Source organism: Caproiciproducens galactitolivorans (assembly GCF_026672255.1).
Taxonomy (GTDB): domain Bacteria; phylum Bacillota; class Clostridia; order Oscillospirales; family Acutalibacteraceae; genus Caproiciproducens; species Caproiciproducens galactitolivorans_A.
Map to the genome: position 1 here is coordinate 1 of NZ_JAPOHA010000015.1, position 53,952 is coordinate 53,952.

The 53,952-nt window shown below is 53.5% G+C and carries 55 protein-coding genes and 1 tRNA gene; 48 read left to right on the forward strand and 8 right to left on the reverse strand.

Features of this window, described 5'->3' with window-relative positions; genetic code table 11:
• From OUY18_RS12470 to lysS, 12 genes are all read left to right on the forward strand, one after another.
• On the forward strand, nucleotides 1–269 hold a 269-nt coding region (locus OUY18_RS12470), incomplete at its 5' end, for a hypothetical protein (protein ID WP_268059098.1).
• 64 nt (nucleotides 270–333) lie between these two features.
• Nucleotides 334–2,406 (forward strand): elongation factor G, encoded by a 2,073-nt coding sequence (locus OUY18_RS12475; RefSeq protein WP_268059099.1) that lies wholly within the window; start codon nucleotides 334–336, stop codon nucleotides 2,404–2,406.
• A 90-nt stretch (nucleotides 2,407–2,496) separates the two neighbouring features.
• Complete coding sequence (locus OUY18_RS12480) at nucleotides 2,497–3,084, forward strand: DUF4830 domain-containing protein (protein ID WP_268059100.1); 588 nt, start codon at nucleotides 2,497–2,499, stop codon at nucleotides 3,082–3,084.
• Nucleotides 3,085–3,400: 316 nt separating this feature from the next.
• On the forward strand, nucleotides 3,401–4,117 hold the full coding sequence (locus OUY18_RS12485; protein WP_268059101.1) for a pseudouridine synthase: 717 nt from the start codon (nucleotides 3,401–3,403) through the stop codon (nucleotides 4,115–4,117).
• A 562-nt stretch (nucleotides 4,118–4,679) separates the two neighbouring features.
• Entirely contained in the window at nucleotides 4,680–5,792 is a 1,113-nt protein-coding gene (locus tag OUY18_RS12490) for an ABC transporter ATP-binding protein (RefSeq protein ID WP_268059102.1), read from the forward strand.
• A 316-nt stretch (nucleotides 5,793–6,108) separates the two neighbouring features.
• On the forward strand, nucleotides 6,109–7,194 hold the full coding sequence (locus OUY18_RS12495) for a PucR family transcriptional regulator (RefSeq protein ID WP_268059103.1): 1,086 nt from the start codon (nucleotides 6,109–6,111) through the stop codon (nucleotides 7,192–7,194).
• Nucleotides 7,195–7,508: 314 nt separating this feature from the next.
• Complete coding sequence (gene ftsE / locus OUY18_RS12500) at nucleotides 7,509–8,204, forward strand: cell division ATP-binding protein FtsE (RefSeq protein ID WP_268059104.1); 696 nt, start codon at nucleotides 7,509–7,511, stop codon at nucleotides 8,202–8,204.
• A complete protein-coding gene (gene ftsX, locus OUY18_RS12505) occupies nucleotides 8,194–9,108 on the forward strand; it encodes a permease-like cell division protein FtsX (protein WP_268059105.1) in 915 nt (304 codons plus the stop codon). The genes ftsE and ftsX overlap by 11 nt, the downstream gene beginning before the upstream one ends.
• Nucleotides 9,098–10,306: a murein hydrolase activator EnvC family protein gene (locus OUY18_RS12510; RefSeq protein ID WP_268059106.1), complete on the forward strand. Its 1,209-nt coding sequence runs from the start codon at nucleotides 9,098–9,100 to the stop codon at nucleotides 10,304–10,306. The genes ftsX and OUY18_RS12510 overlap by 11 nt, the downstream gene beginning before the upstream one ends.
• Before the next feature lie 32 nt (nucleotides 10,307–10,338).
• A complete protein-coding gene (locus OUY18_RS12515; RefSeq protein WP_268059107.1) occupies nucleotides 10,339–11,637 on the forward strand; it encodes a S41 family peptidase in 1,299 nt (432 codons plus the stop codon).
• A 242-nt stretch (nucleotides 11,638–11,879) separates the two neighbouring features.
• Nucleotides 11,880–12,365 carry a transcription elongation factor GreA gene (gene greA, locus OUY18_RS12520; RefSeq protein ID WP_268059108.1) on the forward strand — a complete coding sequence of 162 codons (486 nt, stop codon included), beginning with the start codon at nucleotides 11,880–11,882 and terminating at the stop codon, nucleotides 12,363–12,365.
• Between the two features lie 168 nt (nucleotides 12,366–12,533).
• The gene (gene lysS, locus OUY18_RS12525; RefSeq protein WP_268059109.1) at nucleotides 12,534–14,042 is read left to right on the forward strand and encodes a lysine--tRNA ligase; all 1,509 of its coding nucleotides are present in this window, start codon (nucleotides 12,534–12,536) and stop codon (nucleotides 14,040–14,042) included.
• A gap of 1 nt (nucleotide 14,043) precedes the next feature.
• Here lysS and OUY18_RS12530 read toward each other — a convergent pair whose 3' ends face one another.
• Complete coding sequence (locus OUY18_RS12530; protein ID WP_268059110.1) at nucleotides 14,044–14,661, reverse strand: Crp/Fnr family transcriptional regulator; 618 nt, start codon at nucleotides 14,659–14,661, stop codon at nucleotides 14,044–14,046.
• 170 nt (nucleotides 14,662–14,831) lie between these two features.
• Between OUY18_RS12530 and leuC the strand changes: the two genes are divergently transcribed.
• The 5 genes from leuC to OUY18_RS12555 all read left to right on the forward strand — a co-directional run bounded on the left by leuC (nucleotide 14,832) and on the right by OUY18_RS12555 (nucleotide 21,537).
• Nucleotides 14,832–16,109, forward strand: a complete 1,278-nt coding sequence (gene leuC / locus OUY18_RS12535; protein WP_268059111.1) for a 3-isopropylmalate dehydratase large subunit — start codon at nucleotides 14,832–14,834, stop codon at nucleotides 16,107–16,109.
• Nucleotides 16,106–16,588 carry a 3-isopropylmalate dehydratase small subunit gene (gene leuD / locus OUY18_RS12540; protein WP_268059112.1) on the forward strand — a complete coding sequence of 161 codons (483 nt, stop codon included), beginning with the start codon at nucleotides 16,106–16,108 and terminating at the stop codon, nucleotides 16,586–16,588. Before leuC ends, leuD begins: the two co-directional genes overlap by 4 nt.
• Nucleotides 16,589–17,596: 1,008 nt before the next feature.
• Nucleotides 17,597–18,286 carry a response regulator transcription factor gene (locus tag OUY18_RS12545; RefSeq protein WP_268059113.1) on the forward strand — a complete coding sequence of 230 codons (690 nt, stop codon included), beginning with the start codon at nucleotides 17,597–17,599 and terminating at the stop codon, nucleotides 18,284–18,286.
• Between the two features lie 3 nt (nucleotides 18,287–18,289).
• Nucleotides 18,290–19,780, forward strand: coding sequence for a sensor histidine kinase (locus OUY18_RS12550; protein WP_268059114.1), 1,491 nt, complete (start codon nucleotides 18,290–18,292; stop codon nucleotides 19,778–19,780).
• Between the two features lie 23 nt (nucleotides 19,781–19,803).
• Nucleotides 19,804–21,537 (forward strand): S1C family serine protease, encoded by a 1,734-nt coding sequence (locus tag OUY18_RS12555; protein WP_268059115.1) that lies wholly within the window; start codon nucleotides 19,804–19,806, stop codon nucleotides 21,535–21,537.
• 31 nt (nucleotides 21,538–21,568) lie between these two features.
• Here OUY18_RS12555 and OUY18_RS12560 read toward each other — a convergent pair whose 3' ends face one another.
• From OUY18_RS12560 to OUY18_RS12575, 4 genes are all read right to left on the reverse strand, one after another.
• Nucleotides 21,569–22,441 (reverse strand): DegV family protein, encoded by an 873-nt coding sequence (locus OUY18_RS12560; RefSeq protein ID WP_268059116.1) that lies wholly within the window; start codon nucleotides 22,439–22,441, stop codon nucleotides 21,569–21,571.
• 270 nt (nucleotides 22,442–22,711) lie between these two features.
• Nucleotides 22,712–23,335 (reverse strand): ABC-2 transporter permease, encoded by a 624-nt coding sequence (locus tag OUY18_RS12565; RefSeq protein ID WP_268059117.1) that lies wholly within the window; start codon nucleotides 23,333–23,335, stop codon nucleotides 22,712–22,714.
• Nucleotides 23,332–24,192: an ABC transporter ATP-binding protein gene (locus OUY18_RS12570; RefSeq protein WP_268059118.1), complete on the reverse strand. Its 861-nt coding sequence runs from the start codon at nucleotides 24,190–24,192 to the stop codon at nucleotides 23,332–23,334. The genes OUY18_RS12565 and OUY18_RS12570 overlap by 4 nt, the downstream gene beginning before the upstream one ends.
• A gap of 23 nt (nucleotides 24,193–24,215) precedes the next feature.
• Nucleotides 24,216–24,590 carry a GntR family transcriptional regulator gene (locus OUY18_RS12575; protein WP_268059119.1) on the reverse strand — a complete coding sequence of 125 codons (375 nt, stop codon included), beginning with the start codon at nucleotides 24,588–24,590 and terminating at the stop codon, nucleotides 24,216–24,218.
• A 166-nt stretch (nucleotides 24,591–24,756) separates the two neighbouring features.
• Here OUY18_RS12575 and OUY18_RS12580 point away from each other — a divergent pair, with 166 nt between their 5' ends.
• From OUY18_RS12580 to hflX, 16 genes are all read left to right on the forward strand, one after another.
• The gene (locus tag OUY18_RS12580; protein ID WP_268059120.1) at nucleotides 24,757–25,083 is read left to right on the forward strand and encodes a hypothetical protein; all 327 of its coding nucleotides are present in this window, start codon (nucleotides 24,757–24,759) and stop codon (nucleotides 25,081–25,083) included.
• Nucleotides 25,073–26,329, forward strand: coding sequence for a PBSX family phage terminase large subunit (locus OUY18_RS12585; RefSeq protein ID WP_268059121.1), 1,257 nt, complete (start codon nucleotides 25,073–25,075; stop codon nucleotides 26,327–26,329). Before OUY18_RS12580 ends, OUY18_RS12585 begins: the two co-directional genes overlap by 11 nt.
• Nucleotides 26,326–27,465: a serine/threonine protein phosphatase gene (locus OUY18_RS12590; protein WP_268059122.1), complete on the forward strand. Its 1,140-nt coding sequence runs from the start codon at nucleotides 26,326–26,328 to the stop codon at nucleotides 27,463–27,465. Before OUY18_RS12585 ends, OUY18_RS12590 begins: the two co-directional genes overlap by 4 nt.
• A 1-nt stretch (nucleotide 27,466) precedes the next feature.
• A complete protein-coding gene (locus OUY18_RS12595) occupies nucleotides 27,467–28,429 on the forward strand; it encodes a hypothetical protein (RefSeq protein ID WP_268059123.1) in 963 nt (320 codons plus the stop codon).
• A 20-nt stretch (nucleotides 28,430–28,449) separates the two neighbouring features.
• Nucleotides 28,450–28,791 (forward strand): hypothetical protein, encoded by a 342-nt coding sequence (locus tag OUY18_RS12600; RefSeq protein WP_268059124.1) that lies wholly within the window; start codon nucleotides 28,450–28,452, stop codon nucleotides 28,789–28,791.
• 19 nt (nucleotides 28,792–28,810) lie between these two features.
• Nucleotides 28,811–29,824, forward strand: coding sequence for a phage major capsid protein (locus OUY18_RS12605; RefSeq protein WP_268059125.1), 1,014 nt, complete (start codon nucleotides 28,811–28,813; stop codon nucleotides 29,822–29,824).
• Nucleotides 29,825–29,836: 12 nt separating this feature from the next.
• Nucleotides 29,837–30,193, forward strand: a complete 357-nt coding sequence (locus tag OUY18_RS12610; RefSeq protein ID WP_268059126.1) for a hypothetical protein — start codon at nucleotides 29,837–29,839, stop codon at nucleotides 30,191–30,193.
• A complete protein-coding gene (locus OUY18_RS12615) occupies nucleotides 30,190–30,864 on the forward strand; it encodes a hypothetical protein (RefSeq protein WP_268059127.1) in 675 nt (224 codons plus the stop codon). The genes OUY18_RS12610 and OUY18_RS12615 overlap by 4 nt, the downstream gene beginning before the upstream one ends.
• Nucleotides 30,865–30,942: 78 nt before the next feature.
• A complete protein-coding gene (locus OUY18_RS12620; protein WP_268059128.1) occupies nucleotides 30,943–31,470 on the forward strand; it encodes a LysM peptidoglycan-binding domain-containing protein in 528 nt (175 codons plus the stop codon).
• Nucleotides 31,467–32,369, forward strand: a complete 903-nt coding sequence (locus tag OUY18_RS12625) for a hypothetical protein (protein ID WP_268059129.1) — start codon at nucleotides 31,467–31,469, stop codon at nucleotides 32,367–32,369. Before OUY18_RS12620 ends, OUY18_RS12625 begins: the two co-directional genes overlap by 4 nt.
• Nucleotides 32,370–32,373: 4 nt before the next feature.
• Nucleotides 32,374–32,712 (forward strand): hypothetical protein, encoded by a 339-nt coding sequence (locus tag OUY18_RS12630; RefSeq protein WP_268059130.1) that lies wholly within the window; start codon nucleotides 32,374–32,376, stop codon nucleotides 32,710–32,712.
• Nucleotide 32,713: 1 nt separating this feature from the next.
• Nucleotides 32,714–33,052: a histidine kinase gene (locus OUY18_RS12635; protein ID WP_268059131.1), complete on the forward strand. Its 339-nt coding sequence runs from the start codon at nucleotides 32,714–32,716 to the stop codon at nucleotides 33,050–33,052.
• Entirely contained in the window at nucleotides 33,052–34,125 is a 1,074-nt protein-coding gene (locus OUY18_RS12640) for a baseplate J/gp47 family protein (protein ID WP_268059132.1), read from the forward strand. Before OUY18_RS12635 ends, OUY18_RS12640 begins: the two co-directional genes overlap by 1 nt.
• A complete protein-coding gene (locus OUY18_RS12645) occupies nucleotides 34,125–34,706 on the forward strand; it encodes a hypothetical protein (RefSeq protein ID WP_268059133.1) in 582 nt (193 codons plus the stop codon). Before OUY18_RS12640 ends, OUY18_RS12645 begins: the two co-directional genes overlap by 1 nt.
• A 12-nt stretch (nucleotides 34,707–34,718) precedes the next feature.
• Nucleotides 34,719–35,189, forward strand: coding sequence for a hypothetical protein (locus OUY18_RS12650; RefSeq protein WP_268059134.1), 471 nt, complete (start codon nucleotides 34,719–34,721; stop codon nucleotides 35,187–35,189).
• Nucleotides 35,190–35,271: 82 nt separating this feature from the next.
• On the forward strand, nucleotides 35,272–36,516 hold the full coding sequence (gene hflX / locus OUY18_RS12655; RefSeq protein WP_268059135.1) for a GTPase HflX: 1,245 nt from the start codon (nucleotides 35,272–35,274) through the stop codon (nucleotides 36,514–36,516).
• A 60-nt stretch (nucleotides 36,517–36,576) separates the two neighbouring features.
• On the opposite strand, the gene OUY18_RS12660 is transcribed toward hflX, so the two are convergent.
• Both OUY18_RS12660 and OUY18_RS12665 read right to left on the reverse strand, forming a co-directional pair.
• A complete protein-coding gene (locus tag OUY18_RS12660; RefSeq protein ID WP_268059136.1) occupies nucleotides 36,577–36,834 on the reverse strand; it encodes a hypothetical protein in 258 nt (85 codons plus the stop codon).
• 19 nt (nucleotides 36,835–36,853) lie between these two features.
• Nucleotides 36,854–37,357 (reverse strand): flavin reductase family protein, encoded by a 504-nt coding sequence (locus OUY18_RS12665; RefSeq protein ID WP_268059137.1) that lies wholly within the window; start codon nucleotides 37,355–37,357, stop codon nucleotides 36,854–36,856.
• Nucleotides 37,358–37,550: 193 nt separating this feature from the next.
• On the opposite strand from OUY18_RS12665, the gene OUY18_RS12670 reads away from it, so the two are divergent.
• From OUY18_RS12670 to argF, 7 genes are all read left to right on the forward strand, one after another.
• Complete coding sequence (locus tag OUY18_RS12670) at nucleotides 37,551–38,771, forward strand: argininosuccinate synthase (RefSeq protein ID WP_268059138.1); 1,221 nt, start codon at nucleotides 37,551–37,553, stop codon at nucleotides 38,769–38,771.
• A gap of 66 nt (nucleotides 38,772–38,837) precedes the next feature.
• Nucleotides 38,838–40,217, forward strand: coding sequence for an argininosuccinate lyase (gene argH / locus OUY18_RS12675; protein ID WP_268059139.1), 1,380 nt, complete (start codon nucleotides 38,838–38,840; stop codon nucleotides 40,215–40,217).
• On the forward strand, nucleotides 40,214–41,248 hold the full coding sequence (argC, locus tag OUY18_RS12680; RefSeq protein WP_268059140.1) for an N-acetyl-gamma-glutamyl-phosphate reductase: 1,035 nt from the start codon (nucleotides 40,214–40,216) through the stop codon (nucleotides 41,246–41,248). Before argH ends, argC begins: the two co-directional genes overlap by 4 nt.
• 12 nt (nucleotides 41,249–41,260) lie before the next feature.
• The gene (gene argJ / locus OUY18_RS12685; RefSeq protein WP_268059141.1) at nucleotides 41,261–42,475 is read left to right on the forward strand and encodes a bifunctional glutamate N-acetyltransferase/amino-acid acetyltransferase ArgJ; all 1,215 of its coding nucleotides are present in this window, start codon (nucleotides 41,261–41,263) and stop codon (nucleotides 42,473–42,475) included.
• Between the two features lie 21 nt (nucleotides 42,476–42,496).
• Nucleotides 42,497–43,354: an acetylglutamate kinase gene (argB, locus tag OUY18_RS12690; protein WP_268059142.1), complete on the forward strand. Its 858-nt coding sequence runs from the start codon at nucleotides 42,497–42,499 to the stop codon at nucleotides 43,352–43,354.
• Nucleotides 43,355–43,376: 22 nt separating this feature from the next.
• Entirely contained in the window at nucleotides 43,377–44,546 is a 1,170-nt protein-coding gene (locus tag OUY18_RS12695) for an aspartate aminotransferase family protein (RefSeq protein ID WP_268059143.1), read from the forward strand.
• 131 nt (nucleotides 44,547–44,677) lie between these two features.
• Nucleotides 44,678–45,586, forward strand: coding sequence for an ornithine carbamoyltransferase (argF, locus tag OUY18_RS12700; protein WP_268059144.1), 909 nt, complete (start codon nucleotides 44,678–44,680; stop codon nucleotides 45,584–45,586).
• Between the two features lie 130 nt (nucleotides 45,587–45,716).
• Here the strand turns inward: argF and ypeB are convergent, their stop codons facing one another.
• Nucleotides 45,717–46,991, reverse strand: coding sequence for a germination protein YpeB (gene ypeB / locus OUY18_RS12705; RefSeq protein WP_268059145.1), 1,275 nt, complete (start codon nucleotides 46,989–46,991; stop codon nucleotides 45,717–45,719).
• 191 nt (nucleotides 46,992–47,182) lie between these two features.
• On the opposite strand from ypeB, the gene OUY18_RS12710 reads away from it, so the two are divergent.
• The 8 genes from OUY18_RS12710 to OUY18_RS12745 all read left to right on the forward strand — a co-directional run bounded on the left by OUY18_RS12710 (nucleotide 47,183) and on the right by OUY18_RS12745 (nucleotide 53,925).
• Nucleotides 47,183–47,893: a gamma-glutamyl-gamma-aminobutyrate hydrolase family protein gene (locus OUY18_RS12710; RefSeq protein ID WP_268059146.1), complete on the forward strand. Its 711-nt coding sequence runs from the start codon at nucleotides 47,183–47,185 to the stop codon at nucleotides 47,891–47,893.
• 144 nt (nucleotides 47,894–48,037) lie between these two features.
• A complete protein-coding gene (gene murD / locus OUY18_RS12715) occupies nucleotides 48,038–49,423 on the forward strand; it encodes a UDP-N-acetylmuramoyl-L-alanine--D-glutamate ligase (protein WP_268059147.1) in 1,386 nt (461 codons plus the stop codon).
• A 114-nt stretch (nucleotides 49,424–49,537) separates the two neighbouring features.
• Nucleotides 49,538–50,554 (forward strand): M20/M25/M40 family metallo-hydrolase, encoded by a 1,017-nt coding sequence (locus OUY18_RS12720; RefSeq protein ID WP_268059148.1) that lies wholly within the window; start codon nucleotides 49,538–49,540, stop codon nucleotides 50,552–50,554.
• Nucleotides 50,554–51,588, forward strand: coding sequence for a M42 family metallopeptidase (locus OUY18_RS12725; protein WP_268059149.1), 1,035 nt, complete (start codon nucleotides 50,554–50,556; stop codon nucleotides 51,586–51,588). Before OUY18_RS12720 ends, OUY18_RS12725 begins: the two co-directional genes overlap by 1 nt.
• On the forward strand, nucleotides 51,581–52,315 hold the full coding sequence (locus tag OUY18_RS12730) for a GNAT family N-acetyltransferase (protein ID WP_268059150.1): 735 nt from the start codon (nucleotides 51,581–51,583) through the stop codon (nucleotides 52,313–52,315). The genes OUY18_RS12725 and OUY18_RS12730 overlap by 8 nt, the downstream gene beginning before the upstream one ends.
• Nucleotides 52,316–52,328: 13 nt before the next feature.
• Entirely contained in the window at nucleotides 52,329–52,511 is a 183-nt protein-coding gene (locus tag OUY18_RS12735; RefSeq protein WP_268059151.1) for a DUF6440 family protein, read from the forward strand.
• A gap of 12 nt (nucleotides 52,512–52,523) precedes the next feature.
• On the forward strand, nucleotides 52,524–53,795 hold the full coding sequence (locus OUY18_RS12740) for an aminotransferase class I/II-fold pyridoxal phosphate-dependent enzyme (protein ID WP_268059152.1): 1,272 nt from the start codon (nucleotides 52,524–52,526) through the stop codon (nucleotides 53,793–53,795).
• A gap of 46 nt (nucleotides 53,796–53,841) precedes the next feature.
• Nucleotides 53,842–53,925 (forward strand) — tRNA-Leu (locus OUY18_RS12745).
• The last annotated feature ends 27 nt before the right edge of the window (nucleotides 53,926–53,952 follow it).

Consider the following 53,952-nt stretch of genomic DNA (forward strand, 5'->3'; position numbering starts at 1 on the left):
GGTTGCGCATAAAATCACGACTGTTCTCGGTTGCGCGGGAAAAGCTTAAAGATAGTTCGTTTCCATGCAAAAAGGTCCGCCCAAACGGGGCGGGCCTTTTTGCGTTGTCGGAATTTCGGAAAAAACAGGAGGGGGAACAATCCTTCTCCTGTTTTTCTGCCTTTTCTTCCGGTGTTCGCGTGAGAATTGGCGGGATAAATTTTTATCTTATAGAAATAAAATTGTTTTTTATATTTAAGCATTGTATTCATTGTAAATATACGCTATAATTATCGTAAATTTGGTTGAGCAATTGTATGTTGTGACAATCAATTCCTGAAAGGAGTATCGATAATGAAACAGTATCAGGCAAAAAATATCCTTAATATTGCAATTGCGGGACACAGCGGTTCAGGCAAGACCAGCATTGCAGAAGCGATGCTGTACCTGTCCGGCGCAACCGACCGTTTTGGGAAGGTTGGGGAAGGAAGCACCATCTGTGACTTCGATCCGGAAGAGATCAAGAGAAAAATTACCGTGGCAACCGCAGTGGCTCCTTTGGAATGGAAGAACCATAAAATCAATCTGATCGACGCTCCGGGCCTTTTCGATTTTGAAGGCGCCCTTTGCGAAGCCGTTCGCGCGGCGGATTCCGTGCTGATCGCGGTTTCCGGCAAGAGCGGGGTCGCCGTCGGCACGGAAAAGGCGGTGGAAGCGGCGAATAAGCGCGGGCTGGCGAAAATTTTCTTTGTAAACGGCCTTTGCGACGAGAGCGCGCGCTTTTACAGGGTGTTTGAGGATTTGAAGGCGAGCTTCGGCCCCTCCATCTGCCCGGTTGTCGTTCCGTATATTGAGGACGGCAAGGCGAACATATATATTAACATGCTGGAATATAAAGCATACGACTACCAAAACGGAAAACCCGTGGAGGTAAAGATGCCGGATATGGGAACAAGGCTCGAGGGCCTTCGCACCGCGATTTACGAGGCGGTTGCCGAAACGAGCGACGAGATGTTTGAAAAATACTTCTCGGGCGAGCAGTTTACGCCGGAGGAAGTGATTGTCGGCGTAAGCAAGGGCGTAAAATCCGGCGCGATCTGCCCGGTGTTCTGCGGCGACGCGCTGCTGATGCGCGGCATGGAACAGTTCCTAGACGGCCTTGTCTGGCTGGCGCCTTCCGCTGAGGAAAAGAGCGCGGAGATGGGCTCCGACACCGACGGCAATCCGGTTGAGCTCTCCGTTAACGAAAGCGGCGCGACGGCAGCCATTGTCTTCAAGACCGTTGCAGACCCGTTTATCGGCAAGCTGTCCTATCTGAAGGTGATTTCCGGCAAGGTTACAACCGATACGCAGCTTGTCAATATGCGCACGGGCAATCTGGAGCGCATCGGCAAGACAGTGATTATGCACGGCAAGAAGCAGGAGGACGCCCCGTCGATCGTTGCGGGCGACATCGGCGCGATACTGAAATTACAGGGAACCAGCACGGGCGACACGCTCTGCGCGCCGGCCCGGAAGGTAACGCTGGAGGGCATTGAATACCCGAACCCGACCCTCTCTATGGCGGTGACGCCGAAGAACAAGGGCGAGGAAGACAAGGTTGCGCAGGGAATCCTGCGTCTGGTGGACGAAGATCCCACCATCCGGTTTACAACCAACACCGAGACGCACCAGATGGTGCTTTCCGGTTTGGGCGAACAGCATCTGGATATTATCGTCTCGAAGTTGAAGAGCAAATTCGGCGTGGATGTTACGCTGCAGAAACCGCGCGTACCGTACCGCGAGACCATCCGCAAAAAGGTGCAGGTGCAGGGCCGCTACAAAAAGCAGACCGGCGGGCACGGCCAGTTCGGCGATATCTGGGTGGAGTTTGAGCCCTGCGACAGCGACGGGCTGGAATTTGCCGAGCGCGTTGTCGGCGGCGCGGTGCCGAAGAACTTTTTCCCGGCGGTCGAAAAAGGGCTGCGCGAATGCATTGCGAAAGGCCCGCTCGCGGGATACCCCGTCGTGGGACTGCGCGCGACGCTGTACGACGGTTCGTACCACCCGGTGGACTCTTCCGAAATGTCCTTTAAAATGGCGGCGAACTTAGCCTATAAGGCGGGCATGCCGATTGCAAACCCCGTGCTGCTTGAGCCGATCGGCACGCTGCGGTGCCTGGTGCCCGACGCGAACATGGGCGATATTCTGGGCGAAGTCAACAAGCGCCGCGGCCGCGTTCTGGGGATGGACCCGGCGGAAGACGGGAAGCAGATTGTAGAAGCCGAGGTGCCGATGGCGGAAATGCATGATTTCTGCACGTTCGTCCGTCAGGTTACGCAGGGCAGAGGTTCCTTTACCTTTGATTTCTGCCGTTATGAAGAAGCGCCGCAGCAGGTTGCCCAGAAGGTAATCGAGGAGGCGAAGGTTTCGGCGGCGGAAGAATAAGAATATTGAGCAACCTCCGGAAACGGGGGTTGCTTTTTTGCATTTTTTCTCCCCTTCACGCATATTTATCATTACAAGGGGGGCGTTAAAATGTTTGTATTATCAGTCAAGGCGGGCAGAAAAAAGGTTTTGATCGGTCTTGCGGCGGTATTAATTGTCGTAACCGGCGTGATTGTGACCTCCAAGGTGCATTCTTCGAGCCCCGTCGCGACGGCTTCAGGAAAACAATATTGTCTTACCGCGGCAACCAACGAGGACCGCATTTCCTTTTTAAAACAGTTTGGATGGAATGTAAACGCGGAACCGATCGAAATGAAGGATGTGACAATCCCCGAAAAGTTTAATGATGTGTACACGCAATACAACAACATACAGAAGGAGCAGGGGCTCGACCTTATGCCCTATGCGGGAAAAACCTGCAAACAGTGGGTGTACGCGGTGACAAACTATCCGCAGGCTTCCAATGTGCGCGCAACCATGCTTGTCTACAACAACGCGGTGATCGGTGGGGATTTAAGCACCGCCGAGCTGGACGGCTTTATGACTGGATTTAACGGAGCGCAGGAAAGCGCCGATTACAGTATGCAGGGATTACTGTCGGCTTGCGAAAATCAGGCGTCCTCCGCCGCACCCGCGGTATCCTCCGAGATTCCCGCGAACGCATGGCCTACGGACTGAAGCGAATGGAAGTTGACCGTTTTTCCCTTATCGTTTACAATAGAACCACAGAATGGATCGTCGGCCCGGTCTATCCCCCAGCACCGGTTGGAGGATAGACCGTAAGTTTTGCTGAAAATCGGGAAGATTATCGTTGGAAAATCGGGAGATCAGCCTGCTTCGGCTGAACTTGCATTTACACAAAAGAAACGGAGAGTCTTTCTCCGTCTCGGCTTGTCGAAAAAGTGTAACTTTACGAAAACCGCGCGAATGAAAAGTTTGCGGGGTCGGGGCCGAAACAAGGCCCGAAGATCCGAAAGATAGAGGAAGTGGAAAAATGAGCAGGGAACGGCTGGATAAAATTCTTGCCCTGCAGGTGACGGACAGCCGCAGGGACGCCGGGGTCATGATCCGGCGCGGCGCGGTCACGGTAAACGGGAACATTGTAAAGAAAGCGGATTTCAAGGTGGACACGCAGTCCGACACGGTAACGGTGAACGGGGAACCGCTGTCCGTAAAAAAGTTCGTCTATCTGATGATGAACAAGCCTGCGGGGGTGCTTTCCGCCGCGCGGGACACGCGCGCGAAAACCGTGGTGGACCTTTTGCCGCCGGAGCTGAAACGCCGCGGGCTTTTTCCGGCGGGACGCCTCGACCGGGATACCGAAGGGCTGCTCATTATTACGGACGACGGGGCTTACGCCCATCGGATGCTCGCGCCCAAAAGCAATGTGTATAAATATTATGAGGCGGTGCTTGCCCGTCCGGTTGCCGAAGACGACGCCGCGGCGTTTGAGAACGGCGTGGTGTTAAAGGACCGGACCTGCCTGCCTGCAAAACTGGAGGTTTTGGAGGAGGGGGCGCATCCGCTGGTCAGGGTGAAAATCCACGAAGGAAAATTCCATCAGGTAAAGCGCATGTTTCTGGCAAGGGGCAATGAAGTGCTGAAATTAAAACGGGTGCAGATCGGTGCGCTGACCCTTGACGCTGCGCTCGCACCCGGTGAAACACGCGAAATGAGCGCGGAAGAAACCGCTTCGGTTTTTGCAGATTGATGAATCTGTATAAATTTTGGCCCCTATTTTTGTAATTTATCAAATTTAGATAAACCGGGAGGAAAAAGTTTGGGCAAAAGCGGGAAGAAAGGCGCGTATGGAGCGGCATGCGGCCTTTTCTGATGCGCCGGAAGCCGGTAAAATGCCCGAAACAGAAAAATAGTTCGGTTTTTACAAGTTCATGAATATGTATAAATTTTGGTCCCGATTTTTGTAATTTATCAGATTTACATAAATCGGGAGAAAGAAGTTTGGGCAAAAGCGGAAAGGAAGGCGCGTACAGGGCCGGCGCGCGGTCTGTGCCGATGCGCAGAAATCCGGAAAACACACGGAATAAGCGGGGAAAAGCCGCTCCAGCCTTTGTAAATGCATAAATGTGTATAAATTTCGTCCTTCGTTTTTGTGTTTTATCAGATTTACATAAAGTGGGTGAAAAAAGTTTGGACAAAAAAGGTCTGTATTTCCCCGGGTACTTCTGTTATCATTAACGCATGGAAATTAAGCATAGGTTCTTACCGGGCCCGGTAGCAACTTTGCGCAGTGTGAAACTTGGAGGATGATTATGGCAAACGTAACTTTAAAAAGTGTTTATAAAGTCTATGACGGCGGAGTAACCGCTGTAAAGGATTTCAATCTGGAGATTGCCGATAAAGAGTTTATTATTCTTGTTGGCCCTTCCGGCTGCGGAAAATCGACAACGCTCCGCATGATTGCGGGTCTGGAAGAAATCAGCCAGGGCGAGCTTTATATCGGCGATACCCTTGCAAACGACGTAGCCCCGAAGGACCGCGATATCGCGATGGTGTTCCAGAACTACGCGCTTTACCCGCACATGACGGTATTTGACAACATGGCATTCGGCCTGAAGCTCCGCAAGGTTCCCAAGGATGAAATCAAGAGCCGCGTGGAAGAGGCCGCAAAGATTTTGGATATTTCCCATCTGCTCGACAGAAAGCCGAAGGCTTTGTCCGGCGGCCAGCGCCAGCGTGTTGCGCTGGGACGCGCCATTGTCCGTGACCCGAAGGTTTTCCTTCTCGACGAACCGCTTTCCAACCTGGATGCGAAACTGAGAGCGCAGATGAGGACGGAAATTTCCAAGCTGCACAAAAAGCTTGGCACAACTTTTATCTATGTAACGCATGACCAGACAGAGGCCATGACCATGGGCGACCGTATCGTCGTTATGAAAGACGGTATTATTCAGCAGGTAGATACCCCGCAAAACCTTTACGACTTCCCGGTAAACGAGTTTGTCGCGGGCTTCATGGGTTCGCCGCAAATGAACTTTATCGACGCGACGGTTGAATCCAAGGACGGCCGTTTCTTCCTGAATTTTGGCAAATACAGCCTCGCGATTCCGCAGGAGAAAGACAAGGACGGTGTGCTGAAGAATTATGCCGGCAAGCCGGTCGTGTTCGGTATTCGTCCGGAAGATGTTCACGACGAACCTGCCTTCCTTGCAAAATCCACCGATGGAATCGTTAACGCGGACGTTGAGGTTACCGAACTGATGGGCGCTGAAACCTATCTGTACCTCACCTGCGAAGGGAATAACATCACCGCACGCGTCGATCCGACTTCGACCGCAAAAACAGGCGATAACATTAAAATCGCATTCAATTTACAGAAATTACATTTATTTGATAAAGATACCGAGCAAACGATTCTCAACTAAATGGATCATCGAGAAGGGCCGTGCCGTTTGGCACGGTCTTTTTGCGTGCGGGAACAGAAGGGCTTCGTTGAAAACAGCAGTCCACCGGAGAAATGGAAGAGGATTCTATCGGGAAAGTAGCAGGAAAAAGGAAAAAATTGGTGACCAATATTCCGTATACAAATTAAATTGTTAAAAAATTATGAAAAATTCCTCTTTTATTTGATAATTCTTCAATTTCTGTTGAATATATGGTTGAAAATTACAATGAATTTATGTAAAATGTATGTAGGATGTTATCGTTATTTATATAAGTTATATAAAGAGAGGGAGAGCTATGTCAAATAGATTATTTCAGGGAGTCATCCATCAAATGCGGGATGCTATTGACCGCACAATCGGTGTGATTGATGAAACCTCGGTCATTATTGCCTGCAGCGAGCTGGGCCGGATTGGAGAGGTTAACGACAGCATCACGCCGGAAGTTCTGGCTACACCCGGAACTTTTGTGGTCAACGGCTATACGTATAAGTCATTTGGCAGCCGCCCGCGCCCGGAGTATGCCGTTTTTGTTTCCGGAAGCGATCCGGAGGCCGGACGCTACGCCTCTCTGCTTGCCGTTTCACTGAGCAGCATTAAGCAGTATTACGATGAAAAATACGACCGCAGCAACTTTATCAAGAATGTGATTCTTGACAATATTCTGCCCGGCGATATTTATTTAAAGGCGCGCGAGCTTCGTTTTAATTCCGACGTGAACCGCGTGTGCATGCTGATTAAAATAACGAGCAAATCCGATATTTCCGCTTACGATGTTGTACAGAACCTTTTCCCGGACAAGAACAAGGACTTTATCATTAATATTAATGAAAGCGATATTGCGCTGGTGAAGGAGATCCGCGCCGGTATCGAGCCGAAGGATTTGGAAAAACTGGCAAGTTCCATTGTCGATACGCTGTCGAGCGAGTTCTACACCCACTGCGTCGTCGGCATCGGTACGATTGTTACCGGCATTAAGGATCTGGCGCGCTCCTTTAAGGAAGCGCAGGTCGCTTTGGAGGTCGGCAAGGTGTTCGACACCGAGAAGCCGATCGTCAGCTACGACAATCTGGGCATTGCCCGCCTGATCTATCAGCTCCCCACCACGCTGTGCGACATGTTCCTCAAAGAAGTGTTCAAGCGCGGTTCCATTGAGTCGCTGGACCACGAGACTTTGTTTACGATTCAGCGTTTCTTCGAGAACAACCTGAATGTTTCGGAGACCTCGCGTAAATTGTTTGTACACCGCAACACGCTGGTTTATCGCTTGGAGAAAATTAAGAAAATCACCGGCTTGGACCTTCGTGAATTTGAGGACGCCATTGTTTTTAAAGTCGCCCTGATGGTGAAAAAGTATCTTTCTTCCAACCCTGTTAAATTCTAGCAGAGAAATGACGAAAAGTTAAAACTATTACAGATTTATTACAAATTATTTCCCATTCGGAATAATAAATAAGAAACCCATTGGTATTATGTAAACATGCCAATGGGTTTTGATTTCGTATCCATCCTATTGGTATTTATGTATGAAAAAACAAGGTTCGAAATCCAGTGCCGGGGCTGAAGAAAAAGGAACGCGGGATACGCCGTCCTCCCATGAAAAAATGGTTTCGTCTGCGCGGGAGAGGCAAGGGGAGAGCGTCGCCCGGCATTTAGGGGCTGAACCGGAACAATTCGATTTTTAATGGAGCGATTACATTGATAGAATTTCAAAATGTCAGTAAAACCTATTCGAACGGCACCCGGGCGCTCAAGGATGTCAGCCTGAAAGTGGACAAAGGTGAGTTCGTCTTTATTGTGGGTTCTTCCGGAGCGGGAAAAAGTACGTTTCTAAAATTAATTATGTGTGAGGAAAGGCCCAACGACGGGGAAATTATCTTGAACGGCCGGGGGCTTTCCACTTTGAAAAAACGGGAAGTCCCTTTTATGCGGCGCACAATGGGCATCGTGTTTCAGGATTTCCGCCTGATTGATACGATGACGGTTTTTGAAAACGTGGCGTTCGCAATGCATATTGTCGGCGCTAGTAACAGGGAAATCCACAAGCGCGTACCGTACATTCTCGGGCTTGTCAATCTTCAGAACAAGGCGAAATGCCACCCGGCGGAGCTTTCCGGCGGCGAGCAGCAGCGTGTCGGCCTGGCAAGGGCGCTGGTCAACAACCCAAAGCTGATTATCGCGGACGAGCCTACCGGCAACATTGACCCGGCGCTTTCGTTTGAAATTGTGGATCTGCTGAATGAAATTAACCGCCGCGGCACCACCATCCTGATGGTAACGCACGAACATACGCTGGTGAAGCATTTCCATAAACGGGTCGTGGAAATCCATGACGGGACCATTGTGGCGGACACCGCCTCACAGAAGGAGGAGGAAGAACGCCATGAAGACTAAAAGCCTGGGATATCTGTTAAAAGAAGGCATCAAAAATATTTGGAGCAACCGCACCATGAGCATTGCTTCTATCGGCGTTCTGGTATCGTGCCTGCTGCTGACCGGCGCGGCTGTCGTCTTTTCCTATAATATCAACTCCGCAATGAAAACGATTGAGGGAACGAACTCGGTTCGTGTTTATATGGCACAGAACCTCCCCACACTTTCCGCAATAAAGGTCGGAGAGGAAATTAAAAAGCTCGATAATATTAAAACCTGTGAATTCGTCCCGAAGGACGAGGCGATTCAGCAGTACATGAACATTCTGGGCGACAAGGACGGAACCATGTTACAGGGAATGACCGGAAAGGAAAACCCGCTTCCGGACGCTTTCAAGGTTTCTTTCAAGGATTTGTCGAAGTACAAGGACACCGCGGCGCAGATTAAGAAAATACCGGGCGTCGCAACCATTAACGACTATTCCGACGTAGCGGCCAAGCTGACAAGGCTGGACAAGGTCATTACCATGGCCGGCTTCTGGATTATTCTTTTGCTCAGTCTGGTTTCGCTGTTTATTATTTCGAATACCATCCGCGTTACCATGTTCTCCCGCCGCGTGGAAATCAGCATTATGAAATCCGTCGGCGCGACGAACTGGTTCATACGCGTTCCATTTATTGTGGAGGGCGTTATCATCGGTTTGCTTTCCGGTGCGCTTTCCAGTTTCCTTTTATTCCTGATTTACGACAAAATGGTTGGCTCGATTACATCGATTACGCTGTTCTCGCCGGTCGACATCAGTCCCATGGCCGGGAGCATCCTGCTGGCGTTTATGCTTGCAGGCACCCTGTTCGGCGCGCTGGGCGGCGTAATATCCATCAGTAAATACTTAAAAAAGGAAGGAGGAGAAATTGTTGGCTGGTAAAAAATTTGCAAAATGCGCGGCAGCCCTTGTTTTAGCGATCGCCATCCTGCTCTCTCCTCAGGCCATGGTACCCGCCTCTGCGGCGAAAAGCCTGAGCCAGTTGCAGCAGGAGCAGTCCGCTTTAAAGAAAAAACAGGCCGAAGTCACCGCAAAACTGAAAACCCTGCGGGCGGACAAGGCAAAAAAGATGGAATACAAGCAGGCGCTGGACGCACAGGTTGGAACGGTTCAGAGCCAGATTGATGTTTTAAACCAGCAGATTTCCGCACTCGACGCGGATATCACCGATAAGCAGACCCAGATTGCGGGGAAGCAGCAGGACATCAATAAAAACTATGACCTTTTAAAGCAAAGGCTTCATGCTCTGTATCTGACCGGCGAGGCTTCGAATCTGGAAATCATCCTCAATGCCAAGAATGTGGTTGACCTGGCGGACAAGACCGAGGCCATTAAGGCGATTACAACGCATGACACCAATCTGATCAATACGCTGAAGTCCGACATGCAGAGCATTCAGGCGCAGAAGGCACAGATTGAGGCAAACCGCCGGAATGTTGCCGGCGCGAAGGTTACGCTTGACCAGAAGCGCAGCGAACTGAGCTCGCTTCAACAGGAAACCAAACAGGTGATTGCCGATATTTCCGCGAATGAATCCTCGGCGAAGGAGCAAAGCGCAGAGCTTGCCGAAAAGCGCAAGGCGGCGGACGCTGCGATTGACGATTGGTTCAGGAAATACTACGAAGACCAGAAGAAGAACCAGGGCGGCGCCGGCGGCGGAAGCGGCGGCTACACCAGCACAGGAAACTTTGCCTGGCCGGTTCCGGGCATCAATACCGTGACCAGCGGATTCGGTTCACGCTGGGGTTCGTTCCATAAAGGAATCGATATTTCCGGCTCGGGCGTTTACGGGCGGCCGATTGTAGCGGCGGATTCCGGCAGGGTGATGATGGCCGGATGGGGCAATTACGGCACAGGCTACGGCGGTTACGGCAATGTTGTCGCCATTGACCACGGCGGCGGATATTCCACGCTGTACGGCCATTGCAGCAGCGTGGCGGTCAGCGCCGGACAGATTGTTACAAAGGGACAGGTTATTGCGTACGTCGGCAACACCGGCGATTCGCAGGGCGCACACTGCCACTTTGAAATCCGCGTAAACGGCGTGGCACAAAATCCGCTGAACTGGTTCAGCAGGTGACGTTAAAAAATTTAAGGAATGATTGAATCGATATGAGCAGAAAGCTGTCCTGGGGCGCGGCTGTCGCCCTTGTTGCCGTAACGGCTTCCGTCACGGTATCCCTCACCTATGTTTATGCGATGAAAAGCTTTAACACCAAGGTGGCGGATATTAACGAACGCCAGGCAATGTATACCAAGCTGAGTGAGATCGACCAGAAAACAAGGCAGGATTACATCGGTTCGGTGAACGAAAAGGAACTGAACGACGGAATCTGTGCCGGGTATGCCGCCGGGCTGGGCAACTCCCAGGCGAAGTATCTTTCCGCGGAAAAATACAAGGCGTATCTGAACGGCAGCAGTGAAAAAAGTATTGGCGTCGGCATCAAAACAGTACAGGACAAGGACGGCAATATGGAGGTCATTGAAGTGACCCCCGGTTCGCCGGCGGAAAAAAGCGGCATCAAAAAAGGCGATACGATCGTCAGCATGGACGACAAGGAAATTGTCCGCCTGACATACGGCGACGCGCTCAATAAGCTGGACGGGGCCGCCGGTTCCAAGGTGAAATTCGGAATCCTGCGCAGGCAGAACGCCGCCGGGCCGTCGGCCGAAGCAAAAGCCGCGCTGCTCAGTATTACCGTTACCCGCGCCGAGTACGCCGAGCAGACGCTCACCTCTTCCATGATCAACGGCAACGTGGCCTATCTGAAAATTTCCGCGTTTACGGATTCCAACGCGGAGCAGTTCAACAATATGCTTGCGGCGCGCATTAAACAGGGCGCTTCCGGAATCGTCATTGATCTGCGCAGCAATTCCGGCGGAAGCATCCGCGGGATGGCGGAAATGCTCGACACCCTGCTGCCCGCGGGCAACACGGTGAGCTACCGGGATAAAGCGGGGAAAACGACGGTGCAGTACACCTCGGGCCCCAACACGGTGAATTTGCCGATCAGTGTGATGATCAACCGCAACACCTTCGGCGTTGCCGAGATTTTCGCGGCCGATATCAAGGACTATAAAAAAGGACTTCTGGTCGGCGAACGGACGGCGGGGCTTGGCACAAAGGACGAAGTGAAACCGCTTTCCGACGGTTCCGCGATTATCCTTCCCGTTGCGGATTACCTGACGCTGAACGGAGACGTTTTCAGCGGAAAGGGAATCGGTGTGGATATTGAGAAGGAGCTTACTTCCGAGCAGCAGGCGCTGCTGGTTCGCAACCAGCTCAAGGGCGATCAGGATCCGCAGCTTCAGGCGGCGGTTTCCGCGTTGATCCGCCAGGGGGCAAGCGTGGAAAAAGCGCCGGGAACGGAGAATGCGCCGGTAAACAGCAATGCCGCCGCGACGGAATAAAGTTCCGAAATGGTACAGTCCGAGGGATATGCAGAACGCATATCCCTCTTTTTATCGAATATAATACCAAAGGCATTTTCATCCGTATTTCTCCCCCCGCCGCAGACGCGGGGAGAAATACAAGATAATTGTTTTCGAATTCGGGATTTTGTTGACAGAACGATACGGCATCACTATAATGTAAGTATTATTATCTAAATTGGTAAAGTGCAGTCTACTGCAATGAAAAGGTGGTATTCTATATGGTCAAACAGGTGGTTTTAACCAAGGAAGGCTTGGAAAAGCTGGAAAACGAGCTTGAAGAGTTAAAAAGCGTCAAGCGTAAGGAAGTAGCGGAAAAAATCAAGGTTGCTCTTTCTTTCGGCGACTTATCGGAAAACAGCGAGTATGACGAAGCCAAAAATGAGCAGGCGATTGTCGAAGCCCGTATCGCGGATATCGAGGTCATGCTGAAAAACGTGAAAGTCATCGACGAGGATGAACTCAGCAACGAGAATATCCACATCGGCTCCAAAGTGGAAGTCAGGGTTACGAATCCCTCAACCGGCAGCAGCAACGTTCTCAACTACAAAATTGTCGGTTCCAACGAGGCGGACCCGCTGAAGGGAAGCATTTCGGACGAATCCCTTGTCGGGAAATCCCTTTTGAGCCACGGGATCGGCGACAAGATTCAGGTTGAAGTGCCCGCCGGTGTAATGGAATACGAGGTTCTTGCCATATCCAAATAATTTTTGGGGCGGGAGTGACGTGTTCACCCTGCCCCTTTTTCCCTTGAAATGCAGGTTCTTGGACCGATATTGGGGGGCATTTTCCCTACCCCTTTTCCGCAATTTGGGTTTGTTCCAGCGGCGCGGGAAAGAGAGAAGAACCAAAATGAAATATTAGGAGAGTCACAAATGAGCGAAAAGATCATCGAGGAAAACGGCGCGCAGCCCGAACAGGACGTCAGCGAACTGCTGCAGATCCGCAGGGACAAGCTGAGCGCGCTGCAAAAGGCCGGCAGGGACCCGTTTGCAATAACGACCTGCCCCCGCGACATGACCGCGAAGGAAATCCACGAGCGTTTCGACGAGCTGGAAAACAGCGATGTCTGCATTGCCGGGCGCATGATGAGTTGGCGCGACATGGGCAAGGCCAGCTTTATTGATATTCACGACCGCAGCGGCCGGGTTCAGGTTTACCTGAAAATCGACCAGGTGGGCGAGGACAGCTACAACGATATGAAAAATTGCTGGGATGTCGGCGACATCGTCAGCGTGAAGGGCTATGTCTTTAAGACCCGCAGGGGCGAAATTTCCGTACACGCGAAGGAAATCAAGCTGCTGGCAAAATCCCTTCTTCCCATGCCGGAAAAATTCCACGGCCTGAAGGATACCGACCTGCGCTATCGTCAGCGCTATATCGACCTGATTGTGAATCCGGAAGTAAAGGATACCTTTATCAAGCGCAGCGAAATTATGCGCACCATCCGCAATTTCCTGGATGAAAAATCCTATGTTGAGGTCGAAACCCCGGTACTGAGCACGTTGGCGGGCGGCGCTGCGGCAAGGCCGTTTGTTACGCACCACAACACCCTTGATATGGATATGTACCTTCGGATTGCGACGGAGCTTCACTTAAAGAGGCTGATCGTCGGCGGGATGGAGCGTGTTTACGAAATCGGTCGTATTTTCCGCAACGAGGGAATGGACGTGAAACATAATCCGGAATTCACCACGATTGAAATGTACGAAGCGTACACCGATTACCGCGGGATGATGGACCGCACGGAAAACATGGTTCACGAGTGCGCGATGAAGGCGTGCGGAACCGATCAGATTACGTATCAGGGCGAGGCGATTGATCTCTCCCTGCCGTTTAAGCGCCTTACCATGAACGACGCCATTAAGGAATACACGGGAATCGACTTCCTTTCCTTCAAGGGCGACACCGAAAAGGCCTTGGAAGTCGCGAAGAGTCTGCACCTCGAAACCAAGAGCACCGACAAATGGGGCGATATCATGTCGCTGGTATTTGAGGAAAAGGTCGAAGATAATCTGGTTCAGCCGACCTTTATCTACGATTACCCGGTGGAAGTTTCCCCGCTTACCAAGCGCAAGCAGGACTGCCCCGAGCTGGTGGAGCGTTTCGAGCTGTTTTGTACGCGCTGCGAGCTTGCCAACGCGTATTCCGAGCTGAACGACCCGATCGACCAGCGCGGCCGCTTTATGCATCAGATGGAGCTGCGCGCCGCGGGCGACGAAGAAGCCAACGTGATCGACGAGGATTTCCTGACCGCGCTGGAATACGGTATGCCGCCGACCGGCGGTATGGGCATGGGCATTGACCGCCTGGTCATGCTCCTGACCGACAGCGCGTCCATCCGTGACGTTCTGCTGTTCCCGACGATGAAGCCGAGGGACTGATTTACCCGCCGATAAAAGCGAGAAGGCCGGCTTCGTCCCGGATTTCCACCGCGCCGTAGTGGGCGCAGATCCAGCCTTTTCTCGAGAATCCCGCCAGCGTGCGGCTTACGGTGACGCGCGAAACGCCCGCAAGACCCGCGAGGTCGTCCTGCGTGGCGTGGACGGCGCCGTTCCGCGCAAGGCTGAGCAGAAGCCGCGCAAGGCGCTGGTCGGCTTGCAGAAACGTCATGGAGATGACCTGCGCGGAGAGCATGCGGATGGTCTGCGACAGATAGGTCAGCAGGTTCATGGCAAACTGGGGCTCGCGGCGGATGCACTCCAAAAGGCTTTTCCGGGTGACGGTGATGATTTCGGATTTCACAAGCGTTTTCGCGGAAGAAACCCGGGGCAGGCCGTCGAAAAAGGCCGCTTCGCCGAAGATGTTTCCCGGTTCCAGAACGGTAAGGGTTTTTTCCGCGCCGTCTTCCGAACTGAGGAAGATTTTCACTTTGCCGTTTTTTAAATAGTAAAATTCGTCGGCAAACGCTTCCTGCCAGTAAATCATTCGGTTTTTTTGAACGATATGGGATGTGTGGAATTTTTCCAGCACATCCCATTTTTTTTCATTGGATGGTTCCATAAAATTCCTCCATAGCTTTCGGGTTATTATACGTTGGGGCGCAGCTCCTCTGAAAAAGAGAGACTGCCCCTAACGAAATCCTTTAATTTTTGTAATTGTATCATATGATACATTCTTTGCGCAAGATTCATGCAATAATAATACAAATCGAATGCAAGGGAGGAACCAATATGGGAATGACGATGACGCAGAAAATCCTTGCCGCACACGCCGGACTGGAAAGCGTGAGCGCGGGACAACTGATTGAGGCGAAGCTCGACCTGGTTCTGGGGAACGATATTACCTCGCCGGTGGCGATTAACGAATTTGAAAAATGCGGTGCTTCCTCCGTTTTTCATAAGGATAAAATCGCGCTGGTGCTGGATCATTTTACGCCGAACAAGGATATTAAGGCCGCGGAGCAATGCCGCCAGGTGCGGAATTTTGCGAATCGATATCAAATAACGAATTTCTTCGACGTGGGGCAGATGGGCATTGAACATGCGCTCCTGCCGGAAAAAGGGCTGGTGGTTCCGGGCGACTGCGTGATCGGCGCGGATTCGCACACCTGCACCTACGGCGCGCTCGGCGCGTTTTCCACGGGCGTGGGTTCCACCGACATGGCCGCCGGGATGATTACCGGCAAAGCATGGTTCAAGGTGCCATCCGCGATTCAGATCGTGCTGAAGAACAAGCCCGCGAAATGGGTGAGCGGCAAAGACGTGATTCTGCACCTGATCGGGATGATCGGCGTGGACGGCGCGCTGTACCGTTCGCTGGAGTTCGCGGGAGACGGCGTGAAACACCTTTCGATGGACGACCGTCTCTGCATTGCAAATATGGCGATTGAGGCCGGGGCGAAAAACGGGATTTTCCCGGTGGACGAAGTGACAGTGGCTTACGGAAAAGACCGCTTCCAGCATGAGCCGGTTGTTTACGCGGCGGACGAGGACGCGGTTTACGACGAAACCATTGAAATTGATCTGGCAAAAATCCGCCCCACCGTTGCATTCCCGCATCTGCCGGAGAATACAAAGACCATTGACGAAGTCGGAAAAATCAAAATCGACCAGAGCGTGATCGGCTCCTGCACGAACGGGCGCATGGAAGACCTGCGCGCGGCGGCGTCGATTTTAAAGGGCAGGAAGGTTGCGAAGGATGTGCGGTGTATCATCCTGCCGGGCACGCAGGCGATTTATTTACAGGCTTTGCGCGAGGGATTGGCGGAAATCTTCGTGGAAGCCGGCGCGGTGTTCAGCACGCCGACCTGCGGCCCGTGCCTTGGCGGGCACATGGGCATCCTCGGGAAGGGCGAGCGCGCGATTTCCACAACGAACCGCAATTTTGTGGGCCGCATGGGGCATACGGAATCGGAAGTCTATCTGGCAAGCCCGGCCGTGGCGGCGGCAAGCGCCGTAACCGGCTATATTACCGACCCGGAACAGCTGACAGAGGGGGAGCGGAAATGAACGCACATGGATTTGTACACAAATACGGAGACAACGTCGATACGGACGTGATTATTCCGGCAAGATATCTGAACACGGCTTCCCACGCGGAGCTGGCGGCGCACTGCATGGAGGATATCGACGCGGATTTTGTAAAGAATGTGAAAAAGGGCGACATCATTGTTGCCGCGAAGAATTTCGGCTGCGGTTCTTCGCGCGAGCATGCCCCGATTGCGATTCAGGCCAGCGGCGTTTCCTGCGTGATTGCCGAAACGTTCGCCCGCATCTTTTACCGCAACGCGATCAACATCGGCCTGCCGATTCTGGAATGCGCCGAAGCCGCGCGGGATATCCAGAGCGGCGACGAGGTGGAAATTGATTTCGACACGGGCATGATTCAAAACCGCACGAGCGGGAAAAGCTATAAGGCACAGCCTTTCCCGCCGTTTATTCAGAATATTATCAAAAAAGGCGGCCTTTTGAACAGCATTATGAAATAACAGAGATATGGGAGGCGCTTCGGCGCCTCTTTTTTAGGCGCATAGCGCCCTTTAGCCGTTTCCCCCGCGCCGCGAAGCGGCGCTCCTCCAACGGAATGCTAACGTAGCCTTCCGTCAATGAAAACCATTTAGAATACGTGTACCCCAAAGATTTTTTAAGGATACCTCGGGGGTGCAGGCTGAGCCTGCACGCACGTTTATAATGATGTACTTTTTCTCTCTAAGCTGCCGCGGAGGAACGTCAATGAAAACCATTTAGAATACGTGTACCCCAAAGATTTTTTAAGGATACCTCGGGGGTGCAGGCTGCGCCTGCACGCACGTTTATAATGATGTACTTTTTCTCTCTAAGCTGCCGCGGAGGAACGTCAATGAAAACCACAAAGAAAGCGTGTCCCCCAAAGGCCTTTTGGGGATACCTCAGGAGTGCAGGGGGCTTTTGTGGAACCCGCTCGCCGGGATTCAAAAGCCCCCGGCTCGTCCTTTGCCTACTTTCGGACGTTTCCTAATTTAGGGGCCCGCCCGGCCTGAGGGCAAGCGAAATCATTTCTGTAATTCAGTAGGAAGGACAAAGGGAAGGGTTCGACTATCCAAAAATATAACGCCGTGTTCCGGCCTGAGGGCAAGCTAAATCATTTCTGTAATTCAGTAGGAAGGACAAAGGGAAAGGTTCGACTATCCAAAAATATAACGCCGTGTTCCGGCCTGAGGGCAAGCTAAATCATTCCTGTAATTCAATATAAAATACAAAGAAATAGGTTCGGACTGTCCGAAAAATTTCTGAGGTGCCCCAATGAATATTTATACATAGGAAAGGCTAAAAATGGAAGTACATTTTCGAAAACACCCTGCAAATCCTATAAAAGAATCCGACTCCGTTTTTCGTCATTCATACAATCTTTAAAAACTTTTATAAAAAATTCATGACTTTTTCAACGAATTACCTTATAATCAAAATAGGTTCATTTTAAGCAAAAATTTACAACGGGGGTATGAAGGAGGATAAAAATGCCGGTTGGAAAAATATTAGTGGTCGACGACGACCAGAACATATGCGAGCTTTTACGTCTGTATATTGAAAAAGAAGGCTATCAGGTCGTTATTGCCAACGACGGCCGAAAAGCGCTGGAGGCTTTTGAAACGGAAGCGCCGGACCTGATTATGCTTGACATCATGCTGCCCGAACTGGACGGCTGGCAGGTCTGCCGCGAAATCCGGAAGAAATCGCAGTGCCCGATCATTATGTTGACGGCAAAGGGCGAAGTCTTCGACAAAGTGCTTGGGCTGGAGCTGGGCGCGGACGACTATGTGGTGAAACCGTTTGAAGCGAAGGAAGTTGTCGCGCGAATCAAGGCGGTCCTCCGCAGGCTCGGCAAGAACGGCGACGAAACCGTTAAAGAAGTGAAATACGACAAGCTTTCCATTAATTTAACGAACTACGAGCTGCGCGTCAACGGGGTGCAGATCGATACCCCGCCCAAGGAAATGGAACTGATTTACCATTTGGCGAGCAATCCGAACCGCGTTTTTACACGCGACCAGCTGCTCGACGAGGTTTGGGGCTTTGATTATTACGGCGACAGCCGTACGGTCGACGTCCACGTAAAGCGCCTAAGGGAAAAGCTGGAAGGCGTTTCCGAAAAATGGGCTTTGAAAACGGTTTGGGGCGTTGGCTACAAGTTTGAAGTTAAGGAATAAAAAATGCAAAAAACGCTTTTTAAAAAATATCTGCGAATTACCTCCCTGATTGTGGTAATCAGCTTTCTGTTTTTAAGCTTTGTCATGCTGATCTTCGTTTCCAATTACTACCGGTCGGAAAAATGCGCGCTGCTCCGCAAAAACGCGGAAAGCGTAGCGACGATCGCCGCCAACAGCGTTACTTCCGTGCAGGATAATTTCTATTCGATTGACGGCAAGCGCATGAAGGTCTTTATCGCGGCTTTTTCCGAAAATATTGACGCGGACATTTTTGTTACGCGGCTGTCCGGGCAGGTCGAGATTGCTTCCTATGACAGCGGGAGCGCCGTAAACGAGACCAAGCAGGTCAGCCAGGATATTATTCAGAAAGTGGTATCCGGCGGATACAGCGCGCAGGGCACGATGGGCGGAATTTACAGCCAGCCCTACTATGTTGTCGGCGTGCCGATTACCGTTATGAATATCGACGGCAGCAAAACCGTGATCGGCGCGGTGTTTACCGCTTATAACGTGCGCTCCTTCAACGTTTTTCTCGGTGAAATTATGCGCGTGTTCCTGCTGGCCGCAATTGCCGCGTTTGTCATCTCGTTCTGCGCGGTATGGCTCTTTTCCTACAATCTGGTACGCCCGCTGCGGAATATGGCGGCGGCGGCCCATTCCTTCGGAAACGGGGATTTCTCCGTGCGCGTGCCGGTTACGAGCGAGGACGAAATCGGGCAGCTGGCGATGGCGTTCAACAACATGGCAAGTTCGCTGTCTTCCGGCGAAAACGCAAGCCGCAATTTTGTGGCGAATGTTTCGCATGAGCTGAAAACACCGATGACGACCATTGCGGGATTTATCGACGGCATTCTGGACGGAACCATTCCTCCGGAAAAGCAGAAGCATTACCTGACGGTTGTTTCGCAGGAAGTGAAGCGTCTTTCCCGGCTGGTTCGCACGATGCTGGCTCTTTCCCGGATTGACAGCGGGGAACTGAAGATTCGCCCGGCGCGATTCGATTTGACAAATACCGTTTTGATTGCTCTTTTATCGTTTGAAAAAGCGATTGAGGATAAAAAGCTGGAAATCCGGGGACTTGAGGACGCCGAAAGCCTGTTTGTTGACGGCGACCCGGATATGATCCATCAGGTTGTATATAATTTAATAGAGAATGCGGTAAAGTTTACGAATGAAGGCGGCTATATTCAAATCAGCATTCAGGATCTTCCCGATAAGACCAATGTGAGCATTAAAAACAGCGGCGCGGGCATCGCCCCCGAGGAACTGTCGCTGATCTTTGACCGCTTCTACAAGACCGACAAATCCCGAAGTCAGGACAAAAACGGAATGGGTCTCGGCCTTTATATTGTAAGAACCATCATTAAGCTGCACGGCGGAGAAATCACGGTAAGCAGCGTGCAAAACGAATACTGCCAGTTCGAATTCTGGATTCCGAAAATAAATGAGCCGCCGCAGCTGAAAGACGGTTCCGCTGAGCAGACTAAGGAGTAAATCATTTTGGAAAGGATAGACTTATGAGCGATCATTTCGATAAGAACGACAACGGCGAAAAAGAATACGGCGAAAAGAACCCATGGGAGACGGATTCCCCCGAATCAAAGGAAGAAACGCAGCCGGTTGAGCCGCAGGAATCGGACGATGCCGCTCCCCGGGAAGACAATGAGGCGGCGGAGGAACCGGAAACGCCGGAAGAGCCGGTAAACCCGGACGGCGGGGAAGAATCCGCTTCCCAAAAACCGGAGTGGCCGGATAACAGCCGGTCGCCCTATCAGAATCCGCAGAATCCCTATTCGCCGTATGGGCAGTATAACAATCCGTACGGACAATATACGAACCCCGGCAACGGGGGTTACGGCAATTACGGTTACGGGCAGAACCAGTATAACCCGCAAAATCAGTACAACCCGCAGAACCGGTACTGGACGTATCCGCAGTACAACGGGCAGTATTCGCAGCAGAATCCGCAGCAGCCAAACCAGCCGAATCAGCCGGAGCAGCCCCATGGTCCCCGCGGGCCGAAGCGGAAGAATACCGGAATGCGTGTGTTCCTTGGATTCCTTGCACTCCTTGTCGGCGGATTCGTTTTGGGCTTCTGCATTTACGGCGTGCACACGGCGATTGACCAGCAGGGAAGCTGGCAGGGAGGCACCGTTTCCCAGCCGGCGGAAAACAACAACGGGGGCGCGTCTTCCGGTTCCGGTCAGGCCCAGAATCCCGGCAGCAACGTCGGCGGCGGAGCCGCCAATGCCGCGGGCATTACCATTCAGTCAAAGCCGAGCGGCAGTCCGCTGGACGCAAAGACGGTGTATAAAAACACGGTGCAGAGCGTGGTCGGGGTGGAAACCACGGTTCCCGGAACCACGGAAAGCCAGGGCGGCGTAATACAGGGTACCGGCATTGTTGCGACGAAGGACGGTTATATCCTGACAAACGCGCATGTGGTAAACTATTCCCGTTCCTATAAAGTAAAAGTTGTGCTTTACAATAAAAAGGAGTACGACGCGACGGTGGTTGGCTACGATAAGACTTCCGATATCGCCGTGCTTCGCATCAACGTGAACAACCTGAGCGCGGCGGTGTTCGGCAACGCGGATCAGCTTGAAATCGGCGATCCGGTGATCGCGATCGGCAACCCGGGCGGCATTGAATTTGCAAGCTCCCTGACGGGCGGCTATGTTTCCGCGCTGAACCGCGCCATTGAAAGCCACAGCGACAACGGCATGACGTATATCCAGACCGACGCGGCGATTAACCCCGGCAATTCGGGCGGCCCGCTTGTGAATATGTACGGGCAGGTCGTCGGCATCAACTCGAATAAAATTGTTGCGACCGGCTACGAGGGCATGGGCTTTGCCATTCCGGTGAGCAAGGCGAAAAATATTATCGACGACCTGGTCGCGCGCGGATATGTCAGCGGGCGGAGCCGCCTTGGCATTACGGCAACCACCGTTACGGCGATTCAGTCGGAGCTTTCCGGTTACCCGACCGGCGTTATGATCCATGCGATCAGCTCGGAAAGTGATTTGACAAAATCGGGTGTTGTTCAGGGAGACGTCATTACGAAAGTCGACGGGCAGGCGATTTCCAGCGTGGACGATCTGTACGCTGTGCTGAACAAGCACAAGGCGGGCGATACGGTTACGCTGACCATATTCCGCATGGGAAGCGGGCAGAGCACGAACGGAAGCACCAGAGAAGTGAAGACAAAGCTTCTGGAAGATAAAGGGGAAACCCAGCAGACAAAATAAAAAAAGGACGCCGCGCAGGCGTCCTTTTTTGTTATCGTTTTGAACCGAGGAAAAACAGGGCGATGGTTCCCGGCCCGGAATGGGTTCCGATGACGGGGCCGATGTAGTTGATGACGAAGTTTTTTACGCCGAAACGGGCTTTGATTTCTTCGGCAACAAATTCGGCGTCTTCCTTTGCGTCGCCGTGGCTGATAAACACGGTCTGCGACGCCGGATTGAGGGCGGTTTTCTCCATATGGTCCACTAGCGCCAGAAGCGAGGCGCGGCGGCCCCGCGCTTTGCCCATATTGGTCAGGTGGCCCTCGTCGTCCACATGAAGGACCGGTTTGATATTCAGCATGGTGCCGATTAAAGCGGTTGCGCCCGAAATCCGGCCACCGCGCTTCAAGTGATTTAAATCCTCGACGGTAAACCAGTGGCAGACGCGGAGCTTGATCTCCTCCAGCCAGATGCGCAGTTCGTCGATGCTTTTGCCTTTCCGCTTTTCCTCAACGGCAAGGGAAAGAATCAGGCCCTCACCCAGCGAAGCGCAGAGCGTGTCCACCGCATAAACTTTTCTTTCCGGATACTTCGGGGTCAGCTCCTCGCACGCCAGCTTCGCGGCGTTGTAGGTGTTGCTCAGCCCGCTGGAAAAAGCAATGCAGAGCACGTCCCGGCCGGACTGAAGAATAGGCTCCATAGCGCCTTTAAAAGCTTCTATATTTACAGCGGAGGTAGTGCAGGCCGCCCCTTTGCGGATATTATGATAGAATTCCTGAAAGGACAATTCCCTTCCATCCAGGTAATTATGGTATTCCCTGCCCATCATGTTAAAGGAAAGGGGAAGTACAGTCAGCTCCATTTTCTCGGCCAGTTCGGCCGGAAGGTCGCAGGAGGAATCCGTAACAATGGCATATTCACTCATAAACTTCACCTTTCAAAATGTAAAAAAATTACAATTGCATTATACCATGAAATCATTCATCCGTAAATCATTTACGGAAAAAAGAATACCGTGTAAGCTCCGCTTTATGTAGCAACAAGAAAAGACCTCTCCCGCTCCCTCCCATGTATTCACGGAAGGAAGCATTACAGGAGAGTTCAAAAAGGGGAGGAGTAAAGATGAAAACAAATTAAAAAAGGAACGGAAAAGCCGTTCCTTTTTATTATGCCTTCTTTTTTTATTGCTTATACATCAAATTTCTTTATTTTGAAAAATCCAACAGGATAAAAAGTAAGAACCAATATAGAGAAGCAGTGCGGCAGGTAGGAAAATAATGGTCAGCAACTCCGCCGTGGCATTGCTGATGGAACTGAGCGCGGAGAAGTTTATCCCGAGATTCTTCAGAAGTGCCGCCCCGGCTGTGGGCGCAAGGAAAAGTACGATTAACCAGATGCGGGCTTTCTGCGTGCCGAACTTATAAAGCAAGGGCATCATCAAAGCCATGATAAAGAGGGAACCGGCGAAAAAGCAGTAGATAATGAGCGATAATTCGGAATCCAGCTTGCGGGCGGCCAGCGCCAGAAGGATGGAAATGAGAAAACCGGCGGTATCAAACAAAATGCCGAGAAGGTAGCGGCTCAGCACGATCTGCTTTTTCGTTACGGGCAGGGAAAGCGCGTAGGTATCCCATTTTGACAGCTCATCATAGGCAAAGGCGTTCACAATGAGCATGGCTGAAAAGATAATGATAAATGCGGACAGAAAGGCGACGCCGCCGGATGAGGAGAAGATAACGGCGTACAGCGCCAGAATAATTGCAAACTTGACGCCGACCTTTTTCAAAGTAAGGATATCTTTTGTAAGCAGTGCGATCATGCTTTTTCCCCCTTTACATACAGCAGCATAATTTCATCGATGGTTGCCGTGTCCACGACCAGACCGGGATGCTTCCGTTTGAACTCCTCGCGGTTTTCGACCAGCGCCTCATAGCCGCATTCATTTTTGCGCCAGCGGATCAGTTTGGATTTTTCGAGCTTCTGGAAATCCGCCGTGTCGCATTTCACAATTCCGCAAAGGTAAATCAAATCGTCTTTTGAACGGTCGAACACGATTTTTCCTTCGTGGATAAACGTGACATAGTCCGCGACTTTTTCGAGGTCGCCGGTAAGATGGGAGGAAAACAGAATCGCGTGGGACTCATCCTGAATAAAATCAAGGAAGAGATCGAGGATTTCACTGCGGACAATCGGGTCCAGTCCGCTGGTGGCTTCGTCCAGAATCAGCAGGCGCGGATGGTGCGCGATCGCGCTGACGATGCTCAGCTTCATTTTCATCCCTTTGGAATACTCTTTGATGATTTTATTCTTTGGAAGCTTGAAACGGCGCAGGCAGTCCTCGAACAGGGCGTCGTCCCAGCTTTTGTAAATCCGTTTCAGGATCGCCGCGATATCGCCCGCCTTGAACTCGCCATGAAAATAGCTTTCGTCGAAGACAACGCCGATCTGTTCTTTAATTTTGCGCTCATCCTTGATATTATCCATTCCGAAAATCGTAACGGAACCGGAATCCCGCCGGATTTCATTCAGAATTAGCTTAAGGGTGGTCGTTTTGCCCGCGCCGTTTTCGCCGATAAATCCGACGATACTGCCGCTCGGGACGGTAAAGCTGACGTCGCTGAGCTGAAACGACGGGTAGCTTTTGCTGAGATTCTTTACTTCTAAAATATTTTCCATATAAATTCCTCCGGCACACAATTTTATTCGCCGCTGTAAAGCAGAGAGAGCATTTCGATCAGTTTCCCGAGCGTAATTCCGCCCGATTTTGCCGCGTCTACCGCGCTTTGCAGAAGGTTCTCCGCCTTTTTCAGCTGTTCCTCGCGGATAAATTCCATGTTTTTTCGCGCCACAAAGCTTCCTTTGCCCGCGACGGTCTCGATAAAGCCGTCCCGTTCCAGATCTTCATAGGCGCGCTTTGTGGTGATTACACTGATATGCAGCTCCTTTGCCAGAAGCCGCATGGAGGGCAGCGCGTCCCCTTCGTTCAGATAACCCGCGATAATACGGTTTTTAATCTGCTGCGTTATCTGTTCGTAAATCGGTTTTCCGCTGGAATTGCTGATGATGATATCCACTTTGTCACCTCGCATCCGTCAGCACATACTGTATATATCGTATATATACGATATCACCGTTATATCAGGATGTCAATGGTTTTTTTATCCTATTTTTTTTCAATGTTTTCCCTCAAACGGGCAATTCAGCCTGCGAAATGCGGGTGTGTTGAGAGGAGGCGAAGGATTGGAAAGCAATTCGGAAATAGGGGAGAGAACCCGGAGGCGCGTGAAAAAAGGCTACGAAAGGCTGGCTTACGGCGGGATAGCCGACGCGGTGCGCCTGCTTTTTACCGAGGAACCGGATTTGGCGGCGCTTGACAAAATGGACTTATACAACATTGCGGAAATTAAACGCCCGAGGGGCGGCGGAATGGAAATTAAGTTCTTCGACCGGATTAAGGCGCTGGAAAGTCTGGAGGAGCTGAGCGAAACGGGCGGCGATGCGATTCCGCTTTACCGCGCTTTGCAGGAGTGCGCGCGCTCGCTTGGAGAAAAAGGGAATGGAAATTAAGAGCTTCTCAGAAAAGCAGTTGCAGGCGCTCTCGTGGTGGTGCCCCGGCAGTCACTTTGCGGACCGGGACGCGGTAATCTGCGACGGCGCGGTGCGCAGCGGCAAAACGCTCTGCCTTGGCATCTCGTTTGCGGCGTGGGCGCTGTGGCGCTTTCAGGACCGGTCGTTTGCCATCTGCGGAAAGACCATCCGCTCGCTGAAGCGGAACCTGATCACCACTTTGCTGCCCGCTTTGCAGGAAGCCGGGTTCCATTGCCGGATGCTGGCGGCGGAAAACCGCATCGATATTTCTTTCGGCAGGAACCAAAACCGGTTTTATCTGTTCGGCGGAAAGGACGAAGGCTCCCCGGCGCTGATTCAGGGAATGACCCTTTCGGGGGTGCTGTTCGACGAGGTGGCGCTGATGCCGCGTTCGTTTGTGGAGCAGGCGCTGGCGCGCTGTTCGGTGGAGGGTTCGAAATTCTGGTTCAACTGCAACCCGGAAAATCCCCAGCACTGGTTTTACCGCGAATGGATTTTGAAAGCGGAGCAGAAAAACGCGCTGTACCTGCATTTTACCATGGAGGACAACCCGTCGCTCAGCCCGGAGATACGGGCGCGCTACCGGGGGCTGTACGCTGGAACCTTTTACGAACGGTTTGTACTGGGCCGGTGGGTGGCGGCGCAGGGATTAGTGTATCCGTTTATGGCGGATTCGATGTTCTGCGACGCGCCGCATGACTGCGAACGCTTCCGGGTTTCCTGCGACTACGGAACGGTGAACCCGTCCTCGTTCGGGCTTTGGGGGGAGAAGGGCGGCGTATGGTACCGCGTGGACGAATATTATTTTAATTCGCGCAGTACCGGCGCCCAGCGGACGGACGAGGAGCATTACGCCGGGCTGGAACAGCTTTGCGGCGGGCGGAAAATTGAAAGCGTAACGGTCGACCCCTCCGCGGCAAGCTTTATGGAGGTAATCCGGCGGCACGGAAAATACCGTGTGGTTCCCGCGCACAACGACGTGCTGGACGGGATCCGGCGCGTAAGCGTGGCGCTCAAGCAGGGCGACATCAAAATCTGCCGCAGCTGTACGGACGCGATACGGGAATTCGGGCTGTACCGCTGGAACGACGACCAAAACCGGGACGCCCCGGTAAAAGAAAACGATCACGCGATGGACGACATCCGGTATTTTGTAACGACGCTCCTTTTACGGGAGGACGCTTTCTTTGCCGTTGCCGCGCCGCGCGGGAAAGGAGAACCATGATACGAAAGAAACAGAAGCCCCAGCCGGTGGCGCAGGCAGTGCAGACGGCGGCAAGCGCCCTGCCTTTTCCCGGGCTGAACAGCTATGTGCCGCTTCAGTCGGGGGAAAACCGGCTTTATGCCGCGCTGCGCGAGGCCGTTCCGATTATTGACGCGGCGATCGATAAAATCATCCGGCTGATCGGAGCTTTTGAAATTCAGTGCGAAAATCCGGATGCACAGGATTTCTTAAACCGGTTTTTAAAGAATGTTCCGGTGAATGCAACACAGGCGGGCGTGCAGAGCTTTTTAAACAGCTATCTGTCGCAGTTATTGACCTACGGCAACGCGGTGGGCGAAATGGTTGTCGGAAACGGGGAAATCACCGCGCTTTACAATGCCGGTCTGGACGATGTGGAGCTAAAAGCCGTGTCGCCTTTGAAGCTGGAGGTTTGCCGCCGGGAAATGGGCAAAAGCGAACCGGTGAGCTATCCGGAGCTGGTGTTCTGCTCCGCGCTGTATCCGGAGCCGGGCAGTGCAAAGGGGGTTTCGCTTTTGCACGGACTGCCGTTTGTAAGCGGAATCCTGCTTCAGATTTACCATACCATCGGTGTGAACTGGGAACGGCTCGGCAACGTGCGTTTCGCCGTTACGTACAAGCCGACCGGCGACGCCGCGGACCGCGCTTTCGCCAAAGAGCGCGCGCAGCAGATTGCCGGGGAGTGGAGCCGGGCGATGCAGAAGGACAGCGTAAGCGATTTTGTCGCCGTCGGCGACGTGAGCATTAAGGCGATCGGCGCGGACAACCGGATTCTGGACAGCGAAATCCCCGTGCGCGAAATGCTGGAGCAGATTGTGGCGAAGCTTGGCATTCCGCCGTTTTTGCTGGGATTCTCGTGGTCTTCCACCGAGCGTATGTCCAGCCAGCAGGCGGATATCCTGACGAGCGAATTACAGGCGTACCGGCGGGAGCTGAATCCGGTAATCTATCGAATCTGCGTGCTGTGGCTGCGCCTGAACGGGTATGACCCGGCGTTTGAAATCAAATGGGACAACATCACTTTGCAGGATCAGGTGGAAACGGCAAACGCAAGGTATATGAACGCGAAGGCGGCGCAGATTGAAGCCGCCCTGAAAACCGAAGGGAAGGAAGAGTGACTTGAAAGAGGGATTTGTACTGAAAAGCAGGAAAGCGGATGCGGACGCGCTTTCGAAAATCAACCGGTATACACGCCGGGAATTCGGCGCGGACGAGGTTTACACCTTTTCGGTCGTGCTGTGTGACAATGAAATCGACCGCGACTGCGAGCGGTTTTCCATTGATGCGCTGAAAGAGCTCGCGCCGCTGTTTTTAGGAAAGACGGGCATTTTCAACCACAGCATGCAGACGCAGAACCAAACGGCGCGCATTTACGACTGCGCCGTGGAACAGGACGACACACGCAGGACGAAAGTGGGCGAGCCTTACTGTCGTTTAGTGGCGCAGGCATATTTGCCGCGTTGCGAAAAGAACGCCGATTTGATTCTGGAACTGGAAAGCGGCATTAAAAAAGAAGTCAGCGTGGGCTGTGCCGTAGGAAAGGTAACGTGCAGCATCTGCGGCGCGGATTTGAAGAAAAACGGCTGTACCCATAAAAAGGGAAAAAGCTACGGCGGGCAGGTCTGCTGCGCGGTATTAAGTGAGCCAACGGATGCTTACGAGTGGTCTTTTGTAGCGGTACCGGCACAGCGGGAAGCGGGCGTTATCAAAAGCTTTTCTGCGGACATAGCGGATGCCGAAACTATTCTGAAAGCGATTGCTTCGGCGGACGGCGAAATTACGCTGACCGGCGGGCAGAGCCGGGCGCTCTTGAAACAGATGGAAAGCCTGAAAAGCGAGGCGGAGTGCGGAAGGCAGTACCGCCGGGAACTGGAAAAAAGCTTCGTGAAATTCGCGGGCCTTTCCCAGCCGGATCTGCCGGCGGAAACGCTCCGCCGCGTCGCCGCGGGAATGAGCGCAGAAGATCTGAAATGCTTTGAAAGCGCGTACCGGAAAAAGGCGGAGGAACTTCTGCCCCTGACACCTCAGCTTGCCGGTGCGAAAAGGAAAGAATCCGGCGGCAACGCCGAATTTAAAATATAAAGAATACAGGAGGAGCACATATGAAAATTTCACTTAACGGCTTCGGTGAAGCAATGGCAACCTTTGAAGCGGATTCCGGCGTAACGGCCGGAATGCCCGTAAAAATGACAGGAAACGGCGCGGTCGGCGCCTGCGCGGCAAAAGACGGATTCTGCGGCGTGGCGGTTTCCGTTCGCGACGGCTTCGCGGCGGTTCAGCTTCGCGGATATGCGGTATTGCCTTATGCCGGAACAACTCCGGCAGTGGGATACCAGACCCTGAACGCCGCGGGCGGCGGCAAAGTGCAGGTTGACGGCGCGGGAAGAAGCGTTCTCGTAACCGACGTGGACACCGCGGCGCAGATCTGCGGCATCATTCTTTAAATAACGGGAGGAATTGAATATGGCATTTTATGAATCCATCAAACTGGAAAAAGGGATGTACGGCACCCCGGGCAAAAGTTTTACGGACGTTCTGGAAAGCCTTGACCCGTCTGAAAATTACGCGGGGAGCAATCTTGACGGCCTGGACGCTTACCAAAGGCAGTTAAAGCGTTTTGCTATCCGCGTGGGCGGCACGGAAAGCGACCGGATTGAAAAATTCTTTCAGACGGCGGACTCCGCCGCCCTGTTCCCGGAATATGTGAACCGCGCGGTTCGTCAGGGGATGGAAATGGCGAATCTTCTTCCGAACCTTGTCGCAACCACAACGAATATCAATTCCATGGATTACCGCACGATTACATCGAATCCCGGAGCGGACGACAAGACCTTAAAACCCGTCGCCGAGGGCACGGTGATTCCGCAGACCGTTGTAAAAACGCAGGATCATCTGGTGAAGCTCCACAAGCGCGGAAGGATGCTGGTGGCAAGCTATGAGGCGCTCCGCTTCCAGAAGCTCGATCTGTTTACGGTCACCCTGCGCCAGATCGGCGCGTATATCGCAAGGGCGCAGCTTGGCGACGCGGTAGACGTTCTTCTGCACGGCGACGACGGAAAATCCCCCGCCGGTACGCTCGTAACGGCTTCGGACAGGCCCGCTTACACCGACATGGTGAACCTTTGGGGCGCGCTTGCCCCGTATCAGCTGAACACCGTGCTCGCTTCCACCGCTACAACGAAGGATATCCTCTCGATTGCGGAATTCAAAGACGCGAACGCGGGCCTGAATTTTCAGGGAACCGGAAAGCTGGCGACGCCGTTCGGCGCGAACCTTCTGCATATGCCGAATCTGGCCGATAAGCAGATTATCGGGCTGGACAAGACCTGCGCGCTGGAAATGGTGCAGGCGGGCGGCGTACAGACGGATTACGACAAGCTGATCGACCGCCAACTGGAGCGTGCATGCATCAGTACGATTGCCGGTTTCACCAAAATCTTTGACGGCGCGGTGAAAGTACTGAATTACAAGGCGTAAAGGGTGGCCGAATTGGATATTGAAAATGTGATGGAACGCTTCGCCCTGATGGCGGATTTAAGTGATAAAGCGGCTGCAAAGTACAAGCCGTTCTGCGAAGACGCAATGGCCGAAATCAAACGGCGCGCCAAGGATGACAGTGCCGCGGCACAGGGGATTCTCTGTGCCGCGGCGGCCTCCCTCGCGCTGTACCGCTGGGCGCTTGCGAACGCCTGCGCCGGGGAGGAAAGCTTTTCAGCGGGCGACGTAAGGGTTACAAAAAGCGGCATGAACGTGGAAACGGCCCGGCAGGCATGGCGGGAATCCGTAGCGGCGGCCGCGCCGTACCTGAAAGACGAGGGGTTCCTGTTTGAGAGGATCAAAAAATGACAAGGCGTGAAATTCTGGAGGGGATGCTTCAAAAATACGGGGAAACGGTCAGCGTTAAAGGGAATTCCATGAATGCGATTCTCCGGCCTTTACAGTATAAGAGCGGCGCTTCGCTGAACCTTCCTACGGATTATTACGATACACTGCATTATCTTTATACCGGCCCGGCAGCGCAGAAGCTCTGCACCGGGGAGAAAATACAGGGCGCCGCGCGCAATTATGTGGTGAAACGCGCCGACGTAGCCATGATGGGCGGGGAAGAGCTTTACGTCTGGGCGGTATTGAAAATGCTCGCGCCGGACGCGGACAGGGAAGTATATCTGGAAGCGGACAGCAGAAAAGCGGCGGTCGCCGACCGCTACACCGTCAAATGCGCCCAGCAGAGCCGGGCCGTTTCCGCCTGGGGAGAGCAGGAACCGGTCGATACCGTGCAGGGACGAATCACCTACGAGCTGGCGGTGGAAAATGTACAGCCCGCCGCCGGGATTGACTTGTGCGCCCTGACAAATTTCAATTTAGTTGCTGTGGGAAGCGGCGTGCGAACCGTTTACTCCGGATGCCGGTGGAAGGATATCGCCGCGTCGGGCGGGGCGGGAAATACGCTTTGCAGCTCGATGACGCTGGTCGCGGCGGCGCGCACACAGGGGAAGGAGGCGCAGGAAAACGGATAAAAATATGGAGGAGATTTCAGAGAGCATGGAACGCGATTACAGGCGGTATCCGCATCCTCTGCGGGAGGGGGAAGAGGGATGAAAAATCAGCCCATGAGCTTCAAAAATTATATCTGGCCGTTTAACCCCAAGAAGATTCAGGTGGAGTACAGCCGGAATATCCGGAATCTGAAGCTGCCGCTTTTCGGCAGTATTTTGCAGGATTTGGGATGCGACAAGCGCGTCGTTACCGGTACGGGGGAATTTATCGGCGGCGGGTGCGCGGCGGAATTCAACCGGCTGGCCGCCGTTTTCACCGAGGGCGGCAGCGGCACGCTTCGCCTGCCGGGGGTGGTTCCATTTCAGGCGGCGTTTGCCTCGCTGAAAATGATCGGCGAAGCCCAGCCGGACTGCGTTGCCTACAGCTTTGTGTTTGTGGAGGACGGCGCCGCCGCCGAAAACCCGGTGGGGACGGTTCCGGCGGGCATTTATGTCTGCGCGGGCGGGGAAAGCCTTTGGAGCGTGGCAAACCGCTATCATACCGATGTGGATACGCTGAAAAAGCTGAATCCCATGATCCAGTGGCCGAACGGGCTTACTGCGGGGCAGAGGGTGGTGCTTCCGTGAATTACATCGGGGTTACGCCAAACGGGGCGTTTCCGCTTCCCCCGCCGGTTTCGGCAAAGCTGGAAATTTCGGAGGACGCGCCGGCGGACGGGTTTACGGGCGTATTTCCGCTTTTGGAGAGTACCGGATGTATCCGCGCCCTTCGAATTTATGACCGGAACCGCCAACTGTGCTTCGACGGGATTACGGATGAACAGAAGGAAAGCTGCGGCGCGGGCCGGACGCTCACACTGGCGGCGCGCAGCCGCGCCGCGCTCCTTCTTGACAACGAGGCGATTCCGCAGACGTACTGTATGCCGTCGCTGGAGACGATTTTTACAAGGCATGTGAAGCCCTACGGTTTTTCGGGCTTCCGGGGCGAGAACAGAATCTTTTCCGGGGAGCTGACGGTTTCCAAGGGAATGAGCGAATGGCAGGTCGCCGAAAGCTTCTGTACCCGGTTTTTAAAGAAAAAACCGCGAATTCTTGATACTGTTTTCGACGCTTCGGGGGAAATCCCGCCCGGGGAAATCGTATTTGACAATTCCTGCGGAACGCCCTATTCTTCCGTCTTTTCGGAAAATCGCTACTGCGACCGCTTTTCGGAAATCCTTACGAAACCGGGGAAAAGCGGCACGTACAGCACAGCGGCAAAAGACGACGAGGCAGTCTCGATCGGCATCCGCCGGAGAAGATGCCTGACGGAAGGCAGTACCGACGCCGATGAAAAAATCCGCTCGGCAAAACATAAGTCGTTCCGGGTGGTGGTCGACTGCCCCGGAGAAATCCGCGCGCGCCTGTTACAGCGCGCAAAGGTCCGGGACGCGGCGCTCGGCGCGATGGAGGGCTTTTATATTGCGGGAATGGAGTACCGGCTGGATTCGAACGGCGAAAACAGCCGGTATCTCTTGAGGAGGTGAGACGATGTGGCTTTCACAGCAAATGATATCCGTTCAAAAGCAGCAGCCCGCGGCGCAGGTTGCTGAAGTGACGGGCGGCTCGGTGATGCAGGGAATAAACGAATACCGCGGGCTGCCGCTGCTTTCGCCCTGGGGGATTGCGTATCTTCCGCCGAATTCGGCGCGCACGGTTGTGATCGGCACGGATGCGGGCAGCGCGTGCATCGGCGCGGTCTGCGGCGACCGCGGCCTTGCGCCGGGGGAACTGATGCTGTTTTCCTCGGGCGGGGCATGTGTTTACCTGAAAAACAGCGGTGAGGTTGTCATTAACGGTCAGGTTTTTGCCGCGAAGAAGGAGGGGTAGCTTGGATACGGCATTAAAAAACGGGGATTTTCTTCCCGGTTCGAACGGGAGGCCCAAACAGATCGGTGGGGAACAGGAACTTTTGCAGCGGGCCGCCATCCGGCTGAAAATTCCGCTCGGAAGTTTTGTGTATGATCCGCAGCTCGGCAGCCGCCTGCATGAACTGAAGCCCGGGGACAGCGGACTGAGCGCTAAAGCGCTTACCATGGCGCAGGAGGCGCTCCGGTCTCTGCCACAGGTAACGGTGGAAAGCGCCGCGTGTTCCGAAACCCAGCCGATAACGGTTGTATTCCGGCTCTGCTGCGGAGACGAAAAAACCGAAATCGAGGTGAACCTGTAATGTACAGCTATCAACAAATCCTTACCGGGATGAAGGATAAATTTACATCCCTCTCCGGGTATTCGCCCGACGACGCGTCCGATATCGGAATCCGCATGAAGGTGCTTGCCGGGGAGGTGTATTCCCTGTGCAGCGCGGTGGAATGGCTGAAAATGCAGACGTTCGCGCAGAGTGCGCAGGGCGAGCAATTGGATTTGCGCGCGCAGGAACGCGGGCTCGGGCGCAAGCAGCCGGTGGCCGCGTCGGGCAGCCTTACTTTTCAGCGCAGCACGGCGCTCTGGTACAATGCGGTTATCCCCGCCGGAACGGTATGTTCCACCGCGGGGGAAAATCCGGTGCGTTATGTGACGACGCAGGAAGGAATTCTGCAAAGCGGTAAACTGAGCGTTACCGTACCGGCGAAAGCCAAACAGGGCGGCCGGAGCGGAAATACGGAAACCGGCACCGTTACGCTGATGGTTACCCCGCCCCCGGCGCTGGAAACCGTAACGAATCCGCTTCCTTTCCGCGGCGGAGCGGACAGCGAAAGCGACAGTGAGCTGCGCAGCCGCCTGATGCAAAGCTACACAAGCATTTCCAACGGAACCAACGCGGCGTTTTACCGGGAATGCGCCATGAAATACGACGGCGTTTATTCGGTGGGCGTTGTGCCGCGCGAAAAAGGCCCGGGAACCGTCGGCGTGTACCTCGGCGGCAGGGGAGGGGCGCCCTCGCCGGACGTTGTCAGTCAGGTGCAGAAAGAAATGAACGAGCTGCGGGAGGTTAACGTCAACGTGACGGTGTCCGCCGCGCAAACGGAGGAAGTAAATGTCAGCGTAGGCGTTACCCCCGTGAATACTGTGCCGTTTGAAGAGGCAAAAACCGCCTGCGAACAAGCGGTCCGAACGTATTTTGAAGAGCTGTCGGTCGGCGAACCGGTAATTTTAACAGCACTGGGCGTTCAGATCTTTTCAACCGGTAAAATTAAAAATTATATTTTTGACACCTCCGTTATTACGGATAAAAAGACGGAGCCCGGCCGGCTTGCCGTCTGCGGTACGGTGCAGGTTGGTTTTTACACGGGGGTGGGCTGATGCGTGCGCTCGAATCTATGGTTTCCGGCATGAAGGCAACCGGGATCTATACCTTAAACGGAACAACGCAGGTCGACTGGGAACTGCGGGCGTACGCGGCCGGGCTGAACATAGCCTTTGACGCTCTGGCGGAGCTGGAAAGGGAAAGTTATGTGGCAACCGCTTCGGAGTACGGCCTTTTCAACCGGGAAAGCACGCTGCAGATCGGCACGGCGGGGGACACGCAGGAGCGGCGCAGCCGGATTTTGAAGCGCTGCGCGATTACGCCGAATTCCTTTACCCGGGCGGATATGGAATATGCGCTGGCCGCACCGGGAGCGGATGTAGAAGTCTGCGAATGTATGGCGGAAAAAAAGATTTACGTGAACTGCAAGGATGCCGACGTCCAAAGTGAACAGGGGCTTTCCATTCAAAGGGCTGCCAAATTATTCCTTCCGGCGCATTTGAACGCCGAACTGGATTTTCGAAGGATTTCATGGAACAATATCGACGGAGAAAATCAATCGTTTGATACGCTGGACGGGATAAGCCTTACATGGGATGCAGTTGATGATTACGGCGGCAGGCGGATACAATGGTAGAAGGAGGAAATTATGCCGACAAACAACAAAACAAGTCTGGGACTGAACAGCTGGGTTGGAACGGACAAACCGATGCGCAGGGACTTTGTGGATGACAATACGCTTTTAGACGCTCTTTTAACGTCGCATTTCAACAATACGGACGTGCATCTGACGGCCGCCGACCGGACGCAGCTGAAAGAAGGCTTTGTAATCGGAACGTACAGCGGAAACGGGGCTGCCAAACAGGAGATTTCCCTTCCCTTCGATGCAAGGCTGGTCATTGTGTTTCTGTCGCTCTCCGTATGCAACTTATACGTTCCAAGCGGCGGGTACAATAAAAACAGTCTGGCTTTTGCCACAAAACAGGGAAACACGATGGGAATCAATCTGGGAACCGCCAAACTGACCGTATTCCAGACCCAGAACACGCCGTCCAACGGCGGGACGCTTAATAATTTTAATTGCGACGGCGGTCAATACAATTACATCGCATTCCGATAAATTTGCAATCTTCCGGCAAATAAGATAAAATAAACTTAATTTCCCGGGAAATATGTCGTAAAAGGGGACGAGCGGGTTGGAAATGCATGAAATAGAAGACGGAACAGAGCGTGCTCTGCTGGTTGAAGTGGACACCGGCGATTATGACGCGGATGCTTCTCTGGCGGAGCTGTATGAACTTGCGCGAAGCGCGGGGGCGGAGCCTTTCGGCGCGATTACGCAAAAGCGGCCCGCGCAGGATAAAGCGACCTGTGTCGGCTCGGGCATGATGCAGGAAATCGCGGATTTTTGCGAAAAGCATGAAATTGACCTGCTTATCTTTGACTGCGAGTTATCCCCGACCCAGATTCGCAATATTGAAACGATCAGCAAGGTGCGCGTTGTGGACCGGACGATGCTGATTCTGGATATTTTTGCATCGCGTGCAAGGAGCAAAGAGGGCAAGCTTCAGGTGGAGCTTGCCCAACTCAAATATATGATGCCGAGGCTTTCTGGAAAAGGCACCGCGCTTTCCCGCCTTGGCGGCGGAATCGGAACGCGCGGCCCGGGTGAAAGCAAGCTGGAAACCGACCGCCGTCATATCCGCAGACGGATTGACACGCTGAACGAACAGCTTGCGGATGTGGAAAAGCACCGCGGGCTGATGAACCGCCGCCGGAAAAAAGACGGCGTCATTACGGTTGCCTTGGTGGGGTATACCAATGCGGGAAAATCCACCTTGATGAACTGTCTGACGCAGGCGGGCGTTCTGGCGGAGAATATGCTGTTTGCTACGCTTGACCCGACGGCGAGGGCGCTGAAACTGCCCTGCGGCACGACGGTCATGCTGATTGACACCGTCGGCCTGATCCGCAGGCTGCCGCATCACCTGGTGCAGGCGTTTCGCTCCACGCTGGAGCAGGCCGCCGACGCGGATATTATCCTGAACGTCTGCGACGCGTCCAGCCCCGAGGCGCAGGTGCATTTAAAGGTAACGACGGAGCTTTTAGCGGAGCTTGGCTGCGAAGGCCGTCCGATCATACCCGTATTTAATAAGTGTGATCTTCTGACGGGGGCGAGTATCATTCCCTTTATGGGCAACTCCGTTCGCATCAGCGCGGCAGACGGTACGGGGATTAACAAGCTGCTGGCCGCGATTGAAGAGAATCTTCCGGTAAAAACAAAGAGGGTAAAGCTTTTGTTGCCCTTTATGCAAAGCGGGCTGGCGGCGCAGATTCGCCGCGACGGCACGGTGGAAAACGAGGAATACACCGAAACCGGCTTGCTTCTTACGGCGCAGGTGCCCCGCACGATGGACGATTTGCTTAAAGAATACGAAATTGAATGAGAAAGAAGGCCGCTTCAAACGAAGCGGCCTTCTTTGCGTAAAGCTGGATACCGGGCTTCCTTATTGAATATCGGCCTGTTCCAGAATCCTTTTCGCCTGCCGGAAATCCGGCTTTGCAACGTAAACGGAGTATAAATTTTCAAAATCCGGGTTTTCTCTGGTCATGGCCATGCGGCCCTGCATCCCGCGCATTCCGGAAAACTGATTCTCCACATGGTAGTCGTAAAGGATTTTATTCACTTCGAGAAGGGTGCAGACATCGTTGAAGGTACTGCCGGAATACCCCACATAAATTTCCGACCGGCTCCACGGTAACATTTTTGTTTTCTCCTTTTTTTCAGGTTCTTTCAAGAACCTTCACGATTTCGCCGACAAACATCTTATGATAATCTTTATTCGGGTAGTTTTTCTGCTCGACGGAAGAGTCGATAAAGCAGGAAGGCTCCATATTCTGCCCGTAAAGCTTGCGGCAGATAATCACGGAGCGGGCTTCTTCAAAATACGGGACGCCGCCGTCGTAAACGGTTGTAAGGCCGGCTTCCTTTATTTTGTCAACGTCGCGGCCGGAATGGCTGCCGCAGTAATTCAGAATTTCCCGCTGGCTTTCATCAAAGGAGCAAAGGGAATAAAAATCTCCTTTTTCAAGGAATTCCAGTGTGTAGCGCTGCGGGCGCAGAAAGATAAAAGATACGTTCTTATTCCAAAGTACGCCCACTCCGCCCCAGCTTGCCGTCATCGTGTTGCATTTTTTCTTGTTCCCGGCGGTGATCAGCATCCATTCTTTTGAAATTTTTGTAAATGGATTAAAGTTCAGACTGCAAATATTCATTTCCTGAAACATGAAAAGCGCCTCCTAATTATGAATTTCCTATATTGAATATTACCATATTTGGCTATATCCTACAATGCGTAAAATAATATACTATTGTGTTTTATATAATTGAGACAAAATGAATATTTATGCATAAAAAGCTTGATATTCGGTATAAACAGTGTATAATAAAACACAACATAACAAACAGGGGGACAGAAAGATGGAAAACAAAATAAAAAAAGTTGTTCTCGCTTATTCGGGCGGTTTGGACACCTCCATTATTATACCATGGTTGAAAGAAAATTATAACAACTGCGAGGTAATTGCCGTTGCCGCCGACGTGGGGCAGGGCGCGGAGCTGGCCGGACTGGAAGAAAAAGCGAAAAAGACCGGCGCTTCCAAGCTTTATATCGCGGACCTGAAAAAGGCGTTTGCGGAAGATTACATCTGGCCGACCCTGAAAGCGGGTGCGGTTTATGAAAACAAATATCTGCTCGGCACCTCGTTTGCCCGGCCGCTGATCGCGAAACGGCTGGTGGAAATCGCGGAGGCCGAAGGCGCGGACGCCATCTGCCACGGCTGCACCGGAAAAGGCAACGATCAGGTGCGTTTCGAGCTTGCCATCAAGGCGTTTGCTCCGAAGATGAAGATTATCGCTCCGTGGCGTGAGTGGAGCATCAAATCCCGCGACGAGGAAATCGACTACGCCGAAGCGCACAATATTCCGCTGAATATTACAAGGGAAACGAATTACTCGAAGGACAAAAACCTCTGGCATCTTTCCCACGAGGGTCTGGATTTGGAAGACCCCAACAACGAGCCGCAGTACAACAAACCGGGCTTTTTGGAGCTTGTCGTTTCACCGGAGCAGGCGCCCGACAAGGCGACCTACATAACCCTGACTTTTGAAAAGGGCATTCCGGTCGCGCTGAACGGCAGCAAGCTTTGCGCGGTCGACATGATTTCGCAGCTCAATAAGTTGGGCGGAGAAAACGGAATCGGCATTGCCGATATCGTGGAAAACCGGCTGGTGGGCATGAAATCCCGCGGCGTTTACGAAACACCCGGCGGCGCAATCCTTTACCACGCGCACAATAAGCTGGAGGAACTCTGTCTCGACAGGGACACTTACCATTATAAGCAGGGCGTGGGCGTAAAGTTCGCGGAGCTGGTTTATTTCGGCCAGTGGTTTACCCCGCTGCGTGAGGCGCTCTCCGCTTTCGTGGACAGCACCCAGCAGACGGTAACCGGCGAGGTGAAGCTGAAACTGTATAAGGGCAACATTATTGACGCGGGCGTTTCTTCTCCGTATTCGTTGTATGACGAAGATATTGCGACATTCAGTGAGGATGAGGTTTACAATCAGGCGGATTCCGCCGGGTTCATCAACCTGTTCGGCCTTCCGATTCAGGTACAGGCGATGAAGAAACAAAAGAAATAAATTCAGGAAAATATACTGGGGCGGGCGGCTGTCCGCCCCCTGTTTCAAATAGGGGAGTGAATTGCTTTGAAGCTGTGGGCGGGAAGGTTCCACAAGGAACTCGATCAGAAAACCAATGATTTTAATTCATCCATCTCCTTCGACAGCCGCATGGTTCGGGAAGACATCGAGGGCAGTATCGCCCACGCGACCATGCTGGGTGCCTGCGGGGTCATCGACGCGGGAGAAAGCGAAAAAATCTGCGCGGAACTAAAGGCGATCCTCGGCGAAATCGAAGCCGGAACGCTGACGATTGACCCGCAAAGCGAAGATATCCACACCTTTGTGGAGGGTGAACTGACGAAGCGGCTCGGGCCGGCGGGCAAACGCCTGCACACCGCGCGCAGCCGGAACGATCAGGTTGCGGTGGACGTGAAGCTGTATCTGAAAAAACAATGCAGGGCGCTGCACGGGCAGATCAGGGAACTGATTCTCGTCCTGTGCCGCAGGGCGCTTCAGAATAAAGACGCGGTGATGCCGGGGTACACGCATATGCAGCGCGCACAGCCGATTACCTTCGGGCATCATTTGCTGGCCTACGCCGAAATGTTCCAGCGGGATTTGTCCCGTCTGGAGGATACCGAAAAGCGCATGGACGAATGCCCGCTCGGTTCGGGCGCGCTTGCGGGGACGACCTATCCGCTGAACCGCGAAATGACGGCTTCGCTTTTGGGCTTCGGCGGCGTAACGAACAACAGTTTGGACGGCGTTTCCGACCGTGATTTTTGCATGGAGCTTGCGGCGGATATCGCGATTGCCATGGTGCATCTTTCCCGCTTTTCGGAAGAAATCGTCCTCTGGTGCTCGTGGGAATTCAAATTCATTGAGCTGGACGATGCGTTCTCCACCGGTTCAAGCATCATGCCGCAGAAAAAGAATCCGGATATCGCCGAGCTTGTGCGCGGCAAGAGCGGGCGCGCCATCGGGGATTTAACAACGCTTTTAACCATGATGAAGGGTCTTCCCCTTGCTTATAACAAGGATATACAGGAGGACAAGGAAGCCATATTCGACGCGGTGGATACCCTTCATATGTGCCTGACGGCCTTCATCCCCATGGTCGATACCATGAAGGTTCTGCCGCAGAATATGCGCAAAGCCGCCGCAAAGGGATTTATCAACGCGACGGACTGCGCCGACTATCTGGTCGGGAAGGGCATCCCCTTCCGCGACGCCTATAAAATTACGGGTGAAATCGTGGCGTACTGCATCGACAATAGTCTGACGCTGGAAACCCTTCCGATTGAAACCTACAAGGAATTTGACGCGCATTTCGACAGTGGCATTTTCGAAGCGATTTCGCTGGAAAACTGCGTGAACGGCCGAAAGGTTACGGGCGGACCCGCCCCGCAGAATGTGGAGGCGCAGGCAAACCGGATTTTAAAGAAACTGGGGGCGGCGCAATGATCCGGGCGGGAGTGGTCGGGGCGACCGGCTATGCGGGCGCGGAACTGGTCCGGCTTTTAAGCGGGCATCCCTGCGCGGAGCTTGCGGCAATCAGCTCCGTGAGTTTTCAGGGCAAACCGCTTTCCGAAGTATATCCCGCATATTATCAGCTTTGCGATAGGATCTGCGGCACGCAGGAAGAAGTCGTTGAACAAAGCGACGTGGTTTTCGCCGCGCTTCCTCACGGCCTTTCGCAGGAGCTGGCGAAGGAATGCTTTGAAAAAGGCAAGGTTTTTATCGATCTGGGCGCGGATTTCCGTTTGGAAAACGAAGAAGATTATCAGGAATGGTACGGCGGAACATATCGGTACCCGGAACTCCATGAAGCTTCCGTCTACGCCCTTCCGGAACTGTTCCGCGAAGCCATCCGGGGAAAGAAAATCCTTGCGAACCCGGGCTGCTACACTACGGCGGTTCCGCTTGCGCTCGCCCCGGCGCTGAAAAACGGGCTGATTCAAAAGGAGGGCATTCTGGCGGACTGCAAGAGCGGCGTGACCGGAGCGGGGCGAAAGCTTACCCAGAACACGCATTACCCCGAGCTGAACGAGGGCATGAGCGCTTATAAGGTGGCTTCCCACCGCCATACGCCGGAAATGGAGCAAAGCCTTTCCCGTGTGGCGGGGTCGAAGGTGAAAATCACTTTTGTGCCACACCTTCTTCCGGTAAACCGCGGCATTCTCGCCACCTGCTACGCAAAGCTGACGGACGGCGTTACCATGGAGCAGATGCAGAACGCGTACAGGGAAGCGTACGGCGAAGAATATTTTATCCGCCTGCTTCCGCAGGGGCGCGAAGCGGATATCAAAAACGTTCGCTATTCCAATTTCTGCGATATTTCCCTTCATATCGATACGCGAACCAATACCTTTATCGCGATCTCCGCGATCGACAATATGGTGAAAGGCGCGGCGGGTCAGGCTATTCAGAATATGAATCTTGTATTCGGATTCAATGAAACAACCGGATTGAAATTGTTTCCCCCGGCATTTTAAGGAGTTGACGGCATGAAGTTTATTGAAGGCGGGGTCACAGCGGCCCAAGGATTTACCGCGGCGGGGATTTTCTGCGGTATCCGGAAAAATAAAACAAAACCCGATCTGGCAATGATTTATGCAAAGACGCCGTGTGCGGCGGCGGCGGTCTATACGCAGAATCTTGTAAAAGGCGCGCCGCTCCGCGTAACGCAGAAAAATCTTTCCGACGGAAAGGCGCAGGCGGTGCTCTGCAATTCGGGCAACGCGAATACCTGCAACGCCGACGGCGAGGAAAAAGCGTGGAAAATGTGTGAAATCGCCGCCAAGGCGCTGAATATCCGGCCGCAGGATGTCATTGTTGCTTCCACGGGGGTCATTGGGCAGGTGCTTCCGATTGAACCGATTGAAAACGCCGCGCCCGCGCTGGCAAAGGCGCTTTCAAGGGACGGCTCCGAAAGCGCCGCCCGGGCGATTATGACCACCGATACAAAGGTAAAGAATTTGTCCGTAGAGGTTTTCGTCGGTGGGAAACCCGTACGCATCGGGGGAATCGCCAAAGGCTCCGGGATGATTCATCCCAATATGGCGACCATGCTCTGCTTTTTGACCACGGACGCGTCCATCTTGCCGGAAGTGCTGAATAAGGCTCTGCACGAGGCGGTTAATGTCAGCTTTAATATGGTCAGCGTAGACGGCGACACGTCCACAAACGACATGGTGTCCATCATGGCTTCGGGGCTTGCCGGGAATGAAACCATCCCTGCGGATTCACAGGAATACAACGCGTTTACCGAAGCGCTCACCGCCCTGTGCACCGTGCTCGCAAGGGAAGTCGCCGGGGACGGCGAGGGCGCAACGAAGCTGCTCATTAGCCATGTGACCGGCGCGAAAAGCCCCGAAGACGCGCGGCTTGCGGCAAAGGGCGTTATCTGTTCCAGCCTGTTCAAGGCGGCAATGTTCGGCGCGGACGCGAACTGGGGCCGCGTGCTCTGCGCGATCGGCTATTCGGGCGCGCAGACCGATATTCAGGCGGTCGATGTTTCCTTTGCATCGGATGCCGGAAAAATCGAAGTGTGCAGAAACGGCGCCGGGGTCGATTTTGACGAGGGCCTGGCAAAGAAAATTCTGACATGCAGTGAAATCAATACGGAGATTACCCTGCACGACGGTGATTCGGAAGCCACCGCATTCGGATGCGACCTTACCTATGATTATGTAAAGATAAACGGGGATTACAGAACCTGATAAAAAACGGGAAGTGACACAATGAATATCAGCAACGCCGACAGGGCGAAGGTATTGGTTCAGGCATTGCCGTACATACAGAAATATGCAGGCAAGACGATTGTCGTAAAATACGGCGGAAACGCCATGGTGAATGAAGACCTGAAAAAAGCGGTCATGAGCGACATCGTCCTGATGCAGCTCGTCGGCATTAACGTGGTGCTGGTGCACGGCGGCGGGCCGGAAATCAGCGGCATGCTGAAAAAGGTTGGTAAAGAAAGCCGCTTTGTCGAAGGAATGCGCGTTACGGACGGCGAAACCATGGAGATCGTTCAGATGGTGCTTGCCGGGAAGGTGAACAAAGACCTGGTTCAGCTTCTGGAGCGGCACAATGGGCGCGCAATCGGCCTTTGCGGGCTGGACGGCGGCATGCTCAAGGCAAAGAAGCTTTCCGGGGCGGAAGATCTGGGTTACGTCGGCGAAATTACCGAAGTGCAGCCCGCTATTATTACGAACGCAACCGCCAACGGCTATGTGCCGATTATCGCCACCGTTGCGGGCGGGAACGGCGGCGAGGTCTACAATGTAAACGCGGATATTGCCGCTTCCTGCATCGCGGCGGAGCTGGGCGCCGAAAAGCTGATTCTGATGACGGACGTCCGCGGCCTTTTGCGCGATAAGGACGACGAAGAGTCCATTATCCCGGTTGTGAATGTCAGCGATGTGCCGAAGCTGCAAAATCAGGGGATTATCAGCGGAGGCATGATTCCGAAAATCGACTGCTGTGTGGAGGCGGTGCGGCGCGGCGTGGGCCGGGCGCATATGATCGACGGCAGAATCCCGCATTCCATCTTAATCGAGCTGTTTTCCGACGAGGGCATCGGCACGATGCTCTGCTGATTTTGATTACGGAGGGGTGAAAATGACCTTTGAAGAAATAAAGGAACAGAATGAACAATCCATCATGCATACCTACGGGCGTTTTCCGGTCGCGCTCGTTTCCGGTCATGGCGTAAAGGCCGTTGACAGCGAAGGAAAAGAATATATCGATTTCACAAGCGGAATCGGGGTAAATTCCCTCGGCTACTGCGACGAAAAATGGGTGCAGGCGGTCGCGAAGCAGGCCGCGAAATTACAGCATACTTCGAATTTATATTACAGTCCGGTGCAGAATGAATTGGCGCAAACACTCTGCGGCTTGATGGGCTTCTCAAGGGTGTTTTTCGGAAACTCCGGCGCGGAAGCGAATGAATGCGCGATCAAGCTTGCGCGAAAATACGGCACCGACACCTACGGCGAAAATCATCATCATATCGTAACGCTGCAAAATTCCTTCCACGGCCGCACGGTCACCACGCTGGCCGCCACGGGACAGGACGGTTTTCATCAGTATTTTACCCCGTTTACCCCGGGCTTCTCCTACGCGAAGCCGGAAATGGGCAGCATTAAAGAATCGGTGAACGGCAATACCTGTGCGGTCATGATCGAAATGATACAGGGTGAGGGCGGCGTTGTTCCGCTTGACCCCGGATTTGTAAAAGAACTGGGCGCGTTCTGCAAGGAGCGGGATATCCTTCTTATCGTTGACGAGGTGCAGACCGGAATCGGAAGGACGGGCAAACTGTTCTGCTTCCAGAATTACGGTATTCAGCCGGATGTTGTCACCAGCGCAAAAGGGCTGGGCGGCGGCCTGCCGATCGGCGCTTGTCTGTGCAGTGAACGGCTCAAAGACGTTTTGGGGCCGGGCATGCACGGTTCCACCTTCGGCGGGAACCCGGTCGTCTGCGCGGGCGCGCTTGCCGTGCTTGACCGGGTTGCGAAAGAAAGCTTTCTGGAAGAAGTCCGTCAAAAAGGGGAATATTTCAAAGAAAAACTGAGCGCCATGGAGGGAGTCGAATCCGTCCGCGGCATGGGGCTGATGCTCGGCGCGAAGCTGAAAAACAAAACCGCGAAGGAAGCCGCGCAGAAATGCGCCGAAAACGGCCTTCTGGTTTTAACCGCGAAGGATTTGCTCCGCTTTCTGCCGCCGCTTGTGATCGATTACCCGGAAATTGACGCGGGGCTGGCGATTCTTTCGAAAGCCATTTCATAAAGCTCTGCAATTTCTATATTATAAATAGAAACAAACGATAGGATATTTTTCCAAGTACAAGGCTGTAAAACGGGCAGGGCGGGGTATTACCTAATTTATTATAATTTAACCGAATTTTAAGGAGGGCAACTATGAAACATCTGCTGAAAATGCTTGATCTGACAAGCGAGGACATCACCGGCATTCTGAATCTTGCCGACCAGTTGAAATACGAACAGAAGCACGGCATCGAGCACCGTCATCTGGCGGGCAAAACCCTTGGCATGATTTTTGAAAAAGCGTCCACAAGGACCCGCGTTTCCTTCGAAGTGGGTATGTACCAGCTCGGCGGCCTGCCGATCTTCCTTTCCGTCAACGATCTGCAGATCGGGCGCGGCGAACCGGTGCAGGATACCGCCCGCGTCCTTTCCCGTTACCTCGACGGCATCATGATCCGCACTTTCAAGCAGTCCGAGGTGGAAGCGCTTGCGCAGAACGGCTCCATCCCGATCATCAACGGCCTGACGGATTTTTCCCATCCCTGCCAGGTGCTTGCCGACCTCATGACCATCCGCGAGTACAAGGGAAGCCTTGAGGGGCTGAAGCTGTGCTTTATCGGCGACGGAAACAATATGATGAATTCCCTGATCGTTGCCGGCCTGAAAATGAAGATGGAAGTTGCCGTAGCCTGCCCCGCCGAGTATAAACCGAGCGCGGCCGTACTTGATTTTGCCGTGACCCATCCGGCGTTCAGCATCACCACCGACCCGAAGGAAGCCGCCAAAGGCGCCGACGTCGTCATTACCGACGTGTGGTCGTCCATGGGAATGGAAGACGAGGAAAAGAAACGCCGCGAAGCGTTCAAGGGCTTCCAGGTCAACGAAGAAATCATGTCCGCCGCAAAGAGCGACGCGATGATTCAGCACTGTCTGCCCGCGCACCGCGGCGAAGAAATCACCGAAGAAATGTTTGAAAAGCATGCGAAGGAAATCTTTGACGAAGCGGAAAACCGCCTCCATGCGCAGAAGGCGGTTCTTGTTACCCTTTTGGGAAAAAAATAGGCATACGGAAAAACAGTTTTATTCGTAGTTCCCCCGCGAAGCCATTTGGATGAGCGGTAAGCGTTCCATAACGATTCCGTGGAGGAGCGCCGCTTGCGGCGCGGGGGAAACGGCGAAAGACGCTGTGCGTCTATTTTACCAGAATGCCGTTGTCGGATTGCAGCAGAATGAGAATCTGCTCCTCATAGCCTGTCGTCGCGTTAATATAAACCAGTACGCGGTCCTTGTTCTGGCCGGTACATAAAAATTCATAACAGAGTACTTCGCTCAGTCCGGGGGTTGGTATCAAAGCCAGCCTCCGTTCTTCTATTTTCAGCTTCTTGCTGACGGAAGCCTGCGCCTGATCTGCGGAAATTTTCGCTTTTACCGTGCGGTCGTGGTGGTTCATAACATAGCCTGTAGAGTTGAACCGGACGATTTCGCCGTTGTCCAGCGCCACGGATACTTTGACCAAATCCGGATAGTAGATAATATCGTTTTTATCATACGCGTAGTTGATGGTGCAGACGCCGTCGTTCATCACGTAATAGGTTTGTTTCATATCGGTGATTCCGTGCGCACTTAAAAAGTTTTCCGCTTTTTTGGCCGCGTCCTTGTAGCCCAGGTTTTCTGTCGTCACGCTGCGCATGTTGTCAAAGGTGGAAACAAATCCGCCGCGCTTTGTTACGCAGATGCGAAGTTTGCCGTCATTTGCGGTAAAATTGTAAGTGGGCAGGTTTCCGCCGTTGTCCTGCACGTGCGTCAGCTTATTGGAAGCAACCGACAGGAAATTTGCGGCGATGTTCTGCGCGTTGCCCTGCGGTATTTCCGCGCGCCCCTCGGTGAGCTTCGGTTTCATCTGGCTGATGTGGTCGGAAAACGGGCCGTCGTAAATCAGGGATGGGAAATTGGTGAAATCCTCGGACGTCTTTTTGAATTCATCCGCCAGTTTGTCCGACTGAATGTTGGTTTTTACATTTTGAAGCCCGGACTGCAAGGATTTCGCAAATTTCTCCAGATCCTGCATAGTCTTGTACTCGTCGTCGGTGATTTTTTGGCCGGCGGAGACTTTTGTGGACATCGTCGTGGCAAAATCACCGACCTGCGTAACGAATTTGGATACGTTGTCGAGCGAATGGTCGGTAACCGGCAGGACCGACAAAGCGGATTTTGCCATGGTGGACTCGCGCATCAGCTTGGAGGCCAGCCCGTTCTGCTGTGTCGCGGTATTCGCGTATACGGATTTGTTCAGCGTGGTTTCAATATTGGAAACACTCCCGCTTAAATCACCCAGCGCGCGTTTGTAGTTATAGTCCAGATACATTTTGTATTTGTTTGCTGAAGCATAGCCCGCGGCGGTTGTCGCGCCCAGCGTTACGATCAACGCGAGCGCGCCGACCAGCGTGGCGGTTCTTTTTTTATTCATATTTATTCACCCCGTTTTCCTATTTTTTACGGGTCGGACGGAAATATACAGTTTATTCATTTTTGTTCGGTTTTGGCATGGTATAATAAAAAAATATTCCATAATTTCTCTGAATTAAAAATCATTTCCAACAGTTGGAAATATATATAGATAGAAATTCATTGCAGATTTTGATTTCGGGAGGGATTCTGGTGGCGAAACCGGTAATTGGCGTTACCCCTCTTTTTGATACGGAACAGCAAAGGCTCTGGATGCGCCCGAATTATCTGCATGCGGTGGAAGAATCGGGCGGCATTCCGCTTGTTCTGCCGCTCATGCAGGACGAAGCCGATCTTGCGGCGCTGGCACAGCGGTGCGACGGCTTTTTGTTTTCCGGCGGGCCGGACCCGCATCCGGCGCTTTACGGCGAGGAAACGCTTCGCTTCTGCGGGGCGATCGACCAGCGCCGCGACCGGCTGGAAATTTCCCTTCTGCATCAGGCGCTGCGGCTCGACAAGCCTGTTTTTGGCATCTGCCGCGGCATTCAGCTCTTCAACGCGGCGCTCGGCGGAAGCCTTTATCAGGATATCCCCGCGCAGACTGCGGGCGAACCGATTGCCCATTACCAGCAGCCGCCCTACGACGTGCCGGTGCACAGCGTCGAAATTGAAAAGGATACCCCGCTTTACGATATCCTAAAAAAAACAAAAATGATGGTAAACAGTATGCACCATCAGGCGGTAAAAACCATCGCGCCCGCGCTCCGCTGCGCGGCAAAATCAAAGGACGGTCTGGTTGAATGCCTTTATATGCCGGGAAGGCGTTTTTTTATGGGTGTGCAGTGGCATCCCGAATATCTTTTTGAGCCGGACAGCGACGGCGAGCGACTGTTTCAGGCGTTTCTTCTGGCGGCGGAAAAATAAAGAAACCCCTCCCCGGAAGGCTTTTCTGCGGGGATATGCCCCTCTGCGCCATTTTAACGGGATTTTTCGCCGACTTTGCTTGCTATTTTTACCACAGATAAGTATAATATTAACGTTAGTCTTTAAAGCAAGTCGGAGGCGCATATGAATATTCAGGATTTTTACCATTCCATAAACGGAAAGACCGTCGGCTTTTTAGGGATCGGCGGAAGCAATCTTCCCCTCATCAGGCTGTTTGCCGGGCACGGGGCGAAGGTCGCGGCGCGCGACCGCCGTACGGAGGAAAAACTTGGCGAAACGGCCGATGAGCTGAAAAAGCTCGGTGTGAAACTCCGCCTTGGAGACGATTACCTGCAAGACCTGAATGAGGAGATCCTTTTCCGCACCCCGGGAATGAAGTACTATCTTCCGGAACTGGTTGCGGCACGGAAACGCGGTACGGTGGTCACCTCCGAAATGGAGGTTTTTTTCGACCTCTGCCCCTGCAAAATCTATGCGGTAACCGGCAGCGACGGCAAAACGACGACGACAACGATTCTGTCGGAAATGCTGAAAGCCGAAGGAAAAACAGTTCATCTCGGCGGCAACATCGGAAATCCGCTTTTGCCCGGGATTGAAAAAATCCGTCCGCAGGACGCGGCGGTGGTCGAGCTTTCCAGCTTCCAGCTGATCTCCATGCGCCGCAGCCCGGATGTCGCGGTGGTAACGAACGTTTCCCCGAATCATCTTGACATGCATAAGGACATGCAGGAATATATCGATGCGAAAAGGAATATCCTTTACCATCAGAATGCATTCGCAAGAGCGGTTATCAATGCGGATAACGAAATCACGGCGGGTTTTCTGAAAGACGTCCGGGGGGACGCCCTGTGCTTCAGCCGGAAGGAAAAATGTACGCGCGGTGCGTGGCTCAATGCCGAAAATGAGATTGTCATGACGCTGAACGGAACCGATACCCCCGTTCTGAGCGCTTCGGATATCAAAATCCCCGGAGGGCACAATATCGAAAATTACATGGCCGCCATCTGCGCGCTGTGGGGAACGGTCAGCATTGAAAATATGGTTCGGGTTGCAAAGAGCTTCAGCGGCGTGGAGCACCGGAGCGAATTTGTGCGGGAATTGGACGGCGTGCAATACTATAACGATTCCATCGGCACCACGCCCAGCCGGACAATGAACGGAATGCTCCAGTTATTTGACCGCAAGCTGATTCTGATTGCGGGCGGCTACGATAAAAAAATCCCGTTTGATTCCTTTGGCCCCGCGGTAGTGGAGCATGTGAAAACCCTTGTGCTGATGGGCGCCACCGCCGATAAGATCGAGGAAAGCGTGAAAGCGGCGCCGGAGTACCGGAGCGGAAGTCCCAAAATCCTGCATGCGGATTCGCTGGAACAGGCGGTTCAGCTCTGCCGAAAAGAAGCGGCCGCGGGGGATATCGTTGCGCTTTCTCCGGCCTGCGCGAGTTTTGATATGTTCCCGAACTATGAAACCCGCGGCGAGGAATTTAAAAGACTGGTCAACCTTTTATAATTGATAGGACGCGTATTCGGTAAAAAGGAAAGGTTTCCGCCGTTTGCGGCAGAGACCCGGAATATTGCGTGCTATTTGATATAGATGAATACAGCATTATAACGGAGTGAAAATATGGACGAACTGAAAGAACTGATTTTTCGGCTTTGCGAAGCACCCGGAACGCCCGGTGATGAAATTACTGCGGCAAAAGCTGCGGCGACGGAGCTTTCCAAATATACAAGGGCACACATGGACCGAATGGGCAGTGTTGTTGCAAAATTTGGCAAACAGGGAGCGAAAAAGCATTTCCTGCTTGACGCGCATATCGATCAGATTGGCTTAATCGTAACGAATATCGACGAGCACGGGTTTATCCGCGCGGACCGCTGCGGCGGCGTGGACCGCCGTGTGCTGCCGGGCAGTCCGGTGACCATTTACGGCCGCGAGGTTTTGAGCGGGATTGTCTGCTGTACGCCGCCCCACCTTTCCGACGGGAAAGAGGACAAAATCCTCCCGGTGGATAAAATGGCGATCGACGCCGGTCTTTCCAAAGAGGAAGCCGACCGGCTGATTCGCCCGGGCGACCGGATTCTTCTGCGCTCCGAGCCGAGAAGCCTGCTCGGAACGCGCATTACCGCCGCCGGTCTGGACGACCGCGTCGGCGTTGCCGCGCTCATCCGCTGCGTTCAGCTTTTGCACGACAAGGACCTGAACTGCGAGGTAACGGTTCTTTGCAGCAGCCGGGAGGAAGTGGGCGGCCAAGGTGCCGTAACGGGCGCTTACGCGATCAATCCGACCCACGCGCTGATTGTAGACGTCAGCTTTGCGGAGCAGCCGGGCGTGCCGCCGGAAAAATGCGGAAAGCTGGGCGGGGGGCCGATGATCGGCATCGCGCCGCCGCTGAACCGGGAGATGACGGAGCATTTGACGGAAACCGCGAAAAAATGCCATATCCCCTACACGCTGGAGGTGATGGGCGGCTCGACGGGAACCAATTCCGACGAAATCGCCATGACGCGCAAGGGCGTACAATCCCAGCTGATTTCCATCCCTCTGCGCTATATGCATACGCCGGTCGAGGTCATTGACCTCGAGGACGTGGAGCGTACCGCCCGGCTGATGGCGGAATACATAAAGGGGGTGGAATGATGACCGGACTGAAGCTTTTGGAGCATCTTTGCACCGCGCGCGGAATCTCCGGATTCGAGGACGAAGTGCGGGATATCATTATCAAGGAAATCAAGCCGTATGCCACCGGTATCGAAATTACCCCTTTGGGAAGCATCATCGCCTTTAAAAAAGGGGAGAATACCCCGAAAACCAAGCTGATGCTGAACGCCCATATGGACGAGGTCGGCATGATTGTTACGTATATTACCGACGAAGGGCTTTTGAAATTTTCCAACGTGGGCGGAATCGACTGCCGCGTACTTTGCGGAAAGCCGGTTACCGTGGGAAACGGCGTTGCCGGAGTGATCGGCGCGAAGCCGATTCATCTGCTGGAAGAAGAGGAAAAGGAAAAGTCGGTTCCGGTAAAGGATTTATACATTGATATCGGAGCGGAAGACCGGGCGCAGGCGGAACAGTACGTGATGCCCGGAGACGCCGTTACCTTCCATTCGATTTTTGATTCGTCGCACGGAATGGTAAAAAGCCGGGCGCTGGACGACCGCGCGGGCTGTGCGGTTTTAATCGAGATGCTGAAATGCAATCTGAAATACGATATGTATTTTGTTTTTGCCGTGCAGGAGGAAACCGGACTGAACGGGTCGCGCACAGCGGCGTTCGCGGTGGAGCCGGATGCGGCCATCGTTCTGGAAAGCACCACGGCGGCGGATGTTGCGGGCGTCGACCGGGAAAACCAGGTTTGCAACGTCGGCGGCGGCGCGGTGATTTCCTTTATGGACAGACATACCATTTATGACCGGGGATATTACCGGATGGCGTTTCAGGCGGCGAAAAAAGCCGGTGTGAAATGTCAGGCGAAACGTGCGGTTGCGGGCGGAAACGACGCCGGGGCCATTCATGTTTCACGGGGCGGGGTAAGAACCGTTGCGGTTTCCCTTCCCTGCCGCTATCTTCATTCCGCGGTGGGAATGATTGCGCAGGAGGATTACCAGAGTATGCAGAAACTGGTTTTCGAACTGGCCGAAATGATTGCGGGCGGCGATCCGAATGATTAAACAGACGGAACATATTCAGTCGCTTCAGCCCTTTCAGAAAAACGTATTCGGATGCCGTATCCTGGCTACCGCCCAGGCGTACGGCCTGAGCGAGCCGTTCGCCCGTTTCTGGATGCAGGAAGAGGGCAGGGCGGCAATCTGCATGCTGGACGATACCGTGATTCTGGATGCCGGCACGGACGCCGATTATGACGAGCTGAAAGAATTTATCCGCATGACGGGAGCCAGCCGCCTGCTTTGCGGCAGTAACGCCGCGCAGAAGCTGGGATACCCGGTTGTGCGCCGCGGACAAATTATGGCGTATCAGGGCAGTTCGCCGTCGCGTTTGGGTGATTTTGAACGGAATCCCGGCGTGCGCGAGCTTTATGCGCTGATTTCCGAATGCGCGACGGACACGTTTGAACCGCCGGAGTTCGAATCCTTTTATATGGATTTGTCCCACCGAATCCGCCACGACACGGCGGCGGCAGTCGGGATGCGGTTTCAGGGGGAACTGGTTTCCTGTGCCGTTTGCTCCGCAAAAACACAGGACATGGCGGTGCTTTCCGCCGTATGCGTTCACCCGGAGCACCGGCGCAGGGGCTATGGACACGGGGCGCTCTCCGCGATGGTCTATTTGATGCGGGGGAAAAAGGTATACATACTGCGAGCCGAAAAGGAAAACGAGGAGTTTTACCGCTCCTTTGGCTTTGAAGGCTGCGGTGAATTTGTGGAATCATCCATATAATGGAGTAGAGAATATGAAGGACAAGCGTTTTAAAATCGTCTATTCACAGGGCGCGATGGAAATCGTGCGGATATTGGTGGATACGGAAACCGGCGTCCACTATCTTCAGACCTTGTACGGTTCCGGCGGCGGAATCACGCCGCTGCTGGGAAGCGACGGAAAACCGGTGGTCAAACCGGTTACGGACGACGAATAATCGAGGAATAAAATGATCTATCCGACCTTTCAAATTGATAAAAAAATACAGGACGCGGCGCAGGAAGCAGCGCGGATGATTGCGCCCGCGCTGGAGCGGATCGACGAAACCACCGACTATAATCAGCAGAAAATGATGGCGGCGTTCAACGAGGCGGGCGTAAGCGAAAGCCATTTCGCGGCCTCCACCGGTTACGGCTACGGCGACCGCGGCCGCGACGCGCTGGACCGGGTTTACGCCGCCGCGTTCGGCGCGGAGGACGCGCTGGTACGCCATAATTTTGTCAGCGGCACCCATGCGCTCACGGTTGCGCTGTTCGGCGTTCTGCGCCCGGGCGACACCCTGCTCAGCGTAACCGGAATCCCGTATGACACTCTCCGCGGCGTAATCGGCATAACCGGCGACGGCAACGGTTCTCTGAAGGAGTTCGGCATTCGTTACGAGCAGGTGGAGCTGAAAGCCGACGGAACGCCGGATTATGCGGAAATTGAGAAACGGGTAAGCCCGAAAATCAAGATGGTTTATATTCAGCGTTCGCGCGGATACAGCCTGCGTCCTTCTCTTTTTGTGGAAGACATCGAAAAGATTGCGAAGATCGCAAAGAAAAAAGCGCCGGACTGCATCGTTATGGTAGACAATTGCTACGGCGAATTTGTCCAGACCGTGGAACCGGTCGGGCGCGGAGCCGACCTGATGGCCGGATCGCTGATTAAAAACCCGGGCGGCGGCGTTGCGCCGACCGGCGGCTATATCGCGGGCCGGAAAGACCTTGTGGAAAGCTGCTCCTACCGCCTGACCACACCGGGAACGGGCAGGGAAATCGGCGCGACGCTCGGCAACAACCGCGAGCTGTTCATGGGCGCGTTTCACGCTCCGCATGTAACCGGCGAGGCGCTGAAAACCGCTTCATTTACCGCGGCGCTGTTCAGCCTGTTCGGCTATGATGTAACGCCGAAATACGACGAGCCCCGCGCGGATATTATTCAGGCCGTCCTGCTCCGCAGGGAGGAGGCACTTATTGCCTTCTGCAAAGGTGTTCAGAAGGGTGCGCCGGTCGATTCCTTTGTTACGCCGGAGCCGTGGGACATGCCCGGCTACGACTGTAAGGTGATTATGGCGGCGGGCGCGTTCACGCTCGGCGCTTCCATCGAGCTTTCCGCGGACGCGCCTCTGCGGGAGCCTTACGCGGCCTGGATGCAGGGTGGACTGAATTACCACAGCGGCCGTCTCGGCGCAATGCTTGCCGCCCAGTCCATGCTGGAGCAGGGAATATTAGGCGGATAAAAATACTTGCATAAAAGCTATTGTTACGGTATAATAGCTTTTGCATGCGGGTGTGGTGGAATTGGCAGACACGCAAGATTTAGGTTCTTGTGGCAAAACCGTGCAGGTTCAAGTCCTGTCACCCGCACCATTCAAATCCGAAAGAGTTATTTTTTGC

Coding starts and splice junctions, on each gene's coding strand:
- OUY18_RS12475 (WP_268059099.1), top strand. CDS start 334: ATGAAACAGTATCAGGCAAAAAATATCCTTAATATTGCAATTGCGGGA.
- OUY18_RS12480 (WP_268059100.1), top strand. CDS start 2,497: ATGTTTGTATTATCAGTCAAGGCGGGCAGAAAAAAGGTTTTGATCGGT.
- OUY18_RS12485 (WP_268059101.1), top strand. CDS start 3,401: ATGAGCAGGGAACGGCTGGATAAAATTCTTGCCCTGCAGGTGACGGAC.
- OUY18_RS12490 (WP_268059102.1), top strand. CDS start 4,680: ATGGCAAACGTAACTTTAAAAAGTGTTTATAAAGTCTATGACGGCGGA.
- OUY18_RS12495 (WP_268059103.1), top strand. CDS start 6,109: ATGTCAAATAGATTATTTCAGGGAGTCATCCATCAAATGCGGGATGCT.
- ftsX (WP_268059105.1), top strand. CDS start 8,194: ATGAAGACTAAAAGCCTGGGATATCTGTTAAAAGAAGGCATCAAAAAT.
- OUY18_RS12515 (WP_268059107.1), top strand. CDS start 10,339: ATGAGCAGAAAGCTGTCCTGGGGCGCGGCTGTCGCCCTTGTTGCCGTA.
- greA (WP_268059108.1), top strand. CDS start 11,880: ATGGTCAAACAGGTGGTTTTAACCAAGGAAGGCTTGGAAAAGCTGGAA.
- lysS (WP_268059109.1), top strand. CDS start 12,534: ATGAGCGAAAAGATCATCGAGGAAAACGGCGCGCAGCCCGAACAGGAC.
- OUY18_RS12530 (WP_268059110.1), bottom strand. CDS start 14,661: ATGGAACCATCCAATGAAAAAAAATGGGATGTGCTGGAAAAATTCCAC.
- leuC (WP_268059111.1), top strand. CDS start 14,832: ATGGGAATGACGATGACGCAGAAAATCCTTGCCGCACACGCCGGACTG.
- leuD (WP_268059112.1), top strand. CDS start 16,106: ATGAACGCACATGGATTTGTACACAAATACGGAGACAACGTCGATACG.
- OUY18_RS12545 (WP_268059113.1), top strand. CDS start 17,597: ATGCCGGTTGGAAAAATATTAGTGGTCGACGACGACCAGAACATATGC.
- OUY18_RS12550 (WP_268059114.1), top strand. CDS start 18,290: ATGCAAAAAACGCTTTTTAAAAAATATCTGCGAATTACCTCCCTGATT.
- OUY18_RS12555 (WP_268059115.1), top strand. CDS start 19,804: ATGAGCGATCATTTCGATAAGAACGACAACGGCGAAAAAGAATACGGC.
- OUY18_RS12560 (WP_268059116.1), bottom strand. CDS start 22,441: ATGAGTGAATATGCCATTGTTACGGATTCCTCCTGCGACCTTCCGGCC.
- OUY18_RS12565 (WP_268059117.1), bottom strand. CDS start 23,335: ATGATCGCACTGCTTACAAAAGATATCCTTACTTTGAAAAAGGTCGGC.
- OUY18_RS12570 (WP_268059118.1), bottom strand. CDS start 24,192: ATGGAAAATATTTTAGAAGTAAAGAATCTCAGCAAAAGCTACCCGTCG.
- OUY18_RS12585 (WP_268059121.1), top strand. CDS start 25,073: ATGGAAATTAAGAGCTTCTCAGAAAAGCAGTTGCAGGCGCTCTCGTGG.
- OUY18_RS12590 (WP_268059122.1), top strand. CDS start 26,326: ATGATACGAAAGAAACAGAAGCCCCAGCCGGTGGCGCAGGCAGTGCAG.
- OUY18_RS12600 (WP_268059124.1), top strand. CDS start 28,450: ATGAAAATTTCACTTAACGGCTTCGGTGAAGCAATGGCAACCTTTGAA.
- OUY18_RS12605 (WP_268059125.1), top strand. CDS start 28,811: ATGGCATTTTATGAATCCATCAAACTGGAAAAAGGGATGTACGGCACC.
- OUY18_RS12615 (WP_268059127.1), top strand. CDS start 30,190: ATGACAAGGCGTGAAATTCTGGAGGGGATGCTTCAAAAATACGGGGAA.
- OUY18_RS12620 (WP_268059128.1), top strand. CDS start 30,943: ATGAAAAATCAGCCCATGAGCTTCAAAAATTATATCTGGCCGTTTAAC.
- OUY18_RS12630 (WP_268059130.1), top strand. CDS start 32,374: ATGTGGCTTTCACAGCAAATGATATCCGTTCAAAAGCAGCAGCCCGCG.
- OUY18_RS12640 (WP_268059132.1), top strand. CDS start 33,052: ATGTACAGCTATCAACAAATCCTTACCGGGATGAAGGATAAATTTACA.
- OUY18_RS12645 (WP_268059133.1), top strand. CDS start 34,125: ATGCGTGCGCTCGAATCTATGGTTTCCGGCATGAAGGCAACCGGGATC.
- OUY18_RS12650 (WP_268059134.1), top strand. CDS start 34,719: ATGCCGACAAACAACAAAACAAGTCTGGGACTGAACAGCTGGGTTGGA.
- hflX (WP_268059135.1), top strand. CDS start 35,272: ATGCATGAAATAGAAGACGGAACAGAGCGTGCTCTGCTGGTTGAAGTG.
- OUY18_RS12660 (WP_268059136.1), bottom strand. CDS start 36,834: ATGTTACCGTGGAGCCGGTCGGAAATTTATGTGGGGTATTCCGGCAGT.
- OUY18_RS12665 (WP_268059137.1), bottom strand. CDS start 37,357: ATGTTTCAGGAAATGAATATTTGCAGTCTGAACTTTAATCCATTTACA.
- OUY18_RS12670 (WP_268059138.1), top strand. CDS start 37,551: ATGGAAAACAAAATAAAAAAAGTTGTTCTCGCTTATTCGGGCGGTTTG.
- argC (WP_268059140.1), top strand. CDS start 40,214: ATGATCCGGGCGGGAGTGGTCGGGGCGACCGGCTATGCGGGCGCGGAA.
- argJ (WP_268059141.1), top strand. CDS start 41,261: ATGAAGTTTATTGAAGGCGGGGTCACAGCGGCCCAAGGATTTACCGCG.
- argB (WP_268059142.1), top strand. CDS start 42,497: ATGAATATCAGCAACGCCGACAGGGCGAAGGTATTGGTTCAGGCATTG.
- OUY18_RS12695 (WP_268059143.1), top strand. CDS start 43,377: ATGACCTTTGAAGAAATAAAGGAACAGAATGAACAATCCATCATGCAT.
- argF (WP_268059144.1), top strand. CDS start 44,678: ATGAAACATCTGCTGAAAATGCTTGATCTGACAAGCGAGGACATCACC.
- ypeB (WP_268059145.1), bottom strand. CDS start 46,991: ATGAATAAAAAAAGAACCGCCACGCTGGTCGGCGCGCTCGCGTTGATC.
- murD (WP_268059147.1), top strand. CDS start 48,038: ATGAATATTCAGGATTTTTACCATTCCATAAACGGAAAGACCGTCGGC.
- OUY18_RS12720 (WP_268059148.1), top strand. CDS start 49,538: ATGGACGAACTGAAAGAACTGATTTTTCGGCTTTGCGAAGCACCCGGA.
- OUY18_RS12725 (WP_268059149.1), top strand. CDS start 50,554: ATGACCGGACTGAAGCTTTTGGAGCATCTTTGCACCGCGCGCGGAATC.
- OUY18_RS12730 (WP_268059150.1), top strand. CDS start 51,581: ATGATTAAACAGACGGAACATATTCAGTCGCTTCAGCCCTTTCAGAAA.
- OUY18_RS12735 (WP_268059151.1), top strand. CDS start 52,329: ATGAAGGACAAGCGTTTTAAAATCGTCTATTCACAGGGCGCGATGGAA.
- OUY18_RS12740 (WP_268059152.1), top strand. CDS start 52,524: ATGATCTATCCGACCTTTCAAATTGATAAAAAAATACAGGACGCGGCG.